The organism is Pararhodobacter zhoushanensis, from assembly GCF_003990445.1.
Lineage (GTDB): Bacteria > Pseudomonadota > Alphaproteobacteria > Rhodobacterales > Rhodobacteraceae > Pararhodobacter > Pararhodobacter zhoushanensis.
In genome coordinates this window covers 168,603-221,808 of record NZ_REEZ01000002.1, presented here as the reverse complement: position 1 = coordinate 221,808, position 53,206 = coordinate 168,603, and the positions used below count along the sequence as shown (strand labels likewise).

The window sequence follows — 53,206 nt, the reverse complement described above, 5'->3', positions numbered from 1 at the left end:
GGCCCAGATGGACGGGCCGGTCGGCATGGGCGAAGACGGGCATCGGCGAGCCTCTCTAAAAATCGGTGGGATCGGGTTCATCGGCAGCGAGCAGGGCAAGCGCTGCGGTCAAGGCACTCAGGGCGTCCGGGCTCAATTTGGCGGCGAAATGCGCTTGCAGTGCGTCACCGGCGGCGCGGGCGCGGGTCAGTGCCGCCTCGCCTTTCGGCGTCAGCAGCACGCAGGTCTGCCGCCCGTCACCGTCGCCGGGTGCACGAGAGATAAATCCGCGCGTCTCAAGCCCCCGCAGCAGGCGCGACATCGCGGGGCGGGTGATACCGACATAGGCGGCCAGTTCCGAGGGCGCGCTCACCCCCTCGTCGCCGACACCCCCCAGAACCGCAGCGCCCAAGCGGGTGAGGCCATCCTCGGCCAAAGCCGCCTCGTGACGCGCCTGCATCAGCCGTGCCAGACGCGAGACGCGAAAACCCAGTCGGGTGTGCAAGCGATAGGTCATGAACAATCCTCCGACCAGATGATTGCCAAAGGTAATTATCAATGTCAATCAAATCCGCGCCCGATCATCTGTCCTCAAATATCCACGGGAGGAGTCCAGAGGAGGGGGCGTGCCCCCTCCTCTGGCGAGGGGGTTCGGGGGGCGAGCAGCCCCCCGACAGCTACAGCGGCCCGGGGCGGCGTTCTTCGCTCAACAGCACATTGGCGTCCACCGCGCCGATCCCCGGCAAGGTCATGATCCGCCGCCGCAAGACCCGCTCGAAATCGGCCAGATCCCGCGCGACCACGCGCAGGCGGTAATCGTACAGGCCGAGAACGTGCTGCACAGTCTGCACCTCCGGGATCGCGCTGACTGCGCGCTCGAAGTCTTCGAGCGACACGCGGCCCTTGGCGGCGAGGGTAACGCCCAGAAACACCGTCACCCCAAAGCCGAGCGCGGCCTGATCCAGCACCAGCCGCCGCCCGGCGATGGCGCCGGAGTCGGTCAGGCGTTTGACGCGGCGCCATGTGGCGGGCTGGCTGAGGCCCAGCTGCCGCCCCAGCGCCCCGGCGCTGAGCGTGGCGTCGGCGGCAAGGGCGCGCAGCAAGGCGCGGTCGGTGTCATCGAGGTCGATCATCGGCGGGACCATGCAGCAGGGGGCGCGGCGCGCGGGCATCGAGCCCGCGCGCCGCGCCGGGGGGCGCTGCCCCCCGCCGGGCCGTTCCGGCCCGCCCCCCGGGATATTTGAGGACAGATGATGGGGGTCACAGCGGCAGCGCCTCGCCACGCTTGATTTCGGCGACATGCATCAGGGCTTCGAGGTCGGCGATATGGGGCAGGGTGAGGATGCGGGTGCGATACACCTCGGTGTAGTGGGTCATGTCGCGGGCGATGACGTTGAGGCGGACATCGACGCGGCCAAGGAAGGTCTGGATTTCAATCACTTCGGGCACCAATCGGGCGGCAGCGATGAATTCGTCAAAGGCGCGCGGGTTGGTTTTGTCCAGCGTGACGCGCAGCGAGACCTCGACCTCCCACCCCAGTTTGCGCCAGTCGATCACCGCCTCGACCCCCTTGAGCACGCCGCGGGTGCGCAGCCGGTCCAGACGGCGCGAGGCGGTTGCCTCGGTCATCGCCGCTCGCCGGGCGAGTTCGGCGATTGGCTGGGCTGGGTCGGCCTGCAACTGGCGCAGCAACCTGCGGTCAGTGTCGTCGATGGACATGATTTCCTCGAAATTGGCAATCTGTGCGAATGATGCATAACAGGTTTGCGCAAATTATAGAGGAGATTGCAACGCCTTTGCTTAGAAATGCCCTATGATGCAGGGCAACCAACACCGACCAAGGAGCGCCCTCATGCGCGTGTATTACGACCGCGACTGCGACATCAACCTGATCAAGGACAAGAAAGTCGCCATCCTCGGCTATGGCAGCCAGGGCCATGCGCATGCGCTGAACCTGCGCGATTCGGGTGCCAAGAATGTCGTCGTCGCCCTTCGCGAAGGCTCGTCCTCGGCCGCGAAATGCGAAAAAGAAGGCCTGAAAGTGATGGGCATCGCCGAGGCTGCTGCCTGGTGCGACCTGATCATGTTCACCATGCCCGACGAGCTGCAGGCCGAGACCTACAAGAAATACGTCCATGACAACCTGAAAGAGGGCGCCGCGATTGCCTTCGCGCATGGTCTGAACGTGCATTTTGGCCTGATCGAGCCGAAAGCGGGCGTTGACGTCATCATGATGGCCCCCAAAGGCCCCGGCCACACCGTGCGCGGCGAATACACCAAAGGCGGCGGCGTACCCTGTCTGGTGGCCGTGCATCAGGACGCGACCGGTCGCGCGATGGAGCTGGGTCTGAGCTATTGCTCGGCCATCGGCGGTGGCCGGTCGGGCATCATCGAGACCAACTTCCGTCAGGAATGCGAAACCGACCTGTTCGGCGAGCAGGCCGTGCTGTGTGGCGGTCTGGTCGAGCTGATCCGCATGGGCTTTGAGACGCTGGTCGAGGCGGGCTACGAGCCGGAAATGGCCTATTTCGAGTGCCTGCACGAAGTGAAGCTGATCGTCGACCTGATCTATGAAGGCGGCATCGCGAACATGAACTACTCGATCTCGAACACCGCCGAGTATGGCGAGTATGTCTCGGGCCCGCGTATTCTGCCCTATGATGAGACCAAGAAGCGCATGAAAGACGTGCTGACGGACATCCAGAACGGCAAGTTCGTGCGTGACTTCATGCAGGAAAACGCTGTCGGTCAGCCCTCGTTCAAGGCGACCCGTCGTCTGAACGACGAGCACCAGATCGAACAGGTCGGCGAGAAACTGCGCGCGATGATGCCGTGGATCTCCAAAGGCAAGATGGTCGACAAGACCCGCAACTGACCTTGGTTGCTTGAAAGCAAGGGGCGCGCGACCGCAGGGTTGCGCGCCCTTCTTCATGCTGTGCACGTGGCTTTGACCTCGCCGTGGCGCGCAGGCGTGCTAGACTATGGTCAGACCCTTTCAGGAGCACCGCCATGCAACGCCGCCTTTTTCTGACCAGTTTTGCCGCCGCCCTCGGCGCAGGCAGCATGGCACAGGCCTCGGGCCGCGACCGGGTGCAGAGCGGATCGTCCTATCCGGTGATTGTTAACCGGGACGGGATGGCGGCGCGGATCGATCATCTGGTGATCACCGATGGCCAGCGGGCGGTGTCGCTGGACTGGAACCACGGGGCCGCGCTGTATGATGAGGATCGGGTGGATCTGTCGCGGGTCGGCGGATTGGGCTCGATCTTCCGCACGCCCTTCCGGCGTCGCTGGCGTGACGGCATTCCGGCGGGAACGGTCGAGATCATCCCTGACCGCAACACGCTCATTGCACGGGTGCAAGACGCGTCCCAATTCGCCGGCACGCAAGCAACGCTGGGTGCGGGCGATTTCAGTTGGGATCTGCCGGGGCGCTTTGCGGGGGCAGGGGTGCCAGGGACAGGGGCGCCTGCCGGGGCGATCCGTCTGGGCCGGGATGGCCGGGTGCTGATCGCGCTGCCGCAGATGGTGGCGCAGGTCTGAGGGCTGGACAGCGGCGAGCCTCCCGCGCTAGGGGCTGCCTATGACTCAAGATTTTGATGTCGAGATCGACGCCCGCGACCTGCTCTGCCCGCTGCCGGTGCTGCGGGCACGCAAGCGACTGGCCGGGATGAGCGCCGGGCAGGTTCTGCGTGTGCTGGCGACCGACACGGCCTCCATCATCGACATGCCGCATTTCTGCGCCGGGGCAGGGCACATCTATCTGGGCTGTGAGGAACAGGGCGGCGCGCTGGTGCACCGTATCCGGCGCGCTTAAGCCTCGCGGCGATAGCGCTCTTCGAGCACGTCGAACGGCACGCCCGGATCATCCTTGGCCACGCGGATGACCAAGGAGGTTTTCACGCTGGCGACGTTATCGGCTGCCAGCAGATCCTCGGTCAGGAAATTCTGGAACGTCGACAGGTCGGGTGCGACGCATTTCAGGATAAAGTCGATCTCGCCGTTGAGCATGTGGCATTCACGCACCAAAGACCACGCGCGGCAGCGGTCCTCGAAGGCGCGCAGATCGGCCTCGTTCTGGCGGTGCAGGCGCACCATGGCAAAGACCTGTACCTCGAACCCCAGTTCGCGAACGTCGACCCGCGCGTGGTAGCCCCGGATGTATCCGGCTTCTTCCAGCGTGCGGACGCGGCGCAGGCAGGGCGGGGCCGAGATGCCGACTCGCTTGGCCAATTCGACGTTGGTCATGCGTCCATCGGCTTGCAATTCGGCAAGGATCATACGGTCGATGGGATCGAGTTTCGCGCCGGGCATTGCGGCAGGTCTCCATGTCGGTTTGCGCTTATGTAGGCATGATCGCCCGGATGCGCAATAATCTTTCGTACTTAAGCAATTTCTGTGCCGCAGAGTGACACGAGACCGCATTTGCGCTGTGGGTCGTTGGAAAGGCAATGGCTCGGGTCGGCGGGTGCCGTCTTGCCACGCCCCGGTCCGAGCCGATAGGAGAATGCAAGCCCTTGCATGACGCTCTCGCGCGATTACATGCAGTGAAAAGAATATGTATGGAGCGCCAGATGTCCGAAACCAAACACACCCGCCTGCTGATCATCGGTTCGGGCCCTGCGGGCTATACCGCCGCTGTCTATGCGTCACGCGCGATGCTGGAGCCGGTGTTGGTGCAGGGCATGCAGCCGGGCGGGCAGCTGACCATCACCACCGACGTGGAAAACTGGCCCGGTGACGCGTCGGTCATGGGACCGGACCTGATGGTGCGCATGGAGAACCACGCGCGCGAGATGGGCGCCGAGATCATCACCGACATTATCCTGTCGCTGGATCTGTCCAAGCGTCCCTTCACAGCCGTCGGTGACAGCGGCACGGTCTATACCGCCGATGCCGTTGTGCTGGCGACGGGCGCACAGGCGAAATGGCTGGGGCTGGAGAGCGAAGATAAGTTCAAGGGCTTCGGTGTCTCGGCCTGCGCCACGTGTGACGGGTTCTTCTATCGCGGCAAGGAGATCGTCGTGGTCGGCGGCGGCAACACCGCCGTGGAAGAGGCGCTGTTCCTGACCAATTTCGCGTCCAAGGTCACGCTGGTGCACCGCCGTGACAGCCTGCGGGCGGAAAAGATCATGCAGGACCGGCTGTTCAAGCACCCCAAGATCGAAGTCGTCTGGGACAGCGAGATTGTCGAGGTCGAGGGCACTTCGATGCCGCTGGGCGTCAGCGGCGTGAAGATCCGCAACCTGAAGACCGGGGCCGAGTCGGTGCTGCCCGCCGAGGGCTTCTTTGTCGCCATCGGTCACGCGCCGGCGTCAGAGCTGGTCAAGGATCAGCTCAAGCTGCACTCGGGGAATTATGTCTGGGTCGAGCCGGGCTCGACCCGCACCTCGGTTCCGGGCGTGTTTGCGGCAGGCGATCTGACGGATGACAAATACCGTCAGGCTGTGACCTCGGCAGGGATGGGTTGCATGGCGGCGCTCGATGCCGAGCATTGGCTGGCCGCGCAGGACTAAGCGCGGCGTAGCGTCCCGCTCAATGGGCGGGGCGCTGCACCGTATCCAGAACGGACCGGCCGCCGTCCAGCCCGACGACTTGCCCGGTCATGAAGCCAGACGCGGCCGAGGCAAGGAACTGCGCCAGTTCAGCGACTTCTGATGCCGTGCCAATCCGGTGCAGGGGCGTGCCCGCGATGATGCTGTCGCGGTATTCGGGGTGCTCGGCGATCGTGTCGCGCAATGTGCCGCTCATCAACGAGCCAACGGCGATCGCGTTGACCCGGATCGCCTGCGGTGCCAGCGCCACGGCCATCGAGCGCGTCATCTGCTCAAGCGCCGCGTTCGAGATGGAAAATCCCAACAGCTCAGGTTGCGTGCGATGAGCCGCGATCGAGGACAGGTTGATGATCGTTCCGGCCTCTTGCGGTCGGTTCTCTTGTTGCTCGGCTTGCAGGATCATTCGCCGCGCAACCGCCTGGCTGGTGCGCAGGGCGACATTCAGGTTCTGGTCAAGCAGGGTTTCGACGCTGTTGTCAGCAGGGTCCAGCGGGTCGGTGACCATAAAGCTACGGGTTGCGTTGATCAGGATATCGACCCGGTCGAACGCGTCCAGAGCCGTGGACAACAGATTGGCAACGTTCAGCTTTTCGCGCAGGTCACCGGCAAACAGGCGGCAGTTGGGCAGCTCTGCCAAATCGTCAGCACCCGATTTCAGACGCTTTTCGTTCTGGTCCGAGAAGACGACATTGGCCCCCTGATCGACAAAATGCCGGGCAATCGCATGGCCGATGCCGGTGGCCGCACCAGTGATGATGGCGGTCTTGCCCTCGATCGAAAAGCTCATGCACGGCGTCCTTTGCTGTGGCCGGCGCGGGGCGCTGCGGTGCGTGACTTGGCGGCTTTGAGCTCGCGGACCGGGCCTTCGGCGACAAACAGCTTAAAGCCGGCGTTGCCGGGCTCTTCCGTCAGCTTGCGGAAACAAGCCGCCAGCGTCGTCTCATAGGGCAGGTGCCGGTTGGCGACGATGAACAGCTGGCCGCCCGGCTTGAGCATTTTGGCCGCGCTCTGGATGAACGCAACGCCCAGCTGTGGGCGCGCCTCGCGGCCCTGATGGAACGGCGGGTTCATGATCACCGCATCCAGCGGCAGGCGCGGCAGCGGGTTGGTGGCGTCGGCCCAGTGGAACTGAGCGCGCGGGTCGGTGACGTTCAGCCGCGCGCAACCCAGTGCACGGGCGTCGGATTCGATCAGGTGCAGAGCGGCGATGCCGGGGGCTTTGGCCAGCAGCTGTGCCGACAAATAGCCCCAGCCCGCGCCCATATCCGCCACTTGGCCTTTCAGGCCCGCCGGCAGCATCTGCGCCAGCAAGGCCGAGGCCGCGTCGATGCCATCGGCCGAAAACAGGCCCGGCAAGGTCTGATAGCTGCGGGTGTCGTCGGAAACTTCACCGGCCACCGCGCGCCAGTCGCCCAGCGTATCACCGGGCGACGGGAACCAGGCGATCTTGCCATGACCTTTGGCAATGACCTCGCTCAGTTCTACCCGAGCGCGCAGTTCGCGCAACAGCGCATCCGCGCCGTCGGTCTTCTGGCCATCCACGATCACCGGACCATCCGTCAGTGCCGCAGCCTGCGCCAGCAGATCGCGCGCTTCGCTCCGCGAGCGGGGCAGGCAGACGAGCGCGGCGCTATACGGGCCGGTCGCGGCTTGCGCACAGCTGTAACCCTGCGCGACAAACGCGGCATGGTCCGGCGCATGCGGGGTGACAATCTGCACGCGCTCACGCGGCAGCGGGTCCAGCCATTCACCGGCACGGGGGTGGAAGACGGCAATGGTGCCGCTCGAAGGCAGGGCAAGCCCAGCCTCGACGGCAAGCTCCAGCCGCAGGGCGCGGGGGGCCGGGTCAGTCAGCGAAATGGTCATGGGCAGACGCGAGCGCGTCCTACTCCTCTTTTTCCAGCGTGCACTGTAGCGGGTGCTGGTGACGGCGCGCAAAGTCCATCACCTGCGCAACCTTGGTTTCGGCGATCTCGTAGCTGAAGACGCCAACCACGGCGAGGCCCTTCTTGTGGACCGTGAGCATGATCTCAAACGCCTGTGCGTGATTGACGCCAAAGAAACGCTCAAGCACATGCACGACGAATTCCATCGGCGTGAAATCGTCGTTCAGCAGCATCACCTTATACATCGGCGGACGCTGGGTGCGGGTGCGTGTCTTGGTGGCAACGCCGGGATCCCCGTTGTCGGGGTCGTCTGTGCGATCGGACATCGTGGAGTGCAATACCATGCGGGTTTGGCCTGGGGTGACAGATTCGGTTTCCCGGCAGTATATAGCGCGCAGAACGCTCAAGTGAACCCTGCCAGGACATCCCTTACGATGCAGTTAACGACGATTGGTCTCGATGCGGACGATACGCTCTGGCACAACGAGCGGTTTTTCACCCTGACACAGAGCCGCTTTGCCGAGTTGCTGGCCGATCATGCCGAGGCCGAGCACCTGTCCGAGCGGCTGCTCGCCGCCGAACATCGCAACGTCGGGCGCTATGGGTTCGGCATCAAGGGATTCGTGCTGTCGATGATCGAAACGGCGGTCGAGGTGACCGATGGCCGCGTTCCGGGCCACGTGATCGGCCAGATCATCGCCGCCGGGCAAGAGATGCTGGCCCATCCGATTGAACTGCTCGACGGGGTGCAGGACACGGTCGAGGCTTTGGCCGACAAGCACCGGCTGGTGCTGATCACCAAGGGCGATCTGCTGGATCAGGAGCGCAAGCTGGCGCAGTCGGGCTTGGGCGAGTTGTTCGACGCCGTCGAGATCGTCAGCCACAAGACACCCGAGGCCTATGCCCGCGTCTTTACGCGGCATGGCGACGGGGCCGCGCACGCGCTGATGGCGGGCAATTCCATGGCCTCTGATGTTGTCGCGCCGCTCAACGCAGGGGCCTGGGGCGTGTTCGTGCCGCACGGGCTGGAATGGGCGCTGGAGCGCGCGCCCACACCCGAGGGCCACCCGCGCTTTCGGCGGATTTCCACCTTGGCCGATTTGCCTGCGCTGATTGACGATATCGAGTCGTCCTGAATGTTGTGGGCGCCCTGCGCGCCTCCGCCAGATATAGATCTCGTCTCAAGATCGTCCGAAAAGCTGTTGAAAAGGCGGGGGGTTTTCATATCGCCGCTTTAATGGTAGCCTTATCGTGAGCAGAAATGACGCCGCCGGCTAAACGGGGGCGCAGAGGCAGAGGTCAGGCAAGTGACAACGCATCGACAGCGTTGGCTCAGGGACATGTGTGCGTGGTCCGTAGCAGTATTCTGTGCGGCGATCCTCGCCACCGGCATGCCCATGCGAGCCGTAGCGCAACCCTATTCAGCCGTGATCATGGACGTGCGAACGGGTGAAATTCTTCAGGAAACAGACAACTCGACAGCACGCCTGCACCCGGCGTCACTGACCAAGATGATGACACTCTACATCGCCTTCGAGGCGTTGGAGAACGGGGAGATCACGCTCGACACGCGGGTGCGAATCTCGCAACACGCCGCTGCGCAGCCCCCTTCGCGGCTGGGTCTGCGCGCCGGGCAGACGATCTCGTTTCGCTATCTGATCCGCGCCGCCGCGCTGCGGTCAGCCAATGATTCCGCCGTCGCCATCGCCGAGGCGCTTGAAGGTTCGGTATCGGCCTTCGCCACGCGCATGAACCGCACCGCGCGGGCGATTGGCATGACCAGCACCCATTTTCGCAACCCTCATGGGTTGACGTCAGAGGGGCACTATTCCTCGGCCCGTGACATGAGCCGTCTGGGTCGGCAGCTCTATTTCGATTTTCCGCAGTATTACAACATCTTCTCGCGTCGGTCCGAGGATGCCGGGATCGCCACGGTCAACAACACCAACCGCCGTTTTCTGAACGGCTACCGCGGGGCGGACGGGATCAAGACGGGCTTTACCAGCGCGGCAGGCTATAACCTGACGGCGATGGCGGAACGCAATGGCGTGCGCATTCTGGTCACGGCGATGGGCAACCGGTCGTCCACGGCGCGCTATAACCGCGTGGTCGAACTGATGGACCGGGGCTTCCGGCTGGCGCCACGCAGGGCCGCCGTTCACCGTCCCTCGCGTCCCAGCTATGTGCCCGGGTCGGATGATCGTGGATCGGGCGTCGCTGCGGGCAGGGTGATTCGCCTGCAAACAGCGCCGACGACATCGCGCTTTCCGCGGCGCAGGCCGCAACCCGGCGATGCGCCGTCTGATGATCTGATCGCCGCACTGCGCGACGGGATCGACGAGGTGATCGACGATATCCGAGAGCCGGACTCGCTTGTCGACATCGCTGATTCGGGCGTCCTGCCCGGTGTCTCGTCAGAGGAGTCGGAGGAGGGTGAAGACGCCATCGCCGACGTCGCTGAAGAGGCCACGGTGCTGGTTGCCGCTGCCGCCCCTGAGCGGTCTCCCTTGCCGCGTGCCCGTCCCGAAGAGGCATTGGCGGCGTTGGCACCAGCCGACGAAACCGAAACAGCCGGTATGAGCGACACCGGCGTCGAGGTCGCACGCGCTGCCGGGTTCTCGATCATCGACCCCGAACAATATGCCGCGTTGACCGAGACGGATGCGGTTCCCGCCGTGACCCCTGCGCCGCGCCCGGAAGAGCTGGCAGCGCTGGTTGCTGCAACCGCGCCGACGTCGCCCGACCAGTTCGAGCATGATGCTGACGCCGTGGCCGAGGTGCAGGTGGCAGATCACGCCCTGACCATCCCCGGCCTGCCGCCCATCGCGCTGGACCAGGCCGCCGCCGCGCAGCCGACGGAGATGATCGCGGCTGCTGCCGCGGCACCCAGCCCGGACGCAGGCTTGCCCGCGATTGAACCAGCGGCGGTAGAGTTGGCGGTGGATGACGAAGGGCGCGTTCTGTGGCGCGACGAAGAACTGCTGCAGGCGCTGGATCACGAAAATCCCGAAGACCCGGTGCTGACCCCGGCGATCGTGCTGACCAGCGCTTCGGATGCGGATCCGGCCCCTATCGAAGCCCCGATGCCAGAGATTGTCACGCGCGTTTCCACTTCGGGCGGGCGGCTCTGGCGGGTCGAGTTGGGTCGCTTTGGCTCACCTTTTGACGCCGAGCGCACGCTGTTGCGCATCGCTCTGTCCGAGTCGACGACCTTGAGCACCGGTGTGCGCCGGGTCGCCACGCGCGGCGGGCGCTATGTGGCCGAGGTGAACTCGCTGTCGCAAGAACAGGCCGAAATGGCTTGCACCCGACTGATCGCCCGCGATCACGATTGCACGGTCGTCGCACCCGAGGGGTGATCCACGGCCCCGCCCCGCGACAGGTGCTTTCCGTTGGAATGCAAAACGCTCGCGAAGAGATCTTCGCGAGCGTTTTCAATGGCAAGGCGGCTGTGTCAGTCGCGCGAGCAGATCACCCGGACGGAATCGTATTTCTTGGCCGGGTCAGCCAGTGCCGTGGCGGCGAACAGCCCGAGCGAGTGGCGCACCTGACGGTCGATATCGGCCTGCAACAGGTCGCGGCCCTCCATCTCAGCGGTGATGCGGGCTTCATCGATCATCCAGTCCGGCATGAACTGACGCACATAGCCGCGATAGAGGACGGCGCGCACGCGCAACCCGGCGGCTTCGGCGCAGGCTTTCAGGCTGTCCGGCGTGAAGAAATTCAGATGCCGTGGCACATCCAGCCAGCGCCAGCGCGGGCCCATCCGGCGTGCGCCTTCGCTCGCCATATTGGGGACTTCAACCGACATGACGCCGTTGTCTGACAGCAGGTCACGCGCATTCGACAGGGCCAGTACCGGGTCCAGTGTGTGCTCCAGGACATGCGAGAAAACGATCAGATCATACAGCGAGCCCCGGATGGCAGCCGGCAACGATTCCGCCGTCCCCTCCCGCACGTCAAGCCCGCGGCTGCGCGCTACAGCGACCGCACGGGTGTCCGGCTCGACCCCCCGCACGGATTTCAGGTGCGGTCCAAAGGTGCGCATCCTGTCGCCATCGCCGCAGCCGATCTCCAGCCCGGTCTCGGCCTCCTGCGGGATGATCGACCGCCACCAGGCCGACGTCGGCTCAGCCCCGCGCTCAAACCGCCAGGCCAGACGGCCCAGCTGGCGGCCCAGCGTGCCCACACGTCGCGCTTCTTCGGCGACGTCGGGCGTATAGCGCTCGGCATGGGTGTAATAGGCGTCGATGTCATAAAAACTGGCCACGTCACTGGGGCGCGGTCGCGGAAAGACCTGGCCAAAGCCATCGGTCTCATTCCACCAGATCTGCCAGGCACGGCGATCTGCCGGTCGTCGCCAGTCGATGGGCACGGTCAGACCCGGGTGCATTTCCGACCCCGTGAGGGGGCAGATCGGGCTGAAACGCGTTTGGGCCATCGTCTGTGACACGCTAGCGAGATCCTTCATAAAGCCGACTCCGTTGGTTCGGTTCGGCTTTGGTGCCTCGGGTTTTTGTCAAGACTAGGGCAAAATAGAGCGCGAAGGGGCGATTTCCTCAGATTGCGCGCGACAAAGGCAGCCTGTGTGGCGGTGCTGTGTCGGATCCGGTGCCCGCCACGGCTACCGCGCCGGTGATCACCAGCACGATGGCGACGACGCTCCAAAGGCGGGCAGTCTTGAGGCGAACAGGCATGGCGGCTCCTGAGAGGCTGATGTCCCTTATGGGTCGTGCCCTGCGACGTATCGGTTCAAACAAAAGGCACCCCGTTGCACGGGCGGGGCGCTGGGGATAATCAGGCGTCATGAGCGTGACCCTCCCCACCCCCGCCGAACCCCTGAAGATCGGCACCCGCGGTTCGCCGCTGGCGCTGGCGCAGGCCTATGAGACCCGCGCCCGGCTGATGGCCGGCTTCGACCTGCCGCAAGCCGCGTTCGAGATCGTCGTGGTCACCACCACCGGCGACAAGGTGCAGGATCGCCCGCTCAAGGAACTGGGCGGCAAGGGGCTGTTCACCCGCGAGATCGAGGACATGATGTTGGCGGGCGACATCGACATCGCCGTGCACTCGATGAAGGACATGCCGGTCGCCCAGCCCGAGGGGCTGATGCTGGACTGCTACCTTCCGCGTGAGGATGTGCGCGACGCGTTCGTCTCGCCGGGGGTCGCGCGGCTCGACGATCTGGCGCCGGGGCAGGTGGTCGGCACCTCGTCCCTGCGCCGCCGAGCGCAGCTTTTGCACCGCCGGCCGGATCTGACAGTGGTCGAGTTCCGCGGCAACGTGCAGACCCGCCTGCGCAAGCTGAGCGAACAGGTCGCCGATTGCACCTTCCTCGCCATGGCCGGGCTGAACCGGCTGGGCATGGCCGATGTGGCCCGCTCGGCCATCGACCCCGAGCAGATGCTGCCCGCCGTTGCCCAAGGGGCCATCGGCATCGAGCGCCGCGTCGATGACGCGCGTGCGCAGGCGATGCTCGAGCTGATCCACCACCGGACCACCGGCTTGCGGCTGGCAGCCGAGCGCGCGTTCCTCGCCACGCTGGATGGCTCGTGCGAGACGCCGATTGCCGGGTTGGCGGTGATCGAGGGCGACCAGCTCTGGCTGCGCGGCGAGATCCTGCGCCCAGACGGCTCGGAGTCGCTTTCCGACGAAGGCCGCGCCCCGATTGCCGAGGGCGCCGCGCTGGGCAAGGCCGTGGCAGAGCGCTTGCTGGCCCGCGCGCCTGCCGGGTTCTTCGACTGGCGCAGCTGAACGTCAGGCCTTTGCGCGATGTTGGAAAAGCAAAGCCCCGGTGGCGCAAGCCCCGGGGATTTTGCGTTGCAATGTTGAAAAACTGTCAGCCCAGTACCGCCGCGATCTTATCCGCCAGCACCTCTTGCGCCGCATCGTCCAGCCGCTCGCTGCGCAGGTGATGCTCGGCTGCTGCCCCTTCGCGCAGCTTGGTGCGCGCATAGCGCGGGTCGTAATGCTCGGCCATCAGCCGAGCCGCCAGCGGGGTGAAATCACCAGCCTCGGCCAGCGCCTGCCACTCGGCAATCGTCGCTTTGGATTGGAACGGCCCCAGCGCCGCGATCCGCGCCGCCAGTTCACCGGGCGCGCCGGTGATGTCGGCATAGGCTGTGGTCAGCCATTGCGCGCGCGCCTCAAGGGGAGCGTCGATCTCGATCCGCGGTGCACCCTGCATCGCCTGCCACAAGGACGGCGGCAACCGGATCGCCCCGATGCGGTTGGACTCCGCCTCCACCAGCACCGGCCGCGACGGATCGAGCCGCGCCACCGTCTCGGCCAAAGCGCTCTCGAACCCCTTCTGCGCCGGTTGCGCATCGCCGGGCACCAGCCCGAACAGACTGCCCCGGTGCCGCGCCAACCCCTCCAGATCGATCACCTGCCCCCCGCGCGCCGCCACCTTGTGCAGGATCGCGGTCTTGGCCGTCCCGGTGTTGCCGTCCAACACCATCACCGGCGCCGGAAACGGCTCCTCATACAGGGCCTTCTGCACCAGCCGCCGCCACGAGCGCCAGCCACCGTCCAGCACCCCGACACGCCAGCCGATCTGCCCCAGAATCAGCGCGACCGACCCCGACCGCTGCCCGCCCCGCCAGCAATAAACCAGCGGTCGGTAATCGGTGGGTTTGTCGGCCAGATAGCCCTCCAGTTGCGATGCCACATTCCGCGCGACCAGTGCCGCACCCATCCGCCGGGCCAGAAACCGGCTCTCCTGGACATAAACCGTCCCGACCCGCGCGCGTTCTTCATTGCTCAGCGAGGGCAGGTTGACCGCACCGGGCACCCGGTCCTCGGCGAACTCGGCCGGCGACCGAACATCGATCACCTCGTCATAGGGCAAGGAGAACAGATCCGAGAGGGTAGTGAGCGTGACACGTTGCATCCTTCAGGGCTTATCGCCCAACCGGCCGAACTCAAAGCCCAACTTTATGCTGGATATATCCTCGGGGGATTCCAAGGGGGTGGAAAACCCCCTTGGCGGGGTGTGGGGCTGGCCCCACCCGGCGCGAGGGGGCTCGATGCCCCCGAGCGCCGGCCTCCCTCACTCGGCAACTCGCGCGATCAATTCCTCAACCGCAGGCCCCATCGCCTCGACCACCAGCAAGACCCCCGCTGGATTCGGGTGGATCATATCCCCCTGCATCACCGCGCGCGGCTCGATGCCCTCTGCCGTCAGTGGCGCCATCATATTGGCCACCAACAGCGCGTCATGTGCCTCTGCCAGCTCCGGGTACATCGCTGAGAACGCCTGCTGATACGCCGCCCCGTAATTCCCCGGCGCGGGCAACCCGACCAGCAACGCAGGCAACCCCTCATCGTCCAGCCGCGTCAGGATCGCGTCCAGATTGGCGCGGCTCAACGCGGGATCAATGCCGCGCAGCAGGTCATTGCCCCCCAGCGCCACGATCACCGCGTCAGGATTGTCCGCCAGCGTCCAGTCCAGCCGAGCGCGTCCGCCGGTCGTCGTATCGCCACTGACGCCCGCGTTGATCACGCTCACATCATGCCCGCGCGCCCTGAGCCAGGCTTCCAGCTGCGGCACCAGACCCTCGCCCTGCACCAGCCCATAGCCCTGCGTCAGCGAGTCCCCGAGCGCCGTGATGCGCAAAGTTTCGGCATCGGCGACGGAAACCCCTGCCAGCGCCGTGAAAAGCACAGCCGCCGCAAGGCCGCGCAACTTGCTATAAGCGCACGCGACCCCATATCGGCCTGAAGCGTTGCAAAGGATTGTTTTCATGCCCGAACCCGTTCTGTCCCTCAAGGATGCCTGCCTGACCTTGCAGGGCAATGCCGGCCCTGTCGAGATCCTCAAGGGCATCTCACTGGACGTTGAACGCGGCCAGTCCATTGGTCTGGTGGGCCCGTCCGGCTCGGGCAAGTCCTCGTTGCTGATGCTGATGGGCGGGTTGGAGAGCGCGACCAGCGGCTCGGTCAGAGCGCTGGGGCAGGATCTGACCACGATGAATGAGGACGCTTTGGCGCGCTTCCGGCGCGGCAATATGGGCGTCGTCTTCCAGTCCTTTCACCTGATCCCCACGATGACCGCGCTGGAAAACGTCGCCACGCCGCTGGAACTGGCCGGCCACAAGGACGCGTTCGAGCGGGCCGATGCCGAGCTGACCGCCGTCGGCCTCGGGTCGCGTATCCACCACTACCCCGCGCAGATGTCGGGCGGCGAGCAGCAGCGCGTCGCTCTGGCCCGCGCCGCCGTGCCCCGGCCCGCGATCCTGCTGGCCGATGAGCCGACCGGCAACCTCGACGGTCCAAACGGGCAGGCGATCATGGATTTGCTGTTCGGATTGCGCGACCGCCACGGCGCGACGCTGGTGTTGGTCACCCATTCCCCGGAACTCGCCGCGCGCTGCGACCGGGTGATCCACCTGCGCGACGGCAAGATCGAGACCGAAACCCGGGCCGAGGTTAGCGCATGACCCTTGCGCTTGCCGCAATCCTGGCCCGGCGCGAGCTGCGCAGCGGGATTGCCGGATTCCGCATCTTCCTGCTCTGTCTGGTGCTGGGCGTCGGGGCAATTGCCGCCGTCGGCTCGGTCCGCGCCGCGATCGAGGCCGGTCTGGCGCGCGAAGGCCGTGCGCTGCTGGGCGGCGATGCCGAGCTGCGCATGACCTACCGCTTCGCCGACGAGGCCGAGCGCGCCTGGCTTGATACGCAGGCGGCGGCCTGGGGCGAGGTCGTCGATTTCCGCTCGATGGCTGTCTCGCCCGATGGCGAACGGGCACTGACGCAGGTCAAGGCGATTGATGACACCTGGCCGCTGATCGGCGCGCCCGAATTTGACCCGCCGATGAGCGTGCAAACGATGCTGGCCGGGCAGGGGGGCTTGCCCGGTGCGGCGCTGGACCCGCTGCTGATTGACCGGCTGGGCCTGAGCATCGGCGATACGGTGCGCATGGGCACGCAGGATTTCGCCTTGATGACGGCGGTGATCCGCGAGCCGGATTCTGTCGGCACCAGCTTCGGTTTCGGCCCGCGTAGCATCGTCGCGACCGAGGCGCTGGCAGGCTCCGGGCTGCTTGGCGCAGGCTCGCTCTATGACACGTCTTACCGTCTGGTGCTGCGTGACGGTGACACGCTGGAACGCGTCCGTGCCTCGCTCATCGACACCTTCCACGATGCTGGCATCCGCTGGCGCGACGCCACGCGGGCCGAACCGGGGGTGGCCCGTTTTGTCGACCGGATCGGCGCGTTTCTGGTGCTGGTCGGGCTGGCCGGGCTGGCGGTGGGCGGCATCGGCGTGTCCTCTGCCGTGCGCGCTTATCTCGACGGCAAGACCGGCGTGATCGCTACGCTCAAGACGCTTGGGGCCGAGGGCCGGACGATCTTCGCGATTTATTTCATCCAAATCGGCGTGCTGACGCTGGTTGGCGTGGCGCTGGGGCTGGCGCTTGGCGCGGGGGCTGTGCTGCTGGCGACGCCGCTGGCGCAGAGCAGCCTGCCTGTGCCGATTGCCGCCGGGATCTACCCTCGCCCGCTGGCCGAGGCCGCGCTTTACGGCGCGCTCACCGCGCTGGTCTTTACCCTCTGGCCGCTGGCCCGCGTCCAAAGCGTCCGCGCCGCCGCTCTCTATCGCGGGATCGGCACCGAGTCGCGGGCCCGGCCCGGCGCCCTGCCGATGCTGGCGCTGGCGCTCTCGGTCGCCGCGCTGATCGGCGCGGCGGTCTGGTTCTCGGGGACGTGGCAACTGGCGCTGGGGGCTGCCATCGGCATCGCCGTAGCGCTGGGCATTCTGGCGCTGGTGGCGCTGGGGCTGCGCGCTCTGTCGCGACGCGCGTCGCGGGCCAAGGCGCTGCGCGGCCATACCGCGCTGCGGTTGGCGCTGGGCGCGGTGGGCAACCCGCGCGAGGGCGCGGTGGCTGTGGTGCTCTCACTGGGGCTGGGGCTGACGGTTCTGGCGACCGTCGGGCAGATCGACGCCAACCTGCGCAACGCCATCTCGACCCAGATGCCCGACCGCGCGCCGTCGTTCTTCTTTCTGGACCTGCAACCCGATCAGGTCGCGCCGTTCAGCGCCATGCTCGGCGGTTTTGACGGGGTCAGTGACATCCAGACCGCGCCGCAATTGCGCGGCGTGATCGCGCAGATCAACGGTCGGCCATCCAGCGAATATGGCAATCACTGGGTGCTTCGCGGCGACCGGGGCGTGACCTATGCCGCCGATCAGGGCGGGTTGCGGCTGACCCAAGGCACGTGGTGGCCCGAGGATTACGACGGCCCCCCGCTGATTTCCTTCGGGGCCGAGGAGGGGGCCGAGCTGGGCCTTGCCCTCGGCGACACGATTACGGTCAACGTCATGGGCCGCGACATCACCGGCACCATCGCCAACTTCCGCGAGCTGGATTTCCGCACGGGCGGTATTGGCTTTGTGATGACCTTCAACCCCGGCGCTTTTGCCGGCGCGCCGCATACCGTAATCGCGACCGCCCGCGCCCCCGAGGGGTCCGAGGGCACAATCCTGCGCGCGCTGGGCACTGCGTTTCCCAACGTGACCGCGATCCCGATCCGCGAGGCGGCGCAGCGGGTGGTCGAGGCTTTCGGGGCGCTGGCGGCGGCCACCTCGCTGGCCGCGCTGGCGACGCTGGCAACGGGCTTTGTCGTGCTGATCGGTGCCGCCGCGGCAGGCGAACGCGCGCGGGTGTTCGAGGCGGCGGTGCTCAAGACACTGGGCGCCACGCGAGGGCGCATCCTCGCCAGCTTCGCCCTGCGCTCGGCGCTGATGGGGGCGGCAGCAGGGCTGGTGGCGATCGGCGCAGGCGCTCTGGCAGCTTGGGCAATCCTCGTGCAGGTCATGGATCTGCCCTACCGGTTCGAGCCACTCTCGGCGCTGCTGATCGTGGTGGGGGGCGTTGTCGCTGTGCTGCTGGCCGGGCTGCTCTTTGCCTGGCGGCCGCTGGCGGCGCGCCCGGCGGGCATCCTGCGCGCGCAGGAATAAACCGGGGAAGAGCGGCGCTCGACCCCATCGAGGGGTCTCGCGCCGCTGTGGGGCCCGCCCCACACCCCGCTCGGGGGACGCACGCGTCCCCCGGACCCCCTGGTGGATATTTGAAGAGCAAAGAAGGTGCGGTTAACAAACCCTTAACGCCCAACTTTATGCTGCAAATATCCTGGGGGGTGAATGCGCGGCACGCGCAGAGGGGGGCTAGCCCCCCTGCCTTGGCCGCCAATCGCGCCTTGATCCCGGAGGTGCGCTGGGGCATCACCATGGGGCAAACGACGAAAGCCACGTGAATGAACCGCATCTGCCACATCGACATCGACGATTCCGGCCTGCCAGCTCCAACGCCCGAGATGGAGCAGGAGCGCAAGGTCGCGGTGTTCGATCTGCTGGAGGAGAATTGCTTCACGCTGCCGCAGCGCGAAGGTCGCAGCGTGCCTGAAGGGCCCTACCGGCTGGCACTGGCGATCCGCGACCGGCGGTTGGTCGTCGAGATCAGTCAGGAAACCGGGGCTTTGGTAGGTGAGATGCACCTGTCGCTCGGGCCGTTCCGGCAGGTGGTCAAGGATTACGACCAGATCTGCGCCAGCTATTTCGATGCGGTGAAACGCCTGCCGCCCAGCCAGATTGAGGCGATAGACATGGCCCGTCGCGGCATCCACAACGAAGGGGCGCGGGTGTTGCAAGAGCGGCTCGAGGGTAAAGCCGAGATCGATCTCGACACCGCGCGCCGCCTTTTCACCTTGATCAGCGTGCTGAATCGCGGGGCGTGATCTTGGGCGAACCCTTTCCCAGTTCCATTCTGTTTTGCTGCGACCACAATTCCGTGCGTTCGCCGATGGCAGAGGGGCTGATGAAGCAGCTCTACGGTCAGCGCGCCTATGTCCAGTCCGCGGGCGTTTACAACGATCTGGAGATCGACGGCTTCGCCGTCACTGTCAGTGCCGAGATCGGCGTCGAGTTGTCGCGCCACCGCTCGCGCAGTTTCGATGAGATGGTCGAGTGGGGCGATGATCTGTCAGGCTTTGATCTGATCATCTCGCTGTCACCCGCCAGCCAGCGCATGGCGTTGGAGATGACGCGCTATGCGCATGTCAACGTGGAATACTGGCCGATCATGGACCCCACGGGACTGGGCGAAACGCGCGAGACAAAGCTGCAGGCCTACCGTCAGACCCGCGATCAGATCGTCAAGCGGATGCAGGAGCGGTTTGGTCCGGCGACGCGCTGAGATCACGTGCAGGCTGATGGGCGGACAGGATCTCGCCCAAGGCCCCCTCGATCCAGCCGACCAGTCCGACCAGATGTTGCGCCGCCGTCTCGCCCAGCGGGGTCAGCGAGTATTCGACCCGCGGCGGCACCTCGCCATAATCCTTGCGATGCACAAAACCGTCGCCCTCCAGCTGCTGCAGGGTCTGCGCCAGCATCCGCTCGCTGACCCCGCCGATTTTGCGGCGCAGGGCGGCAAAGCGGTAGGTTCCGGTGGCCAGCACCGCCATCACCAGAACCCCCCAGCGGCTGGTCAAATGTTGCAGCACGGCGCGCGAGGGGCAGTCGGGGGCCAGAACATTGCCGCGCGCCATCGCGTCGAGCATGTTTTGGGCGGATTGCGCGGGGGTCATGGTCGTCTCCGGAAATCTTACACTAACATTTATGTAGGTACTTACGTTTCGTAAGTAAAGGTCTATGTCTCCCTCATCAACCCTGTGAGGATACCATGACACAGACCATCGCCATCACCGGCGCCACCGGCCAGCTCGGCCGTCTCGCCATCGCCGCCCTGAAAACCCGCGCCCGCGGTGCCACGCTGGTTGCGCTGGTGCGCGATCCGGCCAAAGCCGTCGATCTCGGCATCGAAGCCCGGGCGTTTGATTACACCGCCCCCGCCACGCTGGCGGCGCCGCTCAAAGGTGTGGATGTGCTGGTGCTGATTTCGTCGAGCGATTTCAACGATCGCGCGGGCCAGCATCGCAATGTCATCGCGGCGGCTGAACAGGCGGGCGTGGGCCGCATCGTCTATACCTCGATCCTGAAAGGCGATGCCTCGCCGATGCTGCTGGCGCAGGATCACATTGCGACCGAGGCTGCGCTGGCAGCCTCCAGCCTGACCGCGACGGTGCTGCGCAACGGCTGGTACTTTGAGAACTACACCGGCACTCTGGCGGGCGCGATCGCCGCCGGTGCTGTTGTCGGTGCGAACGCCTCGGCCAAGATTGCCCCGGCCACCCGCGCCGATTTCGCCGAGGCGATCGCCGTGGTTGCAGCCGACAATGCGCATGCCGGCAAGGTCTATGAGCTGGCCGGGGACGAGGCCTTCACCATGGCCGAATTCGCCGCCGAGGTTGCTGCGCAAGCGGGCAAGCCCGTCGCCTACGCGCCGATGCCGCAGGCCGCCTATGCCGATCTGCTGAAAAGCTTCGGCCTGCCCGAAGGTGCTGCGATGATCTTCGCCGACAGCGACGCAAAGGCGGGTGAGGGCGCTCTGTTCGATGACAGCCACACCCTGTCGCGCCTGATCGGACGTCCGACGACCCCGCTGAAAGACGCCGTCGCCGCCGCTCTGGCATAATCGTGTAGGGGGTCGGTGAGCAACCGGCCCGCTGCCACGTCTTTGGGGCTTTCGCCCGCAAATGACTTGGGTATCCTGCCTGCGAAAATCAGGAGAACCCGATGCCCTCGCAATCCGCCCGCGCCACGATCCAAGCCTATTACGACGCCTTCAACGCGGGCGATGTCGCCGGAATGGTGGACTGCCTGCACGACGATTTCGCCCATCATGTGAACGAGGGCGCGACGCGTCTGGGCAAAGCGGCTTTCGCCGAGTTCTGCGCGCATATGTCCGAAACCTATAAGGAGCGGCTCACCGATCTGGTGGTCTATGGCAGCGAGGATGGCACGCGCGGGGCGGCGGAATTCACCGTCAACGGCACCTATCTGAAAACCGATCCGGGTCTGCCCGAGGCACACGGCCAGACCTATGTGCTGCCCGCCGGGGGGTTCTTCAGCCTCAAGGACGGCAAGATCACCCGCGTCACCACCTACTACAACCTGCAAGACTGGATCGCGCAGGTCAGCGCGTGAGGGTCGAGGCGCTCACCGGCCCGGCGCTGAGCGCGGCGCTGGACGATGTGGGGCGGCTGCGGATCGCCGTGTTTCGGGACTGGCCGTATCTCTATGACGGCGATCTGGCCTATGAGCGGCGCTATCTTGAGCACTATCGCACCAGTGCGCGTGCGGTGCTGGTAGGGGCCTTCGACGGTGAGTCGCTGGTCGGTGCGGCGACGGGGACGCCGATGGAAGACCACGCCGACGACTTCGCGACCGCGTTCTCGCAAACCGGGCTGGCGCTGTCAGACATTTTCTATTGCGCCGAGTCGGTGCTGTTGCCCGCGTATCGGGGCAAAGGCACCGGGCATCGCTTTTTTGACAGCCGTGAAGCGCATGCACGATCCCTTGGTCGCCGTTATGTTGCATTTTGTGCGGTGCAGCGCCCGGAGAATCACCCTGCTCGCCCCTCCGGGTATCGGCCCTTGGATGCCTTCTGGCAGGCGCGGGGCTATGCGCCTTTGGCCGGGGCTGTTGCGAAATTCCGGTGGAAAGATCTGGGCGAGACCGTAGACTCGGAGAAACCGCTGCAATTCTGGATGCGAGAGCTATGACCAATACCGTGACCATCGCCGCTGCCGCCTATCCACTGGACTGGTTCGACAGCTTTGACGCTTTCGAGACGAAAGTCGCGCGCTGGGTCGCCGAGGCGGCAGGCAATGGCGCGCAGGTGCTGGTGTTCCCGGAATACGGCGCAATGGAACTGGCCAGTCTGGGCGGCGCGGCGGTGGCTGGCGATCTTGAGGGGGCACAGTCGGAAGTGGCCAGGCACCAGCCTGCCGCAGATGCGGTCTTTGCCCGTCTGGCTGCGGAGTACGGCGTCTATATCCTCGCGCCTTCGGGGCCGGTGTTTATCGGCAACCGCCCGGTCAACCGGGCGTCGTTCTTTGGCCCGAACGGGCTGATCGGGCATCAGGACAAGCAAATCATGACCCGGTTCGAGCGTGAGGAGTGGGATGTCATTCCCGGTGCCGACGGACTGGCTGCCTTCGATACGCCGCTGGGACGCTTTGGCGTGGTGATTTGCTATGACAGCGAATTCCCGCTGCTGTCGCGTGCTCTGGCCGAGGCCGGTGTCGAAATCCTGCTCGCCCCTAGCACCACCGAAACCCACGCCGGATTTACCCGCGTGCGTGTCGGTTCGATGGCGCGGGCGCTGGAAAATCAATGCGTTGTGGTTCATGCGCCGTTGGTTGGTGAGGCTGCGTGGTGCGTCGGGGTGGAAGAGAACACCGGCCGTGCGTCGATCTATGGCCCGCCGGATCGCGACTGGCCTGCGACGGGGATTATCGCTGAGGGCGAGATGAATGTGCCGGGGTGGGTCTATGCCACGGTGTCGCGCGATCAGATTGCACAAACCCGCGCTGACGGCGTTGTGCTGAACCTGACGCACTGGCCGGAACAGAGTGAACGCATCCAGAGCGCGACGCGGGTTATTAGCGCAAGTTAAACCTTGATTCTTCTGAAATGAAGGCGCATATCGCCATCGCCTGCTTCGTGCGGGCGGATACCCATTTGGAGAGACCATGGCCAAGGAAGAACTGCTCGAATTTCCCGGCGTCGTGAAGGAACTCTTGCCGAATGCGACGTTCAAGGTCGAGCTGGAAAACGGCCATGTTATCATCGCACACACGGCAGGAAAGATGCGCAAGAACCGCATCCGTGTCCTCGCAGGCGACCGCGTTCAAGTCGAAATGACCCCCTACGATCTGACCAAGGGCCGGATCAACTATCGCTTCAAGTGATGCGTCTTATTCTAGGTTCGGCCAGCCCGCGCCGGCTGGACCTGCTGGCGCAGATTGGCGTCACGCCTGACGCGATACGCCCCGCTGACATTGACGAAACCCCCAGGGCCCGGGAACTCCCGCGGCCCTATTGCGCGCGCATGGCCCTGGAAAAGGTGCAGGCGGTGACGGCGGGTGAGGATGAGATCGTCCTTTGCGCCGATACCACCGTGGCACTGGGGCGTCGCATTCTGGGCAAGCCGGAAACGGCGGTGCAGGCGGCGGAATTCCTGATGCTACTGGGCGGGCGTCGCCATTCGGTGATCACAGCCGTCGCGGTCAAACGCGGTGCACAGGTCTGGACGCGGGAAGTGGAAACGGCTGTGAAAATGAAGCGCCTGTCGGACGATGAATTGAACGGCTACCTCGCCAGCGATGAATGGCAGGGCAAGGCCGGGGCTTACGGCATCCAAGGCCGTGCCGGGGCGTTTATCCCGTGGATTCAAGGCTCGTTCAGCGCCGTTGTCGGCCTGCCGCTGGCGGAAACCGCCGTGCTGCTGAACGCTGCCGGGTGGCGCGCATGATCGGTCGGGTGATTGCGCTTGGCCAGATCGAGGGCCGCGAGGTTGCGGCGCTGATGGTCGATGGCCAGATCGAAGAACTGGCCATGGAAACCGACGCGCTGGGCACCGGGGCGATCCTGCGCGGCGTGGTCGGACGGCCGGTCAAAGGTCTGGGCGGCGTCTTTGTCGACCTGCCGGACGGCCAGAGCGGCTTTCTGCGTGCGCCCAAGGGTCTGGCACCGGGGCAACGCATTCTGGTGCAGATCGCCGGAGCCGTGGAGCCGGGCAAGGCCTTGCCGCTGACGCAGCGCCTGCTGTTCAAGAGCCGCTACGCGATCATCACGCCCGATGCGCCGGGGCTGAATGTCAGCCGCGCGATTCATGATGAAGACATCCGCGATGAGCTGACGGCACTGGCCGGTGCCGCGATGGCCGGGGCGAGCGAGACGCTGGGCCTGATCCTGCGCTCGGTCTGCGAGCAGGCGAGCGACGAGGACGTCACCGAAGACATCACTCAGATGCGGGCGCTGGCCGAGGCTGTGCTGGCCGATCTGAGCGGCGGGCCCGAGCTGCTGGTCGACGCGCCGGGGCCACATGAGCTGGCCTGGCGCGACTGGGGTGATGCGGATGAGGTCGACGACAGCGCCGAGGCGCTCGATCTTTCGGGCGCTCTCGACCAGATCGAGGCGTTGCAACGGGGTGAGGTGACGCTTGAGGGCGGCGCGTCGATGTGGATTCAGGCGACCCGCGCCTTTGTCGCGGTCGATGTGAACACCGGCGCGGATACGTCACCGGCGGCGGGGCTGAAAGCCTCGATCGCGGCGGCGCGCGATCTGCCGCGGCAGTTGCGGCTGCGGGGCATGGGCGGGATGATCATTGTCGATTTCGCGCCCTGTCCCAAGCGCGACCGGCATGTGCTGGAGCAGGTTCTGAGCAAGGCGTTCCGCGCCGATGCAGGCGAAGCGACGATGGCCGGGTGGACTCCGCTGGGCAATTTCGAGCTGACGCGGCGGCGCGACCGTGCGCCGCTGGCCGGGTGGCCGGTGTGAGCAAGGCGGCTACATGCGCGCATTGTGGCAAGCCGGTGGTCGAGGCGTACAAGCCCTTCTGCTCGAAGCGCTGCGCGGATGTGGACCTGGCGCGCTGGCTGCGGGCGGATTACGCGATTCCGGTGGCCGACGAGCTGCCGGACGAGCCGGAAGAGTAGAGGCGCGGCTCGGGGGCAGCGAGCCCCCTCGCCGCGCGCAGGGGACGCTGTCCCCTACGGCCTGACGGCCTACCCCTGGGATATTTATGGACAGATGATGGACACCCTTTGCGGGAGGTGGCGTCATGCTTTCGTAACAGCGGCTGCGGTCTTATCGTGTGGGAAAACTCAGGAGAGACAGCATGCGCATCCTTGTCTTCAACGCGGGCAGTTCGAGCCTGAAATTCGGTGTCTTCGAGGGCGCACGGGGAGCGGGCAGCGAGACGCGGCAGTTGTTGAAGGGCGCGTTCGAGCGGTTCCGGGATGGGGCCTGCGCGTTTGCGCTGGAGATCGACGGCGTGGCCGAACAGGGCGAGGCGCCGCATGCGGATCTGGGCGCGGCGATTGCGGCAGTGCCGGAGGTATTGGCGCAGCACGGGATCGACGGGATCGAGGCAATCGGGCACCGGATCGTGCATGGCGGGGCCGAGTTTGCCACGCCGGTCGTACTGGATGCACCGACGCTGTCGCGGATCGAGGCGCTGACGCCCCTGGCCCCGTTGCACAATCCGGCCAATTTGCATGCCGTCCGGCTGGCGCAGACGGTCTGGCCTGATCTGCCGCAAGTCGGGGTGTTTGACACGGCGTTCCATCTGACCAACCCGCCGCGCGTCTACAGCTATGCCGTCCCGGCGGCGTGGCGCGAGGCCGGATTGCGGCGATTCGGGTTTCACGGCACCTCGCATAAATACGTCGCCGAGCGCGCGGCGCAGGCGCTGGGGCAGCCCTTGGCGCGGCTCAAGATCATCTCGGTGCATCTGGGCAACGGGGCGAGTGTCTGCGCGATCAATCTGGGCAAGAGTTTTGAATCCTCGATGGGCCTGACCGCGCTTGAGGGGCTGGTGATGGGCACGCGCTCGGGCGACGTGGACCCCGGAGCCTTTGGCTATCTGCAACGCCAGCTGGGGTTGGGCATCGAGGAGATCGAGCACGCGCTCTATCATGACAGCGGCCTGAAAGGTCTGACTGGCTCGTCCGACATGCGCGATGTCGAGGATCGCGCGGCGGCGGGTGATGCGGCGGCGCAGATGGCGATCAACCTCTATGCCCACCGCGCGCGGAAATACATCGGCGCCTATGCGGCGGGGATGGGCGGTGTGGACGCGGTTGTGTTCACCGGCGGGATTGGCGAAAACTCGGCTTCGATGCGGCGGCGGATCTGTGACGGGTTGGACTTCATGGGATTGCGGCTGGATTTCGACCGCAACCAGTCGGTCGATCTGGCGGGGCGCGCGGCGCCGCAGATCCAGTCTTACGGCGCACGGGTGGCGGTTCTGGTGACCGAGACCGCCGAGCAATTGCAAATCGCGCGCGAGGTGGCGGCGCATCTGTCGCGGCCCGAGGCTGAGGTCAGGCCGATCCCGGTGGCGGTATCGGGGCGGCATGTGCATCTGGCCGATGACTCGCTGAAGGCGCTGTTTGGCCCGGAGTATGCGCTGACCATCGCCAAGCAGTTGCGCCAGCCGGGCAACTGGGCGGCCAAGGAGCGGGTGACGCTGGTTGGTCCCAAGGGGCGGCTGGAGAATGTCGCGATTCTGGGGCCGCTGCGGCGGCGCACGCAGATCGAGGTCTCGCGCACCGACAGTTTCGCGCTGGGGATCGACGCGCCGGTGCGCGATTCGGGCGATCTGGATGGCACGCCGACGGTCCGGCTGATCGGGCCGAACGGGCAGCTGGACACCGACGGGCTGATCGTGGCGGCGCGGCATGTGCATATGCACCCCGATGACGCACAGGCGATGGGGCTTGAGGACGGGCAGATGGTGTCTGTGCGGATCGGGCAGGGGGAGCGGGCGCTGACATTCGGCCATACCAAGATCCGCATCCAGCCCAACGCGTTTACCGAGATGCATATCGACACGGATGAGGCGAATGCCTCGGGCATAGGGGCCGATTGGGTGGGTGAGGTGATCGAGATGGAGGCGCATCTGGGCGCGTGACATCTTGCGAAGCGGCGTTTTGCGCGGGATAAGGGCGTGTTCTCAGGGCGGGGTGCAATTCCCCACCGGCGGTAAGCGGGCCTCCCGCAAGCCCGCGAGCGCCTTCCCTGCGGAAGGGTCAGCAGATCAGGTGCAATTCCTGAGCCGACGGTCACAGTCCGGATGGAAGAGAACCATCGCCCGATGCCGCGCAGCCGCGCGGCGCCGGGATGTATGGGATCGCCTTGGGTGACGTGTCGCTTGATAAGGAGATCCGCTATGACACACACCCGTTACGCCTTTGTTAAAGCCGGTTGGCACGCCGATATCGTCGACCGTGCCCTGGAAGGCTTCTTGCAGATAATTCCCGCTGAACAGGTCGATGTGTTCGACGTCCCCGGCGCGTTCGAGCTGCCGCTGATGGCGCGCGATCTGGCGAAAACCGGGCGCTATGCGGCTGTCGCGGCGGCGGCTTTCGTGGTGGATGGCGGCATCTACCGGCATGATTTCGTGGCACAAGCCGTGGTCAGCGGGTTGATGCAAGTGGGGCTGGAGACCGGGGTGCCGGTGCTTTCGGTCTCATTGACGCCGCACCAGTATCAGGAAACCGCGCATCACAACGCGATCTACCGGGCGCATTTCGTCGACAAGGGACGCGAGGCGGCCCAGGCGGCGGTGAAAATCACCCAAGCACGGGCCGCGTTGGCCTGACCGGCGTGGGGGCTCACGCAGAGAGCGTGATCCCCTCAGCGGCCAGGTCGGGGGCCAGATCCGCCAGCTGCCACAGCGTCTGGATATGATGCACGCCGGTCTCGGTTCGCGTGGCGATGTCGCGTGCCACGCGGGCTGCAACCAGCGCGGTGATCTCGGCTTCGGCTCGCCCGTCGAGGGTCAGGCGGCGCGTTACCCGCGCGCCGTCACGCCATCCTTCGGCGATGATCACCAGGCCGGTTCTGTCCGACCCCACACGAAAGCGCGGCAGGCTCCATCGCAGGAATTTGCGCACCATCGGGCGCGGGGCGAGGGCCGACAGCAGGCGGAGTGACGCACCGGTCACCAGCGGCGAGCCAAGGCCGAGGCGGGTGGTGACGGCAGGGATTCCGGCGCGGGTCAGCACATGCTGGTCCGCAAAATCGAAGGGGATGGTCGGCACCGGACCCGAGGCGAAGTCGAGCCGCTGCACCGCGTCCGGCGGCAGGGGCCGCAGGCTGTCGAGCGTCCAGTCAATCGCCGCAGCGCCATGGCTGTCGCCAAGACCCAGAAGCACGCCGATTGTCAGCGACTCGACCCGGTCGAGCCCGCGCAAGGCCTCAAGCGCCATGAGATTGGTCAACCCCGGCGCCAGACCGACCGACAGCACCGCCAGCGCCCCGTTCGAGCGGGCGAGAGGGTCGAGCGATTCGTGGCGTTGCAGTACGGCGTCGGTAGCCGAGATATCGACATAGCCCAGCCCGCGCGTCAGAACGGCGCTCGCGAACTGGGTCGTGGCGGTATCGAGGCAGACCACCAACGGCCCCGACTCCTTCAAGGCCGCGTCCCAGCTTGTGGCGTCGTCCAGATCGAGCCGCGCCGCGTCGGTGCCAAGCTGGTCGGCCAGCGCTTTAGCCCGCAGGACATCGCGCCCGGCGATGCGGACGGGCAATCCCGCATCGCGCAAACGCCGCGCTATCTTTGAGCCGACATGGCCGTAGCCGCCGACAAGGGTGATGGGTTTCATGGCTTGGTCTCCTGCGGTCGCGGCGGCATAGTGCCGCCTGCTGCGCTTCAATCACACCGAATCGACCCTTTCCAAATGGGAAGTCCTGACGATGCTGACCGCTGATCCTTGCCGCCCCGATCAATGCCTCGCCGAGGATTGGCTCGGATTTCTGGGCCACCGCTGGAACGCATTGACGCTCTGGCAGCTTGAGGCCGGCCCGCGCCGGTTTTCCGACTTGCAGGAACGTTTGCCGGGGATTTCGCCCAAAGTGCTGACCGAGCGGCTTGAGGGTTTGCAGGCGCGCGGATTGGTCAGCCGTCAGGTCTCGAACGGTTTTCCCCGCACGGTGACCTACGCGTTGACCGTGCAGGGCGCCGGGTTGCGCGGCGTGTTGATGCATCTCTATGACTGGGCCGAAACCCTGCCGGTGATGGACGCTGAAAACACGAACGCCGCGCTTTGAGGGCGCGGCGTTTCGGGGGAGGTTGGTGGAGCAGAGGGGGATCGAACCCCTGACCTCGTCATTGCGAACGACGCGCTCTCCCATCTGAGCTACAGCCCCACACGCGGGTGTTTTTGCGGTATTCGGGGGGCGCTGTCAAGGGTGGCGACGGGGATTTGGCGGGGCTTTGCAGGCGCAGCGAAGACGTTGCTCTCGACCCTGCACAAGGGTATGGTGAGCGACTGTTAACCAGCGTTTTCCCCAAGCCAAGGATCGACCTGATGTCGCTGCGCGCCCGGATCTCCGAGGACCTCAAGACTGCCATGAAGGCAAAGGACACGCTGCGCCTGTCCACGCTGCGCCTGATCAACGCCGCGATCAAGGATCGCGATATTGCCCTGCGCGGTGAAGGCGAAGACCGCGAGATGACCGATGTCGAGATCACGGCGGTGATGTCGCGCATGGTGAAGCAGCGTCAGGAAAGCGCGCGGGCCTATGAAGAGGGCGGTCGGCTGGAGCTGGTCGAGCGCGAACTCGACGAGATCAAGGTGATCGAGGGCTATCTGCCGCGTCAGTTGAGCGATGACGAGGTCGAGGCAGCGATTGCCGCGACGATTTCCGAGCTTGAAGCCTCGTCAATCCGCGATATGGGCCGGGTGATGAATGCCCTGAAAACGCAGTTTACCGGGCAGATGGATTTCGGCGCTGTCGGGCCGATGGTCAAATCCCGCCTCAGCTGAACGTGTCGGGCGCGTAGGTTTTCAACCGCATCAGCAGGTCTGACAGGGCGTCATGCAACGACGCCCGCTCGTCCGGGGTGAGGTATGCGCCCAGCTCGACCTCGCGCCCGCCGCCGGTCAGGATCAGGTAATTCTCAACCGGGCCGCCCCGGGGCACCAGCCGCAACGATACCCAATGCGGATCGGCGCGCCATTGCTGTTGCGGGCCGCGCGGGTTGGTTCGGGTCAGGGTGATTTCCGCCCGGCTCAGGACCAGTTCCTCAAGGATCTGCCGATCGCGCCAGTTGCGGTCCAGCCCGTACCACAGCCCCCACAGCGCGATGCCGGCAAAGGGCAACAGCCCCCACAGCACCGGCGAGCCGATCACCGCCAGCAGCGGAATCGCCAGCGTTCCGGCTGCCATGCCAACTGCCATGACAAAGCCGCGCGGGTTCAGCGCGTTATGCGGCCAGGCGCGCAGCGTGGCCTGCGTGGCGCTGTCTTGGGTCAGGGCGTAGGGCATCAGGCCGGGCGCAGCGCGTCGTACGAGACCATGACATGCTCGGCATAGGCCGGGCGCGCGCAGAGCCGGTCATAATAGGCCTGCAACGCGGGCAGATCGGCGCGCGCGATGTCGAGGGTGAAATAGCGGTACAGAATATTGCCCATGTGAATATCGGCCAGCGTCAGCGTGTCGCCCATCATATAGGGGTGCAGGGCCAGCCGGGCCTCGGCCATCTGAAACTTGGCAGTCAGCGCCTTGAGGCTGGCCGCAAGCGCAGCCGCATTCCTGACCTCGGGCTTTTGGAAAATCATCGGCATGAACACCTGTCCACCGAAGGGCAGCACGATGTTGACCTTGGCCCATTCCGCCCAGCGGTCAACATCGGCCCGCGCACCCGGCTCGACGGGCCAGAAGCTGTCAGGCGCGTAGCTGTTGGCCAGATACCGCAGGATTGCGGCGGATTCCCACAGCACCGGCCCGTCGCCGTCCTGTAGCACCGGGACCGTGCCATTGGGGTTCATTGCCAGAAACTCGGGCGTGCCTGTGACGCCGAAGCGGTGGCCTGCGTCGATGCGGGCGTGGGACAGGCCCAGCTCGGCCACCGCCCACATCACGGCTTGCACATTGGAGGAATCGCGTCGGCCCCAGATGGTCAGCATGGTTGCGCCTTGTGTTGGGATGGGTCTGTGTTCTGGGGTCTTATAGCAGGGTTTGCGCGCTGGCGATCACGCGGATCTCGACCAGCGCGCCTTCGCGGCGCTATCCCGCGACCTCGACAGCGGTCCAGGCGGGGAAAGGGTCTTGGACATAGCGGCGCCGGACGGCGGCGAAGGCGTCGAAATGGTCGCGCAGACCGACGTGGTAGCTGGTCATCTCGACCACGGCGTCAAAGCCCAGCCCGGCCTCTGCCAGCACCGCGCCGATCTTGTCGAAGGCGTTGCGGAACTGCGATTCGGGGTCGGCGGGCATCTCACCCGTCGGGGTGCTGCCGGTCATGCCGGTAAGGAACAGATGACCGCCCGAGAGCACACCCGGCGACAGCGCCAGCTGGCGGACGGTATCGCCGGACCCGGGCGGGATGATGGCTTTGGGGGGCATCGCGGGCTCATGCTTGGGGGAAAGCAAAAGGCCCCGGGGTGAACCGGGGCCTTTCGAAATGGTGTGCCTTAGTGGGCGTGGCTGTGATCCCAGTCTTCACGCTTGGGCAGCTGCTCGAACGTGTGCTCCGGCGGCGGGCAGGGCAGGGTCCATTCCAGCGTGTCGGCGTGCTCGTTCCAGTAGTTGTTCTCGGTGACGCGTTTGCCGAAGAACAGCGTGTAGAACACAACGCCGATGAAGAACACGAACGACGCGAAGGACAGGAACGCGCCCAGCGAGCTGACGTAGTTCCACAGCGCAAAGGCTTCCGGATAGTCGATGTACCGGCGCGGCATGCCCTGACGACCCAGGAAGTGCTGCGGGAAGAAGGTCAGGTTGGCACCGATGAACATCGCCCAGAAGTGCAGCTTGCCTGCCCATTCCGGGTACTGACGGCCCGACATCTTGCCAATCCAGTAGTAGATCCCGGCGAACAGCGCAAAGACGGCGCCCAGCGACATCACGTAGTGGAAGTGTGCGACGACGTAATAGGTGTCGTGATAGATGCGGTCGACAGGGGCCTGGCTGAGCACGATACCGGTCACACCGCCAACGGTGAACAGGAACAGGAAGCCAAAGGCCCACAGCATCGGCGTTTCAAACGACAGCGAGCCGCGCCACATCGTAGCGATCCAGCTGAAGATCTTGACGCCGGTTGGCACGGCGATCGTCATCGTGGCCATCATGAAATACGTCTGCTGGGTCAGCGACATACCCACGGTGTACATGTGGTGCGCCCAGACGACAAAGCCCAGCGCCGCAATCGCGACCATCGCATAGACCATCGGCAGATAGCCAAAGATCGGCTTGCGCGAGAAGGTGGCGATGACGTGGCTGACGATACCGAAGCCGGGGATGATGATGATGTACACTTCCGGGTGGCCAAAGAACCACAGGATATGCTGGTACAGGATCGGGTCCCCGCCACCGGCCGGGTCAAAGAACGTCGTGCCGAAGTTGCGGTCGGTCAGCAGCATGGTGATGGCACCGGCCAGAACCGGCAGCGCCAGCAGGATCATCCACGCGGTGACGAACACCGACCAGGCGAATAGCGGCACTTTGTGCAGCGTCATGCCCGGAGCGCGCATGTTCAGGAAGGTGGTGATGATGTTGATCGCACCCAGGATCGACGAGGCACCCGACAGGTGAACGGCGAAGATCGCGAAGTCCATCGAGTAGCCCGACTCACGGGTCGACAGCGGCGGGTACAGAACCCAGCCGGTACCTGCGCCGTTCTGGCCTTCACCGCCCGGGACGAACAGCGAGACGACCGCCAGCGAAGCGCCGGCGACATAGAGCCAGTAGCTCAGGTTGTTGAGGCGCGGGAACGCCATGTCCGGCGCACCGATGTGCAGCGGCATGAAGTAGTTGCCGAAACCGCCGAACAGCGCCGGGATGACGACGAAGAACATCATCAGGACGCCGTGGGCGGTGACGAGCACGTTCCACAGATGGCCGTTGGGCGTTTCGCAATCCGAGCTGGCCAACAGGCGCGCGCCTTCCATGCACATGTGCTGCACGCCGGGGTGCATCAGCTCAAGGCGCATGAAGACGGTGAGCGCTACTGCGACAAAACCCACAAGTCCTGCGGTGAACAGATAAAGGACGCCGATGTCCTTGTGGTTGGTGGACATGAACCAGCGGGTAAAGAACCCTCGCTGGTCTTCATGTCCATGAGCGGCTGCGTTGGCCATGAGTTGCTCCCGTATCCCTAGGCGAATTTTTTCATTGCGCGGAATCCCCCGCTGCGGCGCAGAACCGCAGCAGAGACCTTGATCCGTTCTAGATTGCCCGGCGCGCGGCGGCAACGTCCCTGATGTCGCAGAGTGGAAAAATTTGATGCAGATCATGGTCATTCTGGGGGACACACGGGATTCGCCCCCGATTTCCACCGGCGCGGGCCGTCCTGAGGCCCTGATCCGCCCGGGGTGATCACAAATTCCGGGGCAGGGCTGTAACAATAGGTCAGCTGCATTGACATAGTGCCCGGTCGGGCGCCTTCTCCGCTCCGATTTCGTAGGAGAATGGTCATGGATTGGCAAAAAGTGCTCGCCGAGCGCAATACACGCATGAAAGCATCCGAGATCCGCGAGCTTTTGAAACTTTTGGATCAGCCCGAGATCATCTCTTTTGCTGGTGGCATCCCGGATCCCGCCCTGTTTCCGACGCAGGCCTTTGCCGACGCGATGCAAGCGACGTTGACCGGCCCGGCCTCGGGCGGCGCGTTGCAGTATTCGGTGTCCGAAGGCTATCGGCCGTTGCGCGACTGGATCGCCGGGCAGATGGCTGACATTGGCGTGCCCTGCGATGCGGACAACATCCTGATCACCTCGGGCTCACAGCAAGCGCTTGATTATCTGGGGAAGCTCTTCCTTGATCCCGACGACACGGCACTGGTCACCTGGCCGACCTACATGGGTGCCTTGGGGGCGTTCAACGCCTATCAGCCCCGCTACGAACGCCTTGATCCGCACAGCAACCGGCCCGTCGAAGCGCTGGCCGAGGCGGCTGCCGAGGCCGGGGGGCGGGTGAAATTCGCCTATCTCTCGGCCGATTTCGCCAACCCCACCGGCGAGACGCTGGATCGGGCGGGGCGTGAGGCACTGCTCGACATGGCCGAGTCGCTGGACATCGCCGTGATCGAGGACGCCGCCTATCAGGTTCTGCGGTATGACGGCGCACCGGTCGCGCCGATTCTGGCGCTGGAGCTGGCGCGCAAGGGCGATCTTGAGGCGTGCCGCACGATCTATTGCGGTTCGTTCTCCAAGGTGCTCTCGCCGGGGCTTCGTGTGGGCTGGGTCGTCGCGGCAAAGCCGGTGATCGCCCGGCTGGTGTTGATGAAGCAGGCCGCGGACCTGCATTCCCCGACCCTGAACCAGATCGCCACCGATCACGTTGCCCGCGCGATCTTCCCCGAGCATGTCGCCAGATTGCGTTCGGTCTACGCTGCCCGCCGCGACGCAATGCTGGCGGCGCTGGCGCAACACATGCCCGAGGGCGTGCGCTGGACCAAGCCTGAGGGCGGCATGTTCGTCTGGATGACTCTGCCCGAGGGCATGGACGGGGCCGAGCTGCTGGCGCAGTCGCTCAAGACCGAGAAGGTCGCCTTCGTGCCGGGCCGCGCGTTCTTCGCCGATGGCTCGAACGGCAACACACTGCGGCTTGCGTTCTCATGCGCTGATGAAGCGATGATCGCAGAGGGGATGAAGCGGCTGGGCCGCCTCATCCGGGCGCATCACTCGAACGCGACGCCCTTGTCGGTCAACGTCACCGCCGCCAGCGTGCAATAGGGCACCATCAGATCCTGCGGCGTGCCATCGTCCCAGACGATCCGGGTGGCATGATCGCAGGCATCGTCCAGCATGCCCTGCAGGTTCAGGGTCAGGCCGATGCCGGGTTGCATCGGTCCGGCCAACTGATTGGCGGTATAATGCCCGCTGCTCAGCTGCACGGCATAGGCGATCATCGGACGGCTGGAATCGTTGAACACGTTGAAGCTGGACCAGTCAGCGTGCAGATCCTGCGCGAAGGCGGGCAGGCCAAGGCCAGCGGTCAACACGAGGGCAGACGCCAAGACCCGCGACACGCGGGTGGCCAGAGGTGCCAGGGGCATAAGGAATTTCCTGTGGAAAGGGTTAAGGCCCTGTATCGTTACGAGCGGCTTTCTGAAGAAACCAACGAATTCGCCGCCTGAGCTGTCAACACGACGTCAACGCGGCGCGACAGCCCCGAACACCCCGTCGAACTGTCGCCGCAGAGCGACGTCCAGATCGTCCATCGTCACCGGCAGCCCCAGATCGACCAGCGAGGTCACCCCGTGCTCCTTGATCCCGCAGGGCACGATGCCGGAAAAATGCTCCAGATCCGGCTCGACGTTGACCGAGATGCCGTGAAAGCTGACCCAGCGCCGCAGCTTGACCCCGATCGCGGCGATCTTGTCCTCTCGCACGGTGTCGTCGAGGTTGGGCGCCTTGTCGGGCCGGGTGACCCAGACGCCAACGCGCCCCGCGCGCCGCTCGCCCGTCACATTGAACTCCCCCAGTGTGCGGATCACCCAGTCTTCCAGCTGATTGACGAAGCAGCGCACATCGCGACCCCGGCGGTTCAGATCGAGCATAGTATAGGCCACGCGCTGACCCGGCCCGTGATAGGTGTACTGCCCGCCGCGCCCGGCCTTGAAGACGGGGAAACGGTCAGGATCGGTCAGATCCTCGATCCGGGCCGAGGTGCCGGCGGTGTAAAGCGGCGGGTGTTCAAGCAGCCAGACGGCCTCGTCCGCGGTGCCCGCGCTGATCTCGGCCACGCGGGCCTCCATCGCTGCCAGGGTCTCGGGATAGGGCTGAAGCCCGGGCAGCACCGACCATTCCATTTTTCTGTACGCCTGATTGTCTCGTTAGGCGAAAGGTAACGAACCAAGGGCTAGGGTCAATGATTGCTGGGTCCGAATCGTCTTTGACGGGCAATCCGTGCTTGGCGATTTGCGAGTCTGGGTGCTACGCTTCTCGCCATAGGGTTGCTTTATTATGTTGGGGGTATCATGAACCGCAAGATTTTCACGACGACCGCGCTTGTGGCGGCATTGATGACCGGTTCGGTCGGTCAGGCCCGCGCCGATGTCGGCAGCGCCATCGCGGGCGGAATTATCGGTGGAATTATCGGTGGGGCCATTCAGGGCCAGCGCCGACCGACGCGCACCACGCGCTATGTCGTGCCCTCGGCCGCCCGGCAAGAGGCGCGTGAGGTGCAGACTGCCCTCAACCATTTCTATTTCAACGTCGGTACGCCCGATGGGGTGCTTGGCCGCCAGTCCCGCGCCGGGATTTCGCAGTATCAGGCCTATCTGGGCTTTCCGGTTACGGGCACGCTGGCCGTGTTCGAGCGGCAGGTCCTGATCTCGGCCTATCAGCGCGCGCAGATCGGCGGGCCCGAGGTGACGCGCGTCACGCAGCGCCATCAGGACGGCTTGCGCGGGTTGCTGACCGTCGTGCGCGACGAGATGCAGGGCGGCGGCACCCGCATTCGCTCTGCCGGGGCTTATGGGCTGCCAGGCGAAGTGGCTGACGCGGTCGATGAAATCGCCGCCAGTTCGGACCCGACGGCCGAGCAGCTGGTGCAGCGATCGGGCTTCGTGCAGCTTTCGGATCTGAACGGTGACGGGCGCACCGACTACATCATCGACACCTCGGTGACCGGCTCGGCCTTCTGGTGTAACGCGCAGGCCTGCACGGTGCAGGTGTTTGTGTCCACGCCCGACGGCTATCGCCGCAACGACTTTCAGTCCAACAACGCCACGCCCGCGATGTTCGACTGCCAGCAATCGTCGTGCCGCCTGAATGAAGGCGGGACCACCACGGTGGCCGCGCTGGGTGGACAAGGCGACTCGCCGCTGGCCCCGCCGGTCTCGGCAGCACAGCCGATGGTGCAAAACCCCAACGCGGCGGCGCCGGGCGTTACCGCGACTGGCGGCGGTATGCCCAACTTCTTCGGCGGCGGCAGCCGTCCGGCACAGACTTCACTCGCGTCGCATTGCAACCGCGTGGGTCTGGTGACCTCGGCCAACGGCGGTTACAGCGATGTGAACACGATGACCGATCCGGTGTTTACCCTGAACGAACAGTTCTGCCTGGCACGCGGCTATGCCATCGCCGATGGCGAAGCGATGATGGCGCAGCTTGGCGTGGCACCGCAGGACGTGGCCGGTCAGTGCGCTGGTCTGGCGACCGCCCTGCAGGCCAATGTTTCCGCCCTGTCGCTGCAGCCGCGTGACGTGGTGCTGGCCGGGATGACGCAATGGATGCTGACCTCGGGGATGAGCACCAGCGATCTGGCGATGAACGCGCGGGTCTGTCTGTCCAGTGGCTATGCGACCGACAACCTGCCGGTGGCACTGGGGTCGGCGCTGATCCTGACCGCACTGGGCGAAACCGCCTATGGCGAGTTGCCCGCGCATCACCTGATGCAGGGCATCGGCGCCGTGCAGCGCCGCGATCTGGCCGCCGACTGGTTCACCGCCAGCATCCCCACCGCGATGACAACCGAGGTGGCGTTTCAGCCCGGCCCGGCCTCGCGCAATGCGCTGATCATGGCGGCGGTCAACGGGGCCACCGGAAGCGCGCCGAGCATGGCGGCACCGGTGCAGGCGCAGGTTCAGACGCCCGTCGCGCCAGCTGCGAGCAAGTAATCACTGACGCTTAATAAAGCGGCCGGGTTCAGAACAGCCCGGCCGCTTTCGCTGCGGCGGCATAGGTGCGGCTGACGGGGATCTCGTGCCCGTCCGACAGGGTCAACAGCCCGCGCGTGCCCTCGCGCCGCTCCGCGCGCCCCTGATCCAGCGCCACCCAGTGCGAACGGTGCACCTGTGAGCCGCCGTCGCCGCCGGTTTCGGCGATGGCGTCGGACAGGCGCATCAGCCGCAGGTCGCGGCCGCGGAGGGTCACCGCCTCGACAGAGTGATCCTGTATCGACAGCGAGATCAGCCTGAACCGCTTGTCCAGCCGCAGCCGGGCCAACAGGCGCGGCGGTTGCGGGCTGGTGGTTTACGGCGTGGCGGGCGGGGGGGGCAGATGAAGGCCGCGGTGACGACCAGCGCGATCGGTACGGTCAAGGCCAGCAAGTCGACCGCCGCGCCCCGGTCGGTGACGTAAAAGCCAAAGGCCAGAATGTTGAACATCCCCAGCACCGCCGCCGTCACCGCCGAAACCGTCAGGCTGGCGATCAGCCAGTGCCCGATCCGCCCGATTCCCCGCCGCGCCAGCGCATGCACGCACCCCTGAATGGCCAGCCATCCCGCGCCCAGTGTCAGCACGACCACCGCCGCCCAATACGTCAGGCGCGCGGTGAATCCCAATGAGGTCAGCGTGCCGAACGGCCTTGAATCCGCTAGGGCGACCACGACCGCGGCGACAATAAGCCAGGGGCCGGGACGGCTGAACGCTGCGTGCATTTCACGAAGCGCAAGGCGCAGGCGGTATCGTTCACGCAGATCTTCGTGTTTTTCACGTCTCGGACCACGACCAACCGGGACTGGGGGGCAATCGACCTCAACGCATAAAGACGCGACGAGGCCCTCCAATGACAAGCCTTGCCCCGATTATTCAAGCACCCCCCGGCGATCCGGATCCATGTCGCTTAGGCGGTTCTGGTCCTGCTGCTGGGGCCGCTGGCACTCTATCGCCACCGCCGTGACCGGCTGCACCGCGCTGTCGCTGTGGACGCTGTTAGCGCTGGTCCGGGGTCTGCGTGCGGCGACCCTCGGCGGTATCGCCGGCCGTCGCGGAACGATGCGCGGGATCTACCATTTCGGGCTGGCTGCGACCGCGCTTTTCACCCTTTTTCCCGAACGGATCATGCACCGGGGGATCTTTTGTGCAGACGGCAAAGCCGGACTGGTGGCTATCGCTGCCCTGTTTCTGGCGGTGGCCGCTGCGGTGCTGCTGCAACGCCGCTACGGGCCGCGCAGAAATGCGTGAAGCGGCCTGAATTCCCTCTTCACATCCCTTGGTGAACCCGCTATGAGCAGCGCACCAATCCAAGTGCGGTCGTGGCGGAATTGGTAGACGCGCAGCGTTGAGGTCGCTGTGGGCTAACCCCCGTGGAAGTTCGAGTCTTCTCGACCGCACCATTTTCCCCTTGCAGAGAAAAACCCTCCGGGGACCCGACCCGAGCCTGTCTCGAAGGTCAAACGCCTGTGAAACGATGCTTCATGAGGCCATTCTCCTGCACAGGACGCGATTCACGCGCCATTTGTCGCCTTTGACCCTCCCCATGTGGCCGTTCCTCGATAATGGGTTGAAATACGGTCAGTGCCTTGCTTTAACTTGAGGCACCAATAATGCGTAAAAATATACGCAAACACACATAAAAACAAAAACTTCCATCAGGGGGAAGCATACGTGTCTCAAGCCCGCGCCGACGGATTCGTCGTCTTTGATCGCGTGCAGAAAAGCTATGACGGCGAGATCCTCGTTGTCAAAGATCTGAACCTCAGTATGCCCAAAGGTGAATTTCTCACCATGTTGGGCCCGTCGGGCTCGGGCAAGACAACTTGCCTTATGATGCTCGCAGGCTTCGAGACCGCCACGCATGGCGAGATCCTTCTCGACGGCAAGCCCATCAACAACATCCCGCCGCACAAGCGCGGGATTGGCATGGTGTTTCAGAACTACGCGCTTTTTCCGCACATGACGATTGCTGAAAACCTGTCCTTTCCCTTGGAAGTGCGGGGGCTTGGCAAGTCCGAGCGCGAAGCCAAGATCACCCGCGCGCTGGACATGGTGCAGATGGTCAGCTTTGCCAACCGCCGCCCGGCCCAACTGTCCGGTGGCCAGCAACAGCGCGTCGCACTGGCGCGCGCGCTGGTGTTCGAGCCCGAGCTGGTGCTGATGGACGAGCCGCTGGGCGCGCTGGACAAGCAGCTGCGCGAACACATGCAGTTCGAGATCACCAATCTGGCGCATACGCTGGGCATCACCACGGTCTACGTGACGCATGACCAGACCGAGGCGCTGACAATGTCGGACCGGGTTGCCGTGTTCAACGACGGCCGCATCCAGCAGCTTGCGCCGCCCGAAGATCTGTACGAGCGGCCGGAAAACAGCTTCGTCGCGCAGTTCATTGGCGAAAACAACAAGCTGGACGGCGTGGTCGAAACCATCAAGGGCGAGCATTGCACCGTCCGTCTGGACGACGGCACGCTGGTTGATGCGCAGCCGGTGAACGTCAGCTCGGTGGGCGAACGCACCCGCGTGTCGATCCGGCCTGAGCGGGTCGAATCCAACCCCGAGCGCCTGCACCCCGATGCCCATCTGGTCGATGCCGAGGTGCTCGAATTCATCTATATGGGCGACACGTTCCGTTTCCGGCTGAAAGTGGCCGGGCGCGACGATTTCGTCATGAAATACCGCAACGCGCAGGACCAGCGCAGGCTTGCGGCGGGCGACAAGATCCGCATCGGATGGCGCCCAGAAGATTGCCGCGCGCTCGACGCCTGAGGGCAGGGCGCACAGGTATCTCTTGCCGTCTGGGCCCGCAGGACGGTTTGTGACAACAGCGGGTAAGTTCGACTAGGGAGAACTATAACATGAAAATCACCACCGTTCTGAAAGGTGCCGTTGGCATCCTCGCACTGAGCGCCGGCAGCGTCGCTGCCGAAGACATGACCATCGTTTCCTGGGGCGGCGCCTATCAGTCGTCGCAAACCAATGCCTATTTCACGCCGTATCTGGCGATGCATTCGGACATCAACATCATCACCGACGAAAGCTCGGCCGATGCCGTTGCGCGTCTGCGGGCGATGACCGAAGCGAACAACGTGACCTGGGATCTGGTCGACGTTGAAGCCGCGGACTCGCTGCGTCTGTGCGATGAAGGTCTGGCGATGCCGATCAACCACGACGAGCAGCTGGCTGCTGCGCCCGATGGCACGCTGGCCTCGGTCGACTTTGGCCCGATGATCGTGTCCGAGTGCTTTATCCCGCAGATCGTCTTCTCGACGACCTTCGGCTATCGCACCGACATGGTGCCCGAGGGCGTCGATGCCCCGACCGACGCCTGCGCGGTCTTCGATCTGGAAACCTATCCGGGCCGCCGTGCGCTGAACCGTCGTCCGGTCGGCAACATGGAATGGGCGCTGCTGTGCGACGGCGTGCCCTATGAAGAAGTCTACGCGATGCTGGAGACCGAAGAAGGTCTTGAGCGTGCGTTTGCCATGCTCGACACCATCAAGGACGAGACCATCTGGTGGTCGGCTGCCGCCGAAGTGCCGCAGCTGCTGGCCGATGGCGAGATCTTCATGGGCTCGACCTATAACGGTCGTCTGTTCTCGGCGATCGCCGAGCAGGACCAGCCGATCGGCATGGCCTGGGGTTACCAGATGCTCGACATTGACGGTTGGGTCGTTCCCGCCGGTCTGCCCGAGGATCGTCTGGCCCGCGTGATGGACTTCCTCTATTTCGCGACCGACACCCAGCGTCTGGCCGATCAGGCCAAGTACATCTCGTATGGTCCGGCCCGTGCCTCGTCGGCACCGCTGGTGGGTCAGCATGAAACGCTGGGCATCGAAATGGCCCCGCATATGCCGACCGATCCGGCCAACATGACCGGTGCCTTCGTGACCAACTACCTGTGGTGGGCTGACTACCGCGACGAGATCGACGCCCGCTTCCAGGCTTGGCTGGCTCAGTAAGACTTTGAGGGCCGGCCCCATCCGGGGCCGGCCCTTCGCATTGACCAGACCGGCTTCCCGCAAAAAGACGGGGACCGGCACCCCAGGGGGACGACGCGATGACCACCGATACCGCCAGCCAGGACATGCGCGGAGGCGAGCCGCTCAAGCGCTCGCTTGGCCGCGCGCTCAGACGCCAGAAGGCCCGCGCCTTGCTGCTGATCGCTCCCTTGCTGATTTTTATTTGTCTGGGTTTCCTGATGCCCATCGCCTCGATGCTGTTCCGCTCGGTCGAGAACGGCATCGTCGAGGAAATCCTGCCCAACACCGTTTCGGCACTGGATGTCTGGGACGTTGACAGCACCGAGCTGCCGCCCGAATCCGTGTTCCGCGCGCTGGTCGAGGATCTGCAGGTCGCCATTCCCGAGCGCACGGCGCTGAACGTCGCGCGCCGGATGAATTTCGAGGCCGCAGGCTTTACCACCATGGTCCGCCGTGCCCAGCGGGAAGTCCCGGGGTGGGATCTGGAAACCGACGGCCCGTTCCGCGAGCGCATGATCGATCTGCACCGCAACTGGGGCGATCTGGACACGTGGCGCGCGCTCAAGGCTTATTCCAGCACACTGACCGGCGGCTACTATCTGGCAGCGGTCGATTACACGATGGTCTCTGGCCATATCGAGCCGATGCCCGACAACCAGTCGCTGCATCAGATGCTGTTCTGGCGTACCGCGTGGATGTCCGGGCTGATCTGCTTTCTGGCGCTGCTGCTGGGTTATCCGGTGGCCTTCTTGCTGGCGAACATCAAAGAGCGCAACGCCAACCTGTTGCTGATCCTGGTTCTGCTGCCTTTCTGGACCTCGCTTCTGGTTCGGACGTCGTCGTGGAAGGTGCTGTTGCAGGATCAGGGCGTGATCAACCAGATCCTAGTCTCGGCGCATATCATCGCGGATGACAACCGCTTTCAGATGGTCAACAACAAGTTCGGCGTGATCATCGCGATGACGCATATCCTGCTGCCCTTCATGATCCTGCCGCTTTATTCGGTGATGAAGACCATCCCGCCAACCTATGTCCGTGCAGCGAAATCGCTGGGTGCGAATGACTGGACGGCGTTTTGGCGCGTGTATTTCCCGCAATCCATCCCCGGTATCGGCGCGGGCGCGATCCTCGTCTTCATCATGGCCGTTGGCTATTACATCACGCCGGAACTGGTGGGCGGCCCCTCGGGGATGTTCATCTCGAACCGGATTGCGCACCAGTGGTATGTCTCGGGCAACTGGGGACTGGTGGGGGCGCTGGGGACGATCCTGCTGGTTGCGGTGATGGTGCTCTACTGGGTGTATGACCGTGTGGTCGGCATCGACAACGTGAAGCTGGGGTAATCAGACATGGCACTTCCCATCTATGCGACGCCGCTGCAACGGGTCTGGTACTATGCGTTCCGGGTGATCTGCGGGCTGATCTTTTTCTACCTGATGTTCCCGATTCTGGTGATCATTCCGCTCAGCTTCAACGCGCAGAACTACTTCACCTTTACCCCCGAGATGCTGGCGCTGGACCCGGCGGGGTATTCGCTGCGCCATTATTTCGATTTCTTCACCAACCCCGACTGGCAACTGGCGACGCGCAACTCGCTGACCATCGCGCCCATGGCGACGCTGATTTCCGTCAGTCTGGGCACATTGGCCGCAATTGGCCTGAGCCAGAGCCACGTCCCCTTCAAACGCGCGATCATGGCGATCCTGATCTCGCCGATGATCGTGCCGCTGATCATCTCGGCGGCGGGGATGTATTTCTTCTTTTCCGCCATTGGCTTGCAGGGCACCTATTGGGGCGTCGTGCTGGCCCACGCGATCCTGGGCATTCCCTTCGTCATCATCACCGTGACCGCGACACTGGTCGGTTTCGACCGCTCGCTGACGCGGGCGGCGGCGTCGATGGGGGCGGGGCCGCTGAAGACCTTCTTCAAGGTCCAGCTGCCGTTGATCCTGCCGGGCGTGATTTCGGGGGCTCTCTTCGCCTTCATCACCTCGTTCGATGAGGTGGTGGTGGTGATCTTCGTCGGCTCGGCGGCGCAGCAGACGCTGCCGTGGCAGATGTTCCTGGGGCTGCGCGAACAGATCTCGCCGACGATTCTGGCGGTGGCGACGCTGATGGTGGCGCTGTCGATCATCCTGCTGGCGACACTGGAAGTGCTGCGGCGGCGGAATGAGAGGATGCGGGGCATGAGCCCGGGTTAAGCGGTGGGGTCGAGGGGGCTGCTCGCCCCCTCGAGCTCCCCTCGCCAAAGGGGCCCACGGGCCCCTTTGGAAACCCCGTGGATATTGAGAGACAGAAAATGTGCAGGCGCGGGGGTCAGCCGACCAGCGTGAGCTTTTCTTCCACGAAGCGGATCAGGTCGGCGGCCGGGCGTGCGCCGGCAAGGCGGGCGACTTCGCGGCCGCGATGAAAGAGGATAAAGGCGGGGATGCCGCGGATGTTGTAGCGCACGGTGGCGTCCGGGTTCGACTGGGTGTCGATCTTGGCGAGCCTGACGCGGGGCGAGAGCTGGCGCGCGGCCTTTTCAAACTCGGGGGCCATCTGGCGGCAGGGGCCGCACCACGGTGCCCAGAAGTCGACCAGCAGCGGCAGGTCATCGTTCTTCGCCATCTTTTCCAGCGTCTTGAGATCGAGCTTTGCGACTTTGCCGTCGTTGAGCGCATGGCCGCAGATCCCGCATTTGGGCGCGGCGGCGGCCTTGTCGGCGGGGAACTGGTTGGTCTGGCCGCAGTCAGGGCAGGTCAGGCGGATCTTGCTGGACATGGGGAGCCTCACGCATTCATCGGGTTGAATGTGATGTGGGGGTGTGGGGCGGGCAAGTCAAGCCCCGGCGGCTACATGCGGTTGCGCGGCGGGCGGGATTTGTAGACCGGGAGCTTCCAGCCGAAGGCCATGGAGCCTGCGCGCAACAGGAACGTCACCACGGCACAGGCGAGCAGGGCGAGGGGCGTCGGCCCGATGGCAAAGCGGACGGCGAGTGCAACCAGCGCACCGGCGAAAGCAGCGGAGAGGTAGAGTTCGCCCTGACGCAACACCAGCGGCACCTCGTTGCAAACGACGTCACGCATCAGCCCTCCAAAGGCCCCGGTCATCATGCCCATGATCACCACCACGGCGGGGCCATGGCCGAGGTTCAGCGCAACCCCGACCCCCGCAGGGACGGCAACGGCCAGCGCGCCCGCGTCGAGCCAATCAATGGCCCGGCGGCGGTTCTCCAGCAGATGCGCGGTGAAGAACACCAGCACGGCAGCCACACAGGCGGTGCCGATGTACCACGGGTTGGCGATCCAGAAGACGACCTCGCGGTTCACAAGCAGGTCGCGGACCGTGCCGCCGCCCACCGCCGTCAGCGAGGCGATGAACAGGAAACCCAGAAGGTCCAGCTGCGCGCGGCTCGCCACCAGCGCGCCGGTTAGCGCGAAGATGAAGACCGACAGGTAGTCGAGCACCACCAGCAGACTCATGGCTTGAAAGGGGCCATGCCGGCGCGGGCCAGTTCATCGGCGCGCTCGTTCTCGGCGTGGCCGGCGTGGCCCTTGATCCATTTCCACGTCACCTGATGTTGCTTTTGCGCGGCATCAAGGCGTTGCCAGAGTTCGACATTCTTGACCGGCTGCTTGCTGGCCGTCTTCCAGCCGTTGCGCTTCCAGCCGTGAATCCACTGGGTGACGCCGTTCTTCACATAGGCCGAGTCGGTGGTGATGGTCAGCTCGGTCGGTCGGGTCAGCGTTTCAAGCGCGGCGATGGCCGCCATCAGCTCCATGCGGTTGTTGGTGGTATCGGCTTCGCCGCCCTGAAGGGTGCGCTCCTTGACGACGATATCGTTATCCATGGCGCGCATCAGCACGCCCCAGCCGCCGGGGCCGGGGTTTCCGCTGCAGGCACCATCGGTCCAGGCGTAGAGTTCAGGCATGGGACAGGATCAGTATTCCAAGGTCTTCGCTTCCCGAGAGGCCGGTGTCGCGGCGCTCGATGGTCGAGACGAGGGTGAAGCCAGTATCGGCGAGTCGCGCGTGCAGCGCGTCGCGGGTGTAATAGGTGTAAAAGCGACCCAGCGCATCGCGTTTTTCACCCTCGCCCAGTTTGAGACCCAAAAAGAACAGCCCCTTGGGTTTCAGCGCGGCATGGATCGCAGCCAGATGGCCGGGCAGGGCGGCGCGCGGCGCGTGAAGCAGGCTGAAGCTGGCCCAGACAGCATCATACCGCTCGGTCAGCGGGTCATCGAAACTGGCGAGCCGGGCTGGCAGGCCCTGGGCCCGGGCTAGCGACACCATCTGGGGCGAGGCATCGACGGGATCGGGGTTGAGCCCGGCGGCGGCCATGCGGGCCGAGTCGCGGCCCGGGCCGCAGCCCAGATCGAGCACGCGGGCGCCGGGGGCGAGGCGGGCAATGAAATCGGTCAGTTCCGGAGCGGGATGCGCGTCGGCCATCGCGGCGTAGTCAGCCGCGCGCTGGTCATACACCGACAGGGTCTGCGCGTCGCTCATGCGCGCTCGAAGGCGAGGCGTGCACCCAGCGCCGCGAAGGAGGCGGCGAAGGCGCGGCGCATCCATGTCATCGCGCGCTCGGAGCCCAGTACGCGGCTGCGCAGCCAGCCAGCGGCGAGGGCGTAGAGCAGGAAGACGGCGGCGGTCATGGCGACAAAGCCGAGGCCGAGCTGGATCAGCAGGGCGGTGGCATGGGGATCACCGGCGGGAATGAACTGCGGCAGGAAGGCGACGAAGAACATCGGCAGCTTGGGGTTGAGGATGTTCAAGAGGATGCCGCGACCGACCAGCGACAGCGGCGAGCGGCGGGTTTCGTCGGGCTGGACCTGCAGCGCACCGGTGCCTTGCAGCGTGCCCCAGGCCATCCAAAGCAGATAAGCGACGCCGAGGTATTTGATCGTGGTGAACAAAAGCGCCGAGGTTTGCAGCACCGCCGCCAGCCCGGCCAGCGCAAAGCCGAGATGCACAGCAGTGGCCAGCGTGCACCCCAGCACCGCCCAAAGCCCGGCGCGCAGGCCGCGGCCCAGCGTGGTCGAGAGCGTGTAGATAATGCCGACGCCGGGGGCGAGGCAGACGATGAAGGCGGTCAGCAGGAACTCGGGGCTCATGCGGGCACTCGCAGCACGCGGGGGACTTTGAATTCGACGTTCTCGACAGCGGTTTCGACGATTTCCTTGGTCAGGTCATAGCGGGCGGCGAAGGCGTCGATGACCTCGTTGATCAGCCGCTCGGGGGCTGAGGCCCCGGCGGACAGGCCGACCGACGTGATGCCGTCGAGGGCGCGCCAGTCGATCTCATCCGCGCGCTGGATCAGTTGGGAATAATCGCAGCCAGCGGCGCGACCGACTTCGACCAGACGCTTGGAGTTCGAGGAATTGGGCGCGCCGATGACCAGCAGCGCGTCGATCTTGCCCGCGATCGCCTTGACCGCCGCTTGCCGGTTGGTCGTGGCGTAGCAGATGTCTTCCTTGTGCGGGCCGATGATGGCCGGGAAGCGCGCGTGCAGGGCGGCGACGATGTCGGCGGTATCATCGACCGAGAGGGTGGTCTGGGTGATGAAGGCCAGCTTCGCCGGATCGCGCGGGGTGATGGTGGCGACATCGGCGACGGTTTCGACGAGCAGCACTTCGCCGTCCGGCAACTGGCCCATGGTGCCGACGGTCTCGGGGTGGCCGGCGTGGCCGATCATCACCATCTGCAAGCCGTTTTCCGAGTGGCGCTCGGCTTCGATATGAACCTTGGAAACCAGCGGGCAGGTGGCATCGACAAAGGTCATGTTGCGCGCCTGCGCCGCGCTGGGGACGGATTTGGGCACGCCGTGGGCGGAGAAAATGACCGGGCGGTCGTCGGGGCATTCGTCGAGTTCTTCAACGAACACCGCGCCCTGATCGCGCAGACTGTCGACGACGAATTTGTTGTGCACGATCTCGTGGCGCACAAAGACCGGCGCGCCCCATTTGGCGATCGCCAGTTCGACGATCTTGATTGCGCGGTCAACGCCCGCGCAAAAGCCGCGCGGGGCGGCGAGATAGAGGGTCAGGGGGGGCTTGATCATGGGCGTCTCCGTCTGCTTGTCAGAGGTAATCCGTGAGGGCCGTGAGGTCCAGCGTTTCGGGGCGAAACCCGGGGGGCTGCTTGCCCCACTGTTTGCGGTGAAGCCGGGGGGCTGCTCGCCCCCCGGACCCCCTCGCCAAAGGGGGAGCACGCTCCCCCTTTGGAAACCCCCGTGGATACTTAGGGACAGAAAATGGCTCAGCCGAACAGGCCGGCGGTGATCAGCGCGAGGGCGATATAGCGGCCGGTCTTGGCGAGGGCGACGAGAAGGGTGAATTGCCACAGGGGGGTGCGCATGGCACCGGCCATGACGGTGGTCAGGTCGAGGACGGGCAGCCATGACAACAGCAGTGTCCAGATCCCCCAGCGGTCCCACCAGCGTTGTGCTTTGGCGAACTGGGCGTCGGGCACCTTGAGCCAGCGATGCGCCCCGGCGGTTTCCAGACGCAGGCCCAGCCAGTAATTCACGAAAGTGCCCAGCGTGTTGCCAAGCGAGGCCACGATGACCAGCAGCCACGCAGGTGCCATGCCGCCGACTTGCAGCGCGGCGAAGATCAGTTCGGATTGGAAGGGCAGGACTGTCGCCGCCACGAAGGCGGCGGCGAAGAGGCCGGCGAGCGCTGCGATCAGAAGGTCAGTCCTGCGACGGGGAGGTTTCGTCCTCGGCGGCAGCCTCTTCACGCGGGCGGATGTCACGCGGTTCGCGCGGCGGGCGGCCGATCACGTCGCGCAACTCGTCCAGCTCGATGAAATTGTCGGCCTGACGGCGCAGCTCATCGGCAATCATCGGCGGCTGCGAGCGGATGGTCGAGACGACCGAGACGCGAACGCCCTGACGTTGCAGCGATTCCACCAGCGGGCGGAAGTCGCCGTCACCCGAGAACAAAACGGCGTGATCGAGTCGGGGCGCGATTTCCATCGCGTTCACGGCCAGTTCGATGTCCATGTTGCCCTTGACCTTACGGCGGCCCATGGAATCGGTGTATTCCTTGGCGGGCTTGGTCACCATCGTGTAGCCGTTGTAGTTCAGCCAGTCGATGAGCGGGCGAATCGGCGAGTAATCGTCGTTCTCCAGCAAGGCGGTGTAGTAAAACGCGCGCAGCATCTTACCGCGGCGCATGAACTCCTGACGCAGCAATTTGTAGTCGATGTCAAAGCCAAGGGCTTTGCCGGCGGCAAACAAATTGGCACCATCGATAAACAGCGCGAGGCGCTCATCCTTGTAAAACATCACTGTTCCTTTCAAAATCGCTGCGTAATTAAAAGAAACGACACCGCGCCCTGAGAGCTGGCAAATTGTTCTTGCCGATTATCTGGGGCGGGTTGGTTGCCAAAAACGACACGAACCAGATCGGACAATACGAGTGACCCCTGCGCACCGCAACCCGTTCCTCTTGGCCTTGGGCAGCAATATGTCAAAGGACATGACCTCCAACACCACCCTACTTAGTGAGGCGATCGACAAGATCAAGCAGGCCGGGGTTGTAACCCTGCGTCGCAGCCGGAGTTTTGCCACCCCGGCCTTCCCCGCCGGTGCGGGCCCCGATTTTGCCAATGCATGCCTGCTGGTCGAGTCTGATCTGACCCCGGACGCGCTGCTGGCGCTGTTGCATCAGATCGAAGCCGAGATGGGTCGCGTGCGGGTCAAGCGCTGGGGGCAGCGCGTGATCGACATTGATGTACTGGCGGCGGGCGGGCAGGTGCTGCCGGACCGCGACACCGTCGGGCACTGGATGGCACTGCCGCCCGAGCAGCAGGCGCGAGTCGCGCCCGAGCAGCTGATCGTGCCCCATCCCCGGCTGCATGAGCGCGGATTCGTGCTGGTGCCGCTGGCCGAGGTGGCACCTGATTGGGTGCATCCCTTGACCGGACAGAGCGTGCGGGCGATGTTGGAGGCATTGGATCCGGCGGAAATTGCCGAGATCAGGCCGATTTGACCGCAACAAGCGCCGTTAAGCGGCCTCGTGCGCTTGTCATCTGGGGGAAATGCCGTTACACGCCACAGGCTGATCCTCCCCTTTGCCGCAGATGGAGTGCTTCATGGCCCGCGTGACGGTCGAAGATTGCGTTGATAAAGTACCGAACCGGTTCGAGCTGGTAATCCTTGCGGCCCATCGTGCGCGGGAGATCGCCGCTGGCGGTCCGCTGACGATTGACCGCGACAATGACAAGGACCCGGTTGTGGCCCTGCGCGAAATCGCGGACGAAACGCAAGGGGCTGAGTCCCTGCGCGAGCGTCTGATCGAGAGCATGCGCACCCAGAACGAGGTCGACATGCCGGAAGAAGACGACATGGCCTCGCGGATGAGCAGCCAGGCTGATCGTCCTCAGCTGGATGACCTGACCGAAGAGCAGATGCTGCGCCAGCTGGTTGCCGCACAGATCGAGCAGGACTGACAATGAATCGGGCAGGGTCGCGACGTGATCACGCCCGATGATCTGGTTGCGTTAATCCGCAATTATAATCCGACTACCGACGAAGCCCTGATTCGCCGTGCGTGGACGTATGGCGATGACATGCACAAAGGGCAGATGCGGCATTCGGGTGAGCCGTATTTTACGCATCCCGTCGCCGTTGCCTCGATCCTGACCGAGATGCGGCTGGATGATGCGACGATCATCACGGCGCTTTTGCACGATACCATTGAAGACACGCGCTCGACCTATACCGAGGTGCAGCAGCTGTTCGGTCACGAAGTGGCCGAACTGGTCGATGGCGTGACCAAGCTGACCAACCTTCAGTTGTCTTCCGAAGCCAAGTCCAAGGAACCTCAATCGGCGCAGGCCAAGCAGGCGGAAAACTTCCGCAAGCTGCTGATGGCCATGTCGCGCGATCTGCGGGTGATTCTGGTCAAGCTGGCCGACCGGCTGCACAACATGCGCACGATCCGCTCGATGCGACCCGACAAGCAGGCCCAGAAGGCCCGCGAGACGATGGAGATCTACGCCCCGCTCGCTGGCCGCATGGGCATGCAATGGATGCGCGAAGAGCTTGAGGATCTGGCGTTCCGGGTGCTCAACCCCGAGGCGCGCAATTCGATCCTGCGCCGCTTCATCACCCTGCAGCGTGAGACCGGCGATGTCATCGCCCGGATCACCGCCGATATCCGGTTCGAGCTGGAAAAGGCCGGGCTGGACGGCACGGTTTATGGCCGCGCGAAAAAGCCTTATTCCGTCTGGCGCAAGATGCAGGAGAAGGAACTCACCTTCAGCCGCCTGTCGGACATCTACGGTTTTCGCATCATCGTCGACCATGTGCACGAATGCTATGACGTGCTCGGCCTGATCCACCAGCGCTGGCGCGCGGTGCCGGGGCGGTTCAAGGACTACATCAGCCAGCCCAAGACCAACGGCTATCGCTCGATCCACACCACGGTGTCGGGACGCGACGGCAAGCGGGTCGAGGTGCAGATCCGCACCCGCGAGATGCATGAGGTCGCCGAGGCGGGCGTGGCCGCGCACTGGTCCTACAAGGACGGCATGCGCGCAGTGAACCCCTTCGCGATTGATCCGGCGAAATGGATCGAAGGGCTGACCGCGCGGCTCGATTCGACCGAGGATCACGATGAATTCCTCGAACATGTCAAACTGGACATGTACGCCGATCAGGTCTTTTGCTTCACGCCCAAGGGCGATGTGGTGCAACTGCCCAAGGGCGCAACGCCGCTCGACTTCTCCTATGCAATCCATACGCGGCTGGGCAATGCCACCGTCTCGGCCAAGGTCGACGGGCTGCGCGTGCCGCTGTGGACCCGGCTGCGCAATGGTCAGCAGGTCGAGATCATCACCGCCGACGGCCAGCGCCCACAGAATTCATGGATCGAACTGGTCCACACTGGCCGCGCCAAGGCCGCCATTCGCCGCAGCTTGCGCGAGGAAGACCGCGAACGCTTCATCAAGCTGGGGCGCGAACTGAGCCGCGTTGCCTTCGAGCGGGTCGGGCGGCGCGTGACGGAGAAGGCGCTGGATACGGCAGGGCGGGCGTTGGGTCTGCGCGGGCCGAATGAGCTGCTCGAAAAAATCGGCTCGGCCGAGATCAGTGCCCGTGCGGTGATCCAGCAACTCTATCCCGAGACCGCGACGATGGTGGAGCCCGAGGTTGACGGTGCCCGCCCGGTCGTGGGTCTGGACCCCGGCGTCCAGTTCCGCCGTGCGCTGTGCTGTCAGCCGGTGCCGGGCGAGCGGATCGTCGGCATCACCTATCGCGGCAAGGGCGTCGTTGCGCATACCATCGACTGCGGCGCGCTGGCGGCGCTGGAAGATCAGCCCGAGCGCTGGATCGACCTGCATTGGCTTGAGGGCAAGCACGCGGCAGTGCATGGTGTCCGTCTGGAACTGACCATTACCAACAGCGCCGGGGTTCTGGGCCGCGTCTGCAGCCTGATCGGTGAACAAAAGGCCAATATTTCGGATCTGCATTTTCTGGATAAAAAGCCTGACTATTTCCGCATTTCGGTCGAGATAGACGTCTCTGATGTGGAACATCTTCACAGGATCCTGACCATCCTTTCGGCTGAAAGTGATGTAGCCCAGGTCTTCCGAGCCCGCGACCTGGCTCGCCAACCCTGAACCCGGACCCTAGCGCGTGATCTTCAAGCGGCGAGACACCAGACCCCTGCTGCGAACGATCGCCGAATTCTTCTGGCCGCGTGGCGGGTGGCGGCGGGCCTCGACCTATGTTCTGCACCGCATGCGCCGCCTGCCGGATTCGCCCGAGCGGATCTGCCTGGGCATTGCCGCCGGGGCCTTTGTGTCCTTTCTGCCGCTCTATGGCCTGCATTTCCTGACCGCAGCCCTCGTCGCCTGGATCTTGCGCGGCAATATTCTGGCCGCGCTGCTGGGCACATTCTACGGCAACCCCATCACCTTTCCGATCATGGCCGTCAGCGCGCTGGAACTGGGCCACTGGCTGCTCGGCACCGGGGCGATGGTCAGCTTTACCGAAGCGATGGCGGCCATCGGCCGGGCCAGTGGCGAGTTGACGCATAACCTCTGGGCGCTGCTCACCGGCGGGCAGGTTCACTGGTTCCGCTTGCAACTGTTCTTTTGGCGGGTATTCCTGCCCTATATGATCGGTGGCGTGATCATCGGTGCCCCCGCTGCCGTCGCGATCTACTTCTTGCACTTGCCGCTGGTGCGCGCCTATCAACGCGGCCGCGCCAAGCGCCTGAAAGCCCGATTTGAAGCCGCGCGCCTACGCCAGCGCACGCGGGAAGCCGGAGACGAGACATGACCACCCCCCGCCAACGGTTAGGCGTCAACATCGACCACGTCGCCACCCTGCGCAACGCGCGCGGCTCGGCCTATCCTGACCCGGTACGCGCCGCCCTGATCGCCGAGGCGGCGGGCGCGGACGGCATCACCGCCCACCTGCGCGAAGACCGCCGCCATATCCGCGACGCCGATATCGACGCATTGATGGACGCGCTCAGCGTGCCGCTGAATTTCGAGATGGCAGCAACGGCCGAGATGCAGGCAATCGCGCTGCGTCACAAACCGCATGCCATCTGTCTGGTCCCCGA

Annotated in this window: 64 protein-coding genes, 2 tRNA genes, 1 pseudogene and 1 riboswitch (2 of these 68 only partly in view); of the genes and pseudogenes, 36 read left to right on the top strand and 31 right to left on the bottom strand. The window is 64.9% G+C overall.

Translation table 11 applies throughout. The annotated features are described in order from the left end of the window. The 4 genes from EAE28_RS05775 to EAE28_RS05760 form a co-directional block, all read right to left on the bottom strand. Positions 1-43 carry the start of a 4Fe-4S dicluster domain-containing protein gene (locus EAE28_RS05775; RefSeq protein ID WP_127104888.1) on the bottom strand. 3,152 nt of this gene lie to the left of the window's left edge, so only the first 43 of its 3,195 coding nucleotides appear in the window; its start codon is at positions 41-43; its stop codon lies off the left edge, out of view. Between the two features lie 12 nt (positions 44-55). Beyond that, positions 56-496, bottom strand: a complete 441-nt coding sequence (locus EAE28_RS05770) for a MarR family winged helix-turn-helix transcriptional regulator (protein WP_127104887.1) — start codon at positions 494-496, stop codon at positions 56-58. Between the two features lie 160 nt (positions 497-656). Then, positions 657-1,112, bottom strand: coding sequence for an Lrp/AsnC family transcriptional regulator (locus EAE28_RS05765; protein ID WP_127104886.1), 456 nt, complete (start codon positions 1,110-1,112; stop codon positions 657-659). Between the two features lie 127 nt (positions 1,113-1,239). Further along, positions 1,240-1,698 carry an Lrp/AsnC family transcriptional regulator gene (locus EAE28_RS05760; protein ID WP_127104885.1) on the bottom strand — a complete coding sequence of 153 codons (459 nt, stop codon included), beginning with the start codon at positions 1,696-1,698 and terminating at the stop codon, positions 1,240-1,242. A gap of 133 nt (positions 1,699-1,831) precedes the next feature. Between EAE28_RS05760 and ilvC the strand changes: the two genes are divergently transcribed. The 3 genes from ilvC to EAE28_RS05745 all read left to right on the top strand — a co-directional run bounded on the left by ilvC (position 1,832) and on the right by EAE28_RS05745 (position 3,796). Continuing rightward, entirely contained in the window at positions 1,832-2,854 is a 1,023-nt protein-coding gene (ilvC, locus tag EAE28_RS05755; protein WP_127104884.1) for a ketol-acid reductoisomerase, read from the top strand. A gap of 134 nt (positions 2,855-2,988) precedes the next feature. Next, positions 2,989-3,522 (top strand): hypothetical protein, encoded by a 534-nt coding sequence (locus tag EAE28_RS05750; protein ID WP_127104883.1) that lies wholly within the window; start codon positions 2,989-2,991, stop codon positions 3,520-3,522. A gap of 40 nt (positions 3,523-3,562) precedes the next feature. Beyond that, positions 3,563-3,796, top strand: a complete 234-nt coding sequence (locus EAE28_RS05745) for a sulfurtransferase TusA family protein (RefSeq protein WP_127104882.1) — start codon at positions 3,563-3,565, stop codon at positions 3,794-3,796. Here EAE28_RS05745 and EAE28_RS05740 read toward each other — a convergent pair. Continuing rightward, positions 3,793-4,293 carry an Lrp/AsnC family transcriptional regulator gene (locus EAE28_RS05740; RefSeq protein ID WP_127104881.1) on the bottom strand — a complete coding sequence of 167 codons (501 nt, stop codon included), beginning with the start codon at positions 4,291-4,293 and terminating at the stop codon, positions 3,793-3,795. The genes EAE28_RS05745 and EAE28_RS05740 overlap by 4 nt on opposite strands. A 260-nt stretch (positions 4,294-4,553) precedes the next feature. On the opposite strand from EAE28_RS05740, the gene trxB reads away from it, so the two are divergent. Then, positions 4,554-5,495: a thioredoxin-disulfide reductase gene (gene trxB / locus EAE28_RS05735; RefSeq protein WP_127104880.1), complete on the top strand. Its 942-nt coding sequence runs from the start codon at positions 4,554-4,556 to the stop codon at positions 5,493-5,495. 19 nt (positions 5,496-5,514) lie between these two features. Here the strand turns inward: trxB and EAE28_RS05730 are convergent, their stop codons facing one another. The 3 genes from EAE28_RS05730 to clpS are packed head-to-tail and all read right to left on the bottom strand — an operon-like array spanning position 5,515 to position 7,746. Beyond that, positions 5,515-6,321 carry an SDR family NAD(P)-dependent oxidoreductase gene (locus EAE28_RS05730; RefSeq protein ID WP_127104879.1) on the bottom strand — a complete coding sequence of 269 codons (807 nt, stop codon included), beginning with the start codon at positions 6,319-6,321 and terminating at the stop codon, positions 5,515-5,517. Beyond that, positions 6,318-7,400, bottom strand: coding sequence for a class I SAM-dependent methyltransferase (locus EAE28_RS05725; RefSeq protein WP_127104878.1), 1,083 nt, complete (start codon positions 7,398-7,400; stop codon positions 6,318-6,320). Before EAE28_RS05725 ends, EAE28_RS05730 begins: the two co-directional genes overlap by 4 nt. A 19-nt stretch (positions 7,401-7,419) precedes the next feature. Further along, entirely contained in the window at positions 7,420-7,746 is a 327-nt protein-coding gene (gene clpS / locus EAE28_RS05720) for an ATP-dependent Clp protease adapter ClpS (RefSeq protein WP_164736557.1), read from the bottom strand. Positions 7,747-7,854: 108 nt separating this feature from the next. On the opposite strand from clpS, the gene EAE28_RS05715 reads away from it, so the two are divergent. Next, entirely contained in the window at positions 7,855-8,556 is a 702-nt protein-coding gene (locus EAE28_RS05715; protein ID WP_127104876.1) for an HAD family hydrolase, read from the top strand. A gap of 204 nt (positions 8,557-8,760) precedes the next feature. Next, positions 8,761-10,779, top strand: coding sequence for a serine hydrolase (locus EAE28_RS05710; protein ID WP_127104875.1), 2,019 nt, complete (start codon positions 8,761-8,763; stop codon positions 10,777-10,779). Positions 10,780-10,874: 95 nt separating this feature from the next. Here the strand turns inward: EAE28_RS05710 and EAE28_RS05705 are convergent, their stop codons facing one another. Further along, the gene (locus EAE28_RS05705) at positions 10,875-11,891 is read right to left on the bottom strand and encodes a class I SAM-dependent methyltransferase (RefSeq protein WP_127104874.1); all 1,017 of its coding nucleotides are present in this window, start codon (positions 11,889-11,891) and stop codon (positions 10,875-10,877) included. Positions 11,892-11,979: 88 nt separating this feature from the next. Further along, positions 11,980-12,117, bottom strand: coding sequence for a hypothetical protein (locus tag EAE28_RS23690; protein WP_164736556.1), 138 nt, complete (start codon positions 12,115-12,117; stop codon positions 11,980-11,982). Between the two features lie 109 nt (positions 12,118-12,226). Between EAE28_RS23690 and hemC the strand changes: the two genes are divergently transcribed. Then, complete coding sequence (hemC, locus tag EAE28_RS05700) at positions 12,227-13,174, top strand: hydroxymethylbilane synthase (protein WP_127104873.1); 948 nt, start codon at positions 12,227-12,229, stop codon at positions 13,172-13,174. Between the two features lie 85 nt (positions 13,175-13,259). Here hemC and mnmH read toward each other — a convergent pair whose 3' ends face one another. Together mnmH and EAE28_RS05690 are read right to left on the bottom strand one after the other, a co-directional pair. Then, positions 13,260-14,312, bottom strand: a complete 1,053-nt coding sequence (gene mnmH, locus EAE28_RS05695; RefSeq protein ID WP_127104872.1) for a tRNA 2-selenouridine(34) synthase MnmH — start codon at positions 14,310-14,312, stop codon at positions 13,260-13,262. 159 nt (positions 14,313-14,471) lie between these two features. Beyond that, positions 14,472-15,167 carry an arylesterase gene (locus EAE28_RS05690; protein ID WP_127104871.1) on the bottom strand — a complete coding sequence of 232 codons (696 nt, stop codon included), beginning with the start codon at positions 15,165-15,167 and terminating at the stop codon, positions 14,472-14,474. Between EAE28_RS05690 and EAE28_RS05685 the strand changes: the two genes are divergently transcribed. The 4 genes from EAE28_RS05685 (at position 15,166) to EAE28_RS05670 (ending at position 19,611) form a co-directional block, all read left to right on the top strand. Further along, on the top strand, positions 15,166-15,861 hold the full coding sequence (locus EAE28_RS05685) for an ABC transporter ATP-binding protein (protein WP_127104870.1): 696 nt from the start codon (positions 15,166-15,168) through the stop codon (positions 15,859-15,861). The genes EAE28_RS05690 and EAE28_RS05685 overlap by 2 nt on opposite strands. After that, positions 15,858-18,377, top strand: a complete 2,520-nt coding sequence (locus tag EAE28_RS05680) for an ABC transporter permease (RefSeq protein WP_127104869.1) — start codon at positions 15,858-15,860, stop codon at positions 18,375-18,377. The genes EAE28_RS05685 and EAE28_RS05680 overlap by 4 nt, the downstream gene beginning before the upstream one ends. Before the next feature lie 296 nt (positions 18,378-18,673). Further along, positions 18,674-19,153: a UPF0262 family protein gene (locus tag EAE28_RS05675; RefSeq protein ID WP_127104868.1), complete on the top strand. Its 480-nt coding sequence runs from the start codon at positions 18,674-18,676 to the stop codon at positions 19,151-19,153. 65 nt (positions 19,154-19,218) lie between these two features. Further along, positions 19,219-19,611, top strand: a complete 393-nt coding sequence (locus EAE28_RS05670) for an arsenate-mycothiol transferase ArsC (protein WP_246022307.1) — start codon at positions 19,219-19,221, stop codon at positions 19,609-19,611. On the opposite strand, the gene EAE28_RS05665 is transcribed toward EAE28_RS05670, so the two are convergent. Further along, complete coding sequence (locus EAE28_RS05665) at positions 19,571-20,002, bottom strand: winged helix-turn-helix transcriptional regulator (RefSeq protein ID WP_246022284.1); 432 nt, start codon at positions 20,000-20,002, stop codon at positions 19,571-19,573. The genes EAE28_RS05670 and EAE28_RS05665 overlap by 41 nt on opposite strands. Positions 20,003-20,097: 95 nt before the next feature. On the opposite strand from EAE28_RS05665, the gene EAE28_RS05660 reads away from it, so the two are divergent. The 10 genes from EAE28_RS05660 to EAE28_RS05615 all read left to right on the top strand — a co-directional run bounded on the left by EAE28_RS05660 (position 20,098) and on the right by EAE28_RS05615 (position 27,648). Beyond that, positions 20,098-20,949 (top strand): NmrA family NAD(P)-binding protein, encoded by an 852-nt coding sequence (locus EAE28_RS05660; protein WP_127104866.1) that lies wholly within the window; start codon positions 20,098-20,100, stop codon positions 20,947-20,949. A 101-nt stretch (positions 20,950-21,050) separates the two neighbouring features. Continuing rightward, entirely contained in the window at positions 21,051-21,461 is a 411-nt protein-coding gene (locus tag EAE28_RS05655) for a ketosteroid isomerase-related protein (RefSeq protein ID WP_127104865.1), read from the top strand. Further along, complete coding sequence (locus tag EAE28_RS05650; RefSeq protein WP_127104864.1) at positions 21,458-22,039, top strand: GNAT family N-acetyltransferase; 582 nt, start codon at positions 21,458-21,460, stop codon at positions 22,037-22,039. The genes EAE28_RS05655 and EAE28_RS05650 overlap by 4 nt, the downstream gene beginning before the upstream one ends. Further along, positions 22,036-22,935, top strand: a complete 900-nt coding sequence (locus EAE28_RS05645; RefSeq protein WP_425466758.1) for a carbon-nitrogen hydrolase family protein — start codon at positions 22,036-22,038, stop codon at positions 22,933-22,935. The genes EAE28_RS05650 and EAE28_RS05645 overlap by 4 nt, the downstream gene beginning before the upstream one ends. A 76-nt stretch (positions 22,936-23,011) precedes the next feature. Continuing rightward, positions 23,012-23,230, top strand: a complete 219-nt coding sequence (gene infA, locus EAE28_RS05640) for a translation initiation factor IF-1 (protein ID WP_127104863.1) — start codon at positions 23,012-23,014, stop codon at positions 23,228-23,230. Then, on the top strand, positions 23,230-23,793 hold the full coding sequence (locus EAE28_RS05635) for a Maf family protein (RefSeq protein ID WP_127104862.1): 564 nt from the start codon (positions 23,230-23,232) through the stop codon (positions 23,791-23,793). Before infA ends, EAE28_RS05635 begins: the two co-directional genes overlap by 1 nt. Then, positions 23,790-24,821 carry a ribonuclease E/G gene (locus EAE28_RS05630; protein WP_127104861.1) on the top strand — a complete coding sequence of 344 codons (1,032 nt, stop codon included), beginning with the start codon at positions 23,790-23,792 and terminating at the stop codon, positions 24,819-24,821. The genes EAE28_RS05635 and EAE28_RS05630 overlap by 4 nt, the downstream gene beginning before the upstream one ends. Then, on the top strand, positions 24,818-24,979 hold the full coding sequence (locus EAE28_RS05625) for a DNA gyrase inhibitor YacG (RefSeq protein WP_220443894.1): 162 nt from the start codon (positions 24,818-24,820) through the stop codon (positions 24,977-24,979). The genes EAE28_RS05630 and EAE28_RS05625 overlap by 4 nt, the downstream gene beginning before the upstream one ends. A 182-nt stretch (positions 24,980-25,161) precedes the next feature. Continuing rightward, a complete protein-coding gene (locus EAE28_RS05620; RefSeq protein ID WP_127104859.1) occupies positions 25,162-26,958 on the top strand; it encodes an acetate/propionate family kinase in 1,797 nt (598 codons plus the stop codon). Between the two features lie 34 nt (positions 26,959-26,992). Beyond that, positions 26,993-27,136: riboswitch (FMN riboswitch) on the top strand. Between the two features lie 80 nt (positions 27,137-27,216). Next, entirely contained in the window at positions 27,217-27,648 is a 432-nt protein-coding gene (locus tag EAE28_RS05615) for a 6,7-dimethyl-8-ribityllumazine synthase (protein WP_127104858.1), read from the top strand. Positions 27,649-27,661: 13 nt separating this feature from the next. Here EAE28_RS05615 and EAE28_RS05610 read toward each other — a convergent pair whose 3' ends face one another. Further along, positions 27,662-28,654: a saccharopine dehydrogenase family protein gene (locus EAE28_RS05610; RefSeq protein WP_127104857.1), complete on the bottom strand. Its 993-nt coding sequence runs from the start codon at positions 28,652-28,654 to the stop codon at positions 27,662-27,664. Between the two features lie 91 nt (positions 28,655-28,745). On the opposite strand from EAE28_RS05610, the gene EAE28_RS05605 reads away from it, so the two are divergent. Then, positions 28,746-29,099 carry a winged helix-turn-helix transcriptional regulator gene (locus EAE28_RS05605; RefSeq protein WP_127104856.1) on the top strand — a complete coding sequence of 118 codons (354 nt, stop codon included), beginning with the start codon at positions 28,746-28,748 and terminating at the stop codon, positions 29,097-29,099. Between the two features lie 23 nt (positions 29,100-29,122). Here EAE28_RS05605 and EAE28_RS05600 read toward each other — a convergent pair. After that, positions 29,123-29,198 (bottom strand) — tRNA-Ala (locus EAE28_RS05600). A 161-nt stretch (positions 29,199-29,359) separates the two neighbouring features. Between EAE28_RS05600 and EAE28_RS05595 the strand changes: the two genes are divergently transcribed. Beyond that, entirely contained in the window at positions 29,360-29,818 is a 459-nt protein-coding gene (locus EAE28_RS05595; RefSeq protein WP_127104855.1) for a GatB/YqeY domain-containing protein, read from the top strand. On the opposite strand, the gene EAE28_RS05590 is transcribed toward EAE28_RS05595, so the two are convergent. The 4 genes from EAE28_RS05590 to ctaD form a co-directional block, all read right to left on the bottom strand. Beyond that, positions 29,811-30,320 carry a DUF2244 domain-containing protein gene (locus EAE28_RS05590; RefSeq protein WP_127104854.1) on the bottom strand — a complete coding sequence of 170 codons (510 nt, stop codon included), beginning with the start codon at positions 30,318-30,320 and terminating at the stop codon, positions 29,811-29,813. The two genes, EAE28_RS05595 and EAE28_RS05590, sit on opposite strands and share 8 nt — an antisense overlap. Continuing rightward, a complete protein-coding gene (locus EAE28_RS05585; RefSeq protein WP_127104853.1) occupies positions 30,320-30,961 on the bottom strand; it encodes a glutathione S-transferase family protein in 642 nt (213 codons plus the stop codon). Before EAE28_RS05585 ends, EAE28_RS05590 begins: the two co-directional genes overlap by 1 nt. Positions 30,962-31,061: 100 nt before the next feature. After that, complete coding sequence (locus EAE28_RS05580; RefSeq protein ID WP_127104852.1) at positions 31,062-31,400, bottom strand: RidA family protein; 339 nt, start codon at positions 31,398-31,400, stop codon at positions 31,062-31,064. 68 nt (positions 31,401-31,468) lie between these two features. After that, complete coding sequence (gene ctaD / locus EAE28_RS05575; RefSeq protein ID WP_127104851.1) at positions 31,469-33,133, bottom strand: cytochrome c oxidase subunit I; 1,665 nt, start codon at positions 33,131-33,133, stop codon at positions 31,469-31,471. Positions 33,134-33,469: 336 nt separating this feature from the next. Between ctaD and EAE28_RS05570 the strand changes: the two genes are divergently transcribed. Next, on the top strand, positions 33,470-34,729 hold the full coding sequence (locus EAE28_RS05570; RefSeq protein WP_127104850.1) for an aminotransferase-like domain-containing protein: 1,260 nt from the start codon (positions 33,470-33,472) through the stop codon (positions 34,727-34,729). On the opposite strand, the gene EAE28_RS05565 is transcribed toward EAE28_RS05570, so the two are convergent. Together EAE28_RS05565 and lipB are read right to left on the bottom strand one after the other, a co-directional pair. Then, positions 34,675-35,052 carry a hypothetical protein gene (locus EAE28_RS05565; RefSeq protein ID WP_127104849.1) on the bottom strand — a complete coding sequence of 126 codons (378 nt, stop codon included), beginning with the start codon at positions 35,050-35,052 and terminating at the stop codon, positions 34,675-34,677. The genes EAE28_RS05570 and EAE28_RS05565 overlap by 55 nt on opposite strands. A gap of 96 nt (positions 35,053-35,148) precedes the next feature. Beyond that, positions 35,149-35,811 (bottom strand): annotated as a pseudogene (gene lipB, locus EAE28_RS05560) (lipoyl(octanoyl) transferase LipB); the annotation flags it as partial. Between the two features lie 165 nt (positions 35,812-35,976). Here lipB and EAE28_RS05555 point away from each other — a divergent pair. Beyond that, positions 35,977-37,620 (top strand): peptidoglycan-binding domain-containing protein, encoded by a 1,644-nt coding sequence (locus tag EAE28_RS05555; protein ID WP_127104847.1) that lies wholly within the window; start codon positions 35,977-35,979, stop codon positions 37,618-37,620. Between the two features lie 28 nt (positions 37,621-37,648). On the opposite strand, the gene EAE28_RS05550 is transcribed toward EAE28_RS05555, so the two are convergent. Both EAE28_RS05550 and EAE28_RS05545 read right to left on the bottom strand, forming a co-directional pair. Next, positions 37,649-37,948: a LytTR family DNA-binding domain-containing protein gene (locus tag EAE28_RS05550; protein WP_281279575.1), complete on the bottom strand. Its 300-nt coding sequence runs from the start codon at positions 37,946-37,948 to the stop codon at positions 37,649-37,651. Continuing rightward, complete coding sequence (locus tag EAE28_RS05545) at positions 37,912-38,382, bottom strand: hypothetical protein (protein WP_127104845.1); 471 nt, start codon at positions 38,380-38,382, stop codon at positions 37,912-37,914. Before EAE28_RS05545 ends, EAE28_RS05550 begins: the two co-directional genes overlap by 37 nt. Positions 38,383-38,560: 178 nt before the next feature. Between EAE28_RS05545 and EAE28_RS05540 the strand changes: the two genes are divergently transcribed. From EAE28_RS05540 to EAE28_RS24160, 6 genes are all read left to right on the top strand, one after another. Beyond that, the gene (locus tag EAE28_RS05540; protein WP_127104844.1) at positions 38,561-38,908 is read left to right on the top strand and encodes a DUF2306 domain-containing protein; all 348 of its coding nucleotides are present in this window, start codon (positions 38,561-38,563) and stop codon (positions 38,906-38,908) included. A 65-nt stretch (positions 38,909-38,973) separates the two neighbouring features. Continuing rightward, positions 38,974-39,060, top strand: a tRNA-Leu gene (locus EAE28_RS05535). Positions 39,061-39,331: 271 nt separating this feature from the next. Continuing rightward, positions 39,332-40,429, top strand: a complete 1,098-nt coding sequence (locus EAE28_RS05530; RefSeq protein ID WP_127104843.1) for an ABC transporter ATP-binding protein — start codon at positions 39,332-39,334, stop codon at positions 40,427-40,429. A gap of 89 nt (positions 40,430-40,518) precedes the next feature. Further along, complete coding sequence (locus tag EAE28_RS05525; protein WP_127104842.1) at positions 40,519-41,622, top strand: extracellular solute-binding protein; 1,104 nt, start codon at positions 40,519-40,521, stop codon at positions 41,620-41,622. Between the two features lie 98 nt (positions 41,623-41,720). Next, positions 41,721-42,986, top strand: coding sequence for an ABC transporter permease (locus tag EAE28_RS24165; protein ID WP_127104841.1), 1,266 nt, complete (start codon positions 41,721-41,723; stop codon positions 42,984-42,986). 6 nt (positions 42,987-42,992) lie between these two features. Then, a complete protein-coding gene (locus EAE28_RS24160) occupies positions 42,993-43,844 on the top strand; it encodes an ABC transporter permease (protein WP_127104840.1) in 852 nt (283 codons plus the stop codon). 115 nt (positions 43,845-43,959) lie between these two features. Here the strand turns inward: EAE28_RS24160 and trxC are convergent, their stop codons facing one another. From trxC to EAE28_RS05475, 8 genes are all read right to left on the bottom strand, one after another. Next, positions 43,960-44,406, bottom strand: coding sequence for a thioredoxin TrxC (trxC, locus tag EAE28_RS05510; protein WP_127104839.1), 447 nt, complete (start codon positions 44,404-44,406; stop codon positions 43,960-43,962). A 71-nt stretch (positions 44,407-44,477) separates the two neighbouring features. Continuing rightward, positions 44,478-45,107: a trimeric intracellular cation channel family protein gene (locus EAE28_RS05505; RefSeq protein ID WP_127104838.1), complete on the bottom strand. Its 630-nt coding sequence runs from the start codon at positions 45,105-45,107 to the stop codon at positions 44,478-44,480. Continuing rightward, positions 45,104-45,556 carry a ribonuclease HI gene (rnhA, locus tag EAE28_RS05500; RefSeq protein ID WP_127104837.1) on the bottom strand — a complete coding sequence of 151 codons (453 nt, stop codon included), beginning with the start codon at positions 45,554-45,556 and terminating at the stop codon, positions 45,104-45,106. Before rnhA ends, EAE28_RS05505 begins: the two co-directional genes overlap by 4 nt. Continuing rightward, positions 45,549-46,130, bottom strand: coding sequence for a class I SAM-dependent DNA methyltransferase (locus EAE28_RS05495; protein ID WP_127104836.1), 582 nt, complete (start codon positions 46,128-46,130; stop codon positions 45,549-45,551). The genes rnhA and EAE28_RS05495 overlap by 8 nt, the downstream gene beginning before the upstream one ends. Beyond that, positions 46,127-46,738 (bottom strand): LysE family translocator, encoded by a 612-nt coding sequence (locus tag EAE28_RS05490; RefSeq protein ID WP_127104835.1) that lies wholly within the window; start codon positions 46,736-46,738, stop codon positions 46,127-46,129. Before EAE28_RS05490 ends, EAE28_RS05495 begins: the two co-directional genes overlap by 4 nt. Beyond that, complete coding sequence (gene ispH, locus EAE28_RS05485; protein ID WP_127104834.1) at positions 46,735-47,685, bottom strand: 4-hydroxy-3-methylbut-2-enyl diphosphate reductase; 951 nt, start codon at positions 47,683-47,685, stop codon at positions 46,735-46,737. Before ispH ends, EAE28_RS05490 begins: the two co-directional genes overlap by 4 nt. Before the next feature lie 197 nt (positions 47,686-47,882). Beyond that, on the bottom strand, positions 47,883-48,275 hold the full coding sequence (locus tag EAE28_RS05480) for a YqaA family protein (RefSeq protein WP_246022283.1): 393 nt from the start codon (positions 48,273-48,275) through the stop codon (positions 47,883-47,885). A gap of 43 nt (positions 48,276-48,318) precedes the next feature. After that, positions 48,319-48,915, bottom strand: a complete 597-nt coding sequence (locus tag EAE28_RS05475) for a LabA-like NYN domain-containing protein (protein WP_127104833.1) — start codon at positions 48,913-48,915, stop codon at positions 48,319-48,321. 133 nt (positions 48,916-49,048) lie between these two features. On the opposite strand from EAE28_RS05475, the gene folK reads away from it, so the two are divergent. The 5 genes from folK to EAE28_RS05450 all read left to right on the top strand — a co-directional run. Continuing rightward, on the top strand, positions 49,049-49,621 hold the full coding sequence (folK, locus tag EAE28_RS05470; RefSeq protein ID WP_246022282.1) for a 2-amino-4-hydroxy-6-hydroxymethyldihydropteridine diphosphokinase: 573 nt from the start codon (positions 49,049-49,051) through the stop codon (positions 49,619-49,621). A gap of 103 nt (positions 49,622-49,724) precedes the next feature. After that, complete coding sequence (gene rpoZ, locus EAE28_RS05465; RefSeq protein ID WP_127104832.1) at positions 49,725-50,081, top strand: DNA-directed RNA polymerase subunit omega; 357 nt, start codon at positions 49,725-49,727, stop codon at positions 50,079-50,081. A gap of 24 nt (positions 50,082-50,105) precedes the next feature. Further along, positions 50,106-52,253, top strand: coding sequence for a RelA/SpoT family protein (locus tag EAE28_RS05460; protein ID WP_127104831.1), 2,148 nt, complete (start codon positions 50,106-50,108; stop codon positions 52,251-52,253). A 16-nt stretch (positions 52,254-52,269) separates the two neighbouring features. Then, positions 52,270-52,917 carry a DUF2062 domain-containing protein gene (locus tag EAE28_RS05455; RefSeq protein WP_127104830.1) on the top strand — a complete coding sequence of 216 codons (648 nt, stop codon included), beginning with the start codon at positions 52,270-52,272 and terminating at the stop codon, positions 52,915-52,917. After that, on the top strand, positions 52,914-53,206 hold the start of the coding sequence (locus EAE28_RS05450) for a pyridoxine 5'-phosphate synthase (RefSeq protein ID WP_127104829.1). Its footprint extends 454 nt past the window's final position; the window shows 293 of its 747 coding nt (coding positions 1-293); the start codon lies at positions 52,914-52,916; its stop codon lies off the right edge, out of view. The genes EAE28_RS05455 and EAE28_RS05450 overlap by 4 nt, the downstream gene beginning before the upstream one ends.

Excerpts from the sequence above, each read along its gene's own strand:
- ilvC (WP_127104884.1), top strand. The coding sequence starts at position 1,832 with ATGCGCGTGTATTACGACCGCGACTGCGACATCAACCTGATCAAGGAC.
- EAE28_RS05685 (WP_127104870.1), top strand. The coding sequence starts at position 15,166 with ATGCCCGAACCCGTTCTGTCCCTCAAGGATGCCTGCCTGACCTTGCAG.
- EAE28_RS05570 (WP_127104850.1), top strand. The coding sequence starts at position 33,470 with ATGGATTGGCAAAAAGTGCTCGCCGAGCGCAATACACGCATGAAAGCA.
- EAE28_RS05605 (WP_127104856.1), top strand. The coding sequence starts at position 28,746 with ATGCTGACCGCTGATCCTTGCCGCCCCGATCAATGCCTCGCCGAGGAT.
- mnmH (WP_127104872.1), bottom strand. The coding sequence starts at position 14,312 with ATGCAACGTGTCACGCTCACTACCCTCTCGGATCTGTTCTCCTTGCCC.
- EAE28_RS05665 (WP_246022284.1), bottom strand. The coding sequence starts at position 20,002 with ATGACCCCCGCGCAATCCGCCCAAAACATGCTCGACGCGATGGCGCGC.
- EAE28_RS05635 (WP_127104862.1), top strand. The coding sequence starts at position 23,230 with ATGCGTCTTATTCTAGGTTCGGCCAGCCCGCGCCGGCTGGACCTGCTG.
- EAE28_RS05760 (WP_127104885.1), bottom strand. The coding sequence starts at position 1,698 with ATGTCCATCGACGACACTGACCGCAGGTTGCTGCGCCAGTTGCAGGCC.
- EAE28_RS23690 (WP_164736556.1), bottom strand. The coding sequence starts at position 12,117 with ATGCCTGTTCGCCTCAAGACTGCCCGCCTTTGGAGCGTCGTCGCCATC.
- EAE28_RS05580 (WP_127104852.1), bottom strand. The coding sequence starts at position 31,400 with ATGCCCCCCAAAGCCATCATCCCGCCCGGGTCCGGCGATACCGTCCGC.
- EAE28_RS05645 (WP_425466758.1), top strand. The coding sequence starts at position 22,036 with ATGACCAATACCGTGACCATCGCCGCTGCCGCCTATCCACTGGACTGG.
- EAE28_RS05730 (WP_127104879.1), bottom strand. The coding sequence starts at position 6,321 with ATGAGCTTTTCGATCGAGGGCAAGACCGCCATCATCACTGGTGCGGCC.
- EAE28_RS05690 (WP_127104871.1), bottom strand. The coding sequence starts at position 15,167 with ATGAAAACAATCCTTTGCAACGCTTCAGGCCGATATGGGGTCGCGTGC.
- rnhA (WP_127104837.1), bottom strand. The coding sequence starts at position 45,556 with ATGCCTGAACTCTACGCCTGGACCGATGGTGCCTGCAGCGGAAACCCC.
- EAE28_RS05595 (WP_127104855.1), top strand. The coding sequence starts at position 29,360 with ATGTCGCTGCGCGCCCGGATCTCCGAGGACCTCAAGACTGCCATGAAG.
- EAE28_RS05725 (WP_127104878.1), bottom strand. The coding sequence starts at position 7,400 with ATGACCATTTCGCTGACTGACCCGGCCCCCCGCGCCCTGCGGCTGGAG.
- EAE28_RS05765 (WP_127104886.1), bottom strand. The coding sequence starts at position 1,112 with ATGATCGACCTCGATGACACCGACCGCGCCTTGCTGCGCGCCCTTGCC.
- ispH (WP_127104834.1), bottom strand. The coding sequence starts at position 47,685 with ATGATCAAGCCCCCCCTGACCCTCTATCTCGCCGCCCCGCGCGGCTTT.
- hemC (WP_127104873.1), top strand. The coding sequence starts at position 12,227 with ATGAGCGTGACCCTCCCCACCCCCGCCGAACCCCTGAAGATCGGCACC.
- EAE28_RS05615 (WP_127104858.1), top strand. The coding sequence starts at position 27,217 with ATGACACACACCCGTTACGCCTTTGTTAAAGCCGGTTGGCACGCCGAT.
- EAE28_RS24165 (WP_127104841.1), top strand. The coding sequence starts at position 41,721 with ATGACCACCGATACCGCCAGCCAGGACATGCGCGGAGGCGAGCCGCTC.
- EAE28_RS05620 (WP_127104859.1), top strand. The coding sequence starts at position 25,162 with ATGCGCATCCTTGTCTTCAACGCGGGCAGTTCGAGCCTGAAATTCGGT.
- EAE28_RS05495 (WP_127104836.1), bottom strand. The coding sequence starts at position 46,130 with ATGAGCGACGCGCAGACCCTGTCGGTGTATGACCAGCGCGCGGCTGAC.
- EAE28_RS05670 (WP_246022307.1), top strand. The coding sequence starts at position 19,219 with ATGGCAGAGGGGCTGATGAAGCAGCTCTACGGTCAGCGCGCCTATGTC.
- EAE28_RS05705 (WP_127104874.1), bottom strand. The coding sequence starts at position 11,891 with ATGAAGGATCTCGCTAGCGTGTCACAGACGATGGCCCAAACGCGTTTC.
- EAE28_RS05555 (WP_127104847.1), top strand. The coding sequence starts at position 35,977 with ATGAACCGCAAGATTTTCACGACGACCGCGCTTGTGGCGGCATTGATG.
- EAE28_RS05680 (WP_127104869.1), top strand. The coding sequence starts at position 15,858 with ATGACCCTTGCGCTTGCCGCAATCCTGGCCCGGCGCGAGCTGCGCAGC.
- EAE28_RS05740 (WP_127104881.1), bottom strand. The coding sequence starts at position 4,293 with ATGCCCGGCGCGAAACTCGATCCCATCGACCGTATGATCCTTGCCGAA.
- ctaD (WP_127104851.1), bottom strand. The coding sequence starts at position 33,133 with ATGGCCAACGCAGCCGCTCATGGACATGAAGACCAGCGAGGGTTCTTT.
- trxC (WP_127104839.1), bottom strand. The coding sequence starts at position 44,406 with ATGTCCAGCAAGATCCGCCTGACCTGCCCTGACTGCGGCCAGACCAAC.
- EAE28_RS05715 (WP_127104876.1), top strand. The coding sequence starts at position 7,855 with ATGCAGTTAACGACGATTGGTCTCGATGCGGACGATACGCTCTGGCAC.
- EAE28_RS05505 (WP_127104838.1), bottom strand. The coding sequence starts at position 45,107 with ATGAGTCTGCTGGTGGTGCTCGACTACCTGTCGGTCTTCATCTTCGCG.
- EAE28_RS05475 (WP_127104833.1), bottom strand. The coding sequence starts at position 48,915 with ATGTTTTACAAGGATGAGCGCCTCGCGCTGTTTATCGATGGTGCCAAT.
- EAE28_RS05745 (WP_127104882.1), top strand. The coding sequence starts at position 3,563 with ATGACTCAAGATTTTGATGTCGAGATCGACGCCCGCGACCTGCTCTGC.
- EAE28_RS05750 (WP_127104883.1), top strand. The coding sequence starts at position 2,989 with ATGCAACGCCGCCTTTTTCTGACCAGTTTTGCCGCCGCCCTCGGCGCA.
- EAE28_RS05540 (WP_127104844.1), top strand. The coding sequence starts at position 38,561 with ATGTCGCTTAGGCGGTTCTGGTCCTGCTGCTGGGGCCGCTGGCACTCT.
- rpoZ (WP_127104832.1), top strand. The coding sequence starts at position 49,725 with ATGGCCCGCGTGACGGTCGAAGATTGCGTTGATAAAGTACCGAACCGG.
- EAE28_RS05525 (WP_127104842.1), top strand. The coding sequence starts at position 40,519 with ATGAAAATCACCACCGTTCTGAAAGGTGCCGTTGGCATCCTCGCACTG.
- EAE28_RS05490 (WP_127104835.1), bottom strand. The coding sequence starts at position 46,738 with ATGAGCCCCGAGTTCCTGCTGACCGCCTTCATCGTCTGCCTCGCCCCC.
- trxB (WP_127104880.1), top strand. The coding sequence starts at position 4,554 with ATGTCCGAAACCAAACACACCCGCCTGCTGATCATCGGTTCGGGCCCT.
- EAE28_RS05610 (WP_127104857.1), bottom strand. The coding sequence starts at position 28,654 with ATGAAACCCATCACCCTTGTCGGCGGCTACGGCCATGTCGGCTCAAAG.
- EAE28_RS05585 (WP_127104853.1), bottom strand. The coding sequence starts at position 30,961 with ATGCTGACCATCTGGGGCCGACGCGATTCCTCCAATGTGCAAGCCGTG.
- EAE28_RS24160 (WP_127104840.1), top strand. The coding sequence starts at position 42,993 with ATGGCACTTCCCATCTATGCGACGCCGCTGCAACGGGTCTGGTACTAT.
- clpS (WP_164736557.1), bottom strand. The coding sequence starts at position 7,746 with ATGTCCGATCGCACAGACGACCCCGACAACGGGGATCCCGGCGTTGCC.
- infA (WP_127104863.1), top strand. The coding sequence starts at position 23,012 with ATGGCCAAGGAAGAACTGCTCGAATTTCCCGGCGTCGTGAAGGAACTC.
- EAE28_RS05675 (WP_127104868.1), top strand. The coding sequence starts at position 18,674 with ATGAACCGCATCTGCCACATCGACATCGACGATTCCGGCCTGCCAGCT.
- EAE28_RS05590 (WP_127104854.1), bottom strand. The coding sequence starts at position 30,320 with ATGCCCTACGCCCTGACCCAAGACAGCGCCACGCAGGCCACGCTGCGC.
- EAE28_RS05710 (WP_127104875.1), top strand. The coding sequence starts at position 8,761 with ATGTGTGCGTGGTCCGTAGCAGTATTCTGTGCGGCGATCCTCGCCACC.
- EAE28_RS05770 (WP_127104887.1), bottom strand. The coding sequence starts at position 496 with ATGACCTATCGCTTGCACACCCGACTGGGTTTTCGCGTCTCGCGTCTG.
- EAE28_RS05545 (WP_127104845.1), bottom strand. The coding sequence starts at position 38,382 with ATGCACGCAGCGTTCAGCCGTCCCGGCCCCTGGCTTATTGTCGCCGCG.
- EAE28_RS05655 (WP_127104865.1), top strand. The coding sequence starts at position 21,051 with ATGCCCTCGCAATCCGCCCGCGCCACGATCCAAGCCTATTACGACGCC.
- EAE28_RS05660 (WP_127104866.1), top strand. The coding sequence starts at position 20,098 with ATGACACAGACCATCGCCATCACCGGCGCCACCGGCCAGCTCGGCCGT.
- EAE28_RS05630 (WP_127104861.1), top strand. The coding sequence starts at position 23,790 with ATGATCGGTCGGGTGATTGCGCTTGGCCAGATCGAGGGCCGCGAGGTT.
- EAE28_RS05565 (WP_127104849.1), bottom strand. The coding sequence starts at position 35,052 with ATGCCCCTGGCACCTCTGGCCACCCGCGTGTCGCGGGTCTTGGCGTCT.